At 40.2% G+C, this 57,671-nt stretch carries 48 protein-coding genes (1 of these 48 cut by a window edge); 22 read left to right on the top strand and 26 right to left on the bottom strand.

Annotated elements, in window-relative coordinates:
* Positions 1-79 precede the first annotated feature (79 nt).
* Positions 80-1,471, top strand: coding sequence for a malic enzyme-like NAD(P)-binding protein (locus tag FCR06_RS06530; RefSeq protein WP_138498030.1), 1,392 nt, complete (start codon positions 80-82; stop codon positions 1,469-1,471).
* Positions 1,472-1,663: 192 nt separating this feature from the next.
* On the opposite strand, the gene FCR06_RS06525 is transcribed toward FCR06_RS06530, so the two are convergent.
* Entirely contained in the window at positions 1,664-2,269 is a 606-nt protein-coding gene (locus tag FCR06_RS06525; RefSeq protein ID WP_138498029.1) for a DUF4360 domain-containing protein, read from the bottom strand.
* Positions 2,270-2,877: 608 nt separating this feature from the next.
* Between FCR06_RS06525 and FCR06_RS06520 the strand changes: the two genes are divergently transcribed.
* Both FCR06_RS06520 and FCR06_RS06515 read left to right on the top strand, forming a co-directional pair.
* A complete protein-coding gene (locus FCR06_RS06520; protein WP_138498028.1) occupies positions 2,878-5,220 on the top strand; it encodes a PhoD-like phosphatase in 2,343 nt (780 codons plus the stop codon).
* A gap of 143 nt (positions 5,221-5,363) precedes the next feature.
* A complete protein-coding gene (locus FCR06_RS06515; RefSeq protein ID WP_138498027.1) occupies positions 5,364-5,837 on the top strand; it encodes a hypothetical protein in 474 nt (157 codons plus the stop codon).
* On the opposite strand, the gene FCR06_RS06510 is transcribed toward FCR06_RS06515, so the two are convergent.
* Together FCR06_RS06510 and FCR06_RS06505 are read right to left on the bottom strand one after the other, a co-directional pair.
* Positions 5,819-6,136 carry a hypothetical protein gene (locus FCR06_RS06510; protein ID WP_138498026.1) on the bottom strand — a complete coding sequence of 106 codons (318 nt, stop codon included), beginning with the start codon at positions 6,134-6,136 and terminating at the stop codon, positions 5,819-5,821. The genes FCR06_RS06515 and FCR06_RS06510 overlap by 19 nt on opposite strands.
* A 128-nt stretch (positions 6,137-6,264) precedes the next feature.
* Positions 6,265-6,966, bottom strand: coding sequence for a phosphorylase (locus FCR06_RS06505; RefSeq protein WP_138498025.1), 702 nt, complete (start codon positions 6,964-6,966; stop codon positions 6,265-6,267).
* A 461-nt stretch (positions 6,967-7,427) separates the two neighbouring features.
* On the opposite strand from FCR06_RS06505, the gene FCR06_RS06500 reads away from it, so the two are divergent.
* The 4 genes from FCR06_RS06500 (at position 7,428) to FCR06_RS06485 (ending at position 14,517) form a co-directional block, all read left to right on the top strand.
* A complete protein-coding gene (locus FCR06_RS06500; protein WP_138498024.1) occupies positions 7,428-10,127 on the top strand; it encodes an efflux RND transporter permease subunit in 2,700 nt (899 codons plus the stop codon).
* A gap of 91 nt (positions 10,128-10,218) precedes the next feature.
* Complete coding sequence (hpnA, locus tag FCR06_RS06495; RefSeq protein ID WP_223280049.1) at positions 10,219-11,229, top strand: hopanoid-associated sugar epimerase; 1,011 nt, start codon at positions 10,219-10,221, stop codon at positions 11,227-11,229.
* Between the two features lie 63 nt (positions 11,230-11,292).
* The gene (hpnH, locus tag FCR06_RS06490; RefSeq protein WP_138498023.1) at positions 11,293-12,312 is read left to right on the top strand and encodes an adenosyl-hopene transferase HpnH; all 1,020 of its coding nucleotides are present in this window, start codon (positions 11,293-11,295) and stop codon (positions 12,310-12,312) included.
* A gap of 993 nt (positions 12,313-13,305) precedes the next feature.
* Complete coding sequence (locus FCR06_RS06485) at positions 13,306-14,517, top strand: glycosyltransferase (RefSeq protein ID WP_138498022.1); 1,212 nt, start codon at positions 13,306-13,308, stop codon at positions 14,515-14,517.
* An 88-nt stretch (positions 14,518-14,605) separates the two neighbouring features.
* Here the strand turns inward: FCR06_RS06485 and FCR06_RS06480 are convergent, their stop codons facing one another.
* The 5 genes from FCR06_RS06480 to FCR06_RS06460 all read right to left on the bottom strand — a co-directional run bounded on the left by FCR06_RS06480 (position 14,606) and on the right by FCR06_RS06460 (position 19,461).
* Entirely contained in the window at positions 14,606-15,193 is a 588-nt protein-coding gene (locus FCR06_RS06480) for an SAM-dependent methyltransferase (RefSeq protein ID WP_138498021.1), read from the bottom strand.
* Entirely contained in the window at positions 15,190-15,936 is a 747-nt protein-coding gene (locus tag FCR06_RS06475; RefSeq protein WP_138498020.1) for a PIG-L deacetylase family protein, read from the bottom strand. The genes FCR06_RS06480 and FCR06_RS06475 overlap by 4 nt, the downstream gene beginning before the upstream one ends.
* The gene (locus FCR06_RS06470; RefSeq protein ID WP_411267986.1) at positions 15,926-17,104 is read right to left on the bottom strand and encodes an acyl-CoA dehydrogenase family protein; all 1,179 of its coding nucleotides are present in this window, start codon (positions 17,102-17,104) and stop codon (positions 15,926-15,928) included. Before FCR06_RS06470 ends, FCR06_RS06475 begins: the two co-directional genes overlap by 11 nt.
* A 531-nt stretch (positions 17,105-17,635) precedes the next feature.
* Positions 17,636-18,421: a type I methionyl aminopeptidase gene (gene map / locus FCR06_RS06465; protein WP_138498018.1), complete on the bottom strand. Its 786-nt coding sequence runs from the start codon at positions 18,419-18,421 to the stop codon at positions 17,636-17,638.
* Between the two features lie 11 nt (positions 18,422-18,432).
* Positions 18,433-19,461, bottom strand: coding sequence for a Gfo/Idh/MocA family protein (locus tag FCR06_RS06460; protein ID WP_189523337.1), 1,029 nt, complete (start codon positions 19,459-19,461; stop codon positions 18,433-18,435).
* A 418-nt stretch (positions 19,462-19,879) separates the two neighbouring features.
* Here FCR06_RS06460 and FCR06_RS06455 point away from each other — a divergent pair, with 418 nt between their 5' ends.
* Positions 19,880-20,179, top strand: a complete 300-nt coding sequence (locus FCR06_RS06455; protein ID WP_138498016.1) for a ferredoxin — start codon at positions 19,880-19,882, stop codon at positions 20,177-20,179.
* A 933-nt stretch (positions 20,180-21,112) separates the two neighbouring features.
* Here FCR06_RS06455 and FCR06_RS06450 read toward each other — a convergent pair.
* Positions 21,113-22,780 carry a SpoIID/LytB domain-containing protein gene (locus tag FCR06_RS06450; RefSeq protein ID WP_138498105.1) on the bottom strand — a complete coding sequence of 556 codons (1,668 nt, stop codon included), beginning with the start codon at positions 22,778-22,780 and terminating at the stop codon, positions 21,113-21,115.
* A gap of 123 nt (positions 22,781-22,903) precedes the next feature.
* Between FCR06_RS06450 and FCR06_RS06445 the strand changes: the two genes are divergently transcribed.
* From FCR06_RS06445 to FCR06_RS06425, 5 genes are all read left to right on the top strand, one after another.
* Positions 22,904-23,167, top strand: a complete 264-nt coding sequence (locus FCR06_RS06445) for a ParB N-terminal domain-containing protein (protein WP_138498015.1) — start codon at positions 22,904-22,906, stop codon at positions 23,165-23,167.
* Positions 23,168-23,344: 177 nt separating this feature from the next.
* Positions 23,345-23,836, top strand: a complete 492-nt coding sequence (locus FCR06_RS06440) for a Dps family protein (protein WP_138498014.1) — start codon at positions 23,345-23,347, stop codon at positions 23,834-23,836.
* 89 nt (positions 23,837-23,925) lie between these two features.
* Entirely contained in the window at positions 23,926-24,579 is a 654-nt protein-coding gene (gene grpE, locus FCR06_RS06435; protein ID WP_138498013.1) for a nucleotide exchange factor GrpE, read from the top strand.
* A 183-nt stretch (positions 24,580-24,762) separates the two neighbouring features.
* The gene (locus FCR06_RS06430) at positions 24,763-26,259 is read left to right on the top strand and encodes a sensor histidine kinase (protein WP_138498012.1); all 1,497 of its coding nucleotides are present in this window, start codon (positions 24,763-24,765) and stop codon (positions 26,257-26,259) included.
* Positions 26,260-26,870: 611 nt separating this feature from the next.
* Positions 26,871-27,203, top strand: a complete 333-nt coding sequence (locus tag FCR06_RS06425; RefSeq protein ID WP_262984652.1) for an STAS domain-containing protein — start codon at positions 26,871-26,873, stop codon at positions 27,201-27,203.
* On the opposite strand, the gene FCR06_RS06420 is transcribed toward FCR06_RS06425, so the two are convergent.
* The 6 genes from FCR06_RS06420 to FCR06_RS06395 form a co-directional block, all read right to left on the bottom strand.
* A complete protein-coding gene (locus tag FCR06_RS06420) occupies positions 27,204-28,340 on the bottom strand; it encodes a PP2C family protein-serine/threonine phosphatase (RefSeq protein ID WP_138498010.1) in 1,137 nt (378 codons plus the stop codon).
* A gap of 300 nt (positions 28,341-28,640) precedes the next feature.
* Positions 28,641-29,408 (bottom strand): DUF1350 family protein, encoded by a 768-nt coding sequence (locus tag FCR06_RS06415; RefSeq protein ID WP_138498104.1) that lies wholly within the window; start codon positions 29,406-29,408, stop codon positions 28,641-28,643.
* Between the two features lie 152 nt (positions 29,409-29,560).
* On the bottom strand, positions 29,561-30,280 hold the full coding sequence (locus FCR06_RS06410; RefSeq protein ID WP_138498009.1) for a hypothetical protein: 720 nt from the start codon (positions 30,278-30,280) through the stop codon (positions 29,561-29,563).
* A gap of 865 nt (positions 30,281-31,145) precedes the next feature.
* Positions 31,146-31,406 carry a hypothetical protein gene (locus FCR06_RS06405; protein WP_138498008.1) on the bottom strand — a complete coding sequence of 87 codons (261 nt, stop codon included), beginning with the start codon at positions 31,404-31,406 and terminating at the stop codon, positions 31,146-31,148.
* Positions 31,407-31,411: 5 nt separating this feature from the next.
* Positions 31,412-31,639 carry a DNA-binding protein gene (locus FCR06_RS06400; protein WP_138498007.1) on the bottom strand — a complete coding sequence of 76 codons (228 nt, stop codon included), beginning with the start codon at positions 31,637-31,639 and terminating at the stop codon, positions 31,412-31,414.
* Positions 31,640-31,779: 140 nt separating this feature from the next.
* Positions 31,780-33,279, bottom strand: coding sequence for a glycosyl hydrolase family 57 (locus FCR06_RS06395; RefSeq protein WP_138498006.1), 1,500 nt, complete (start codon positions 33,277-33,279; stop codon positions 31,780-31,782).
* A 640-nt stretch (positions 33,280-33,919) separates the two neighbouring features.
* Between FCR06_RS06395 and FCR06_RS06390 the strand changes: the two genes are divergently transcribed.
* Positions 33,920-35,158, top strand: coding sequence for a ScyD/ScyE family protein (locus FCR06_RS06390; RefSeq protein WP_138498005.1), 1,239 nt, complete (start codon positions 33,920-33,922; stop codon positions 35,156-35,158).
* Between the two features lie 338 nt (positions 35,159-35,496).
* Here the strand turns inward: FCR06_RS06390 and FCR06_RS06385 are convergent, their stop codons facing one another.
* Positions 35,497-36,369: an SDR family NAD(P)-dependent oxidoreductase gene (locus FCR06_RS06385; RefSeq protein WP_138498004.1), complete on the bottom strand. Its 873-nt coding sequence runs from the start codon at positions 36,367-36,369 to the stop codon at positions 35,497-35,499.
* Positions 36,370-37,471: 1,102 nt separating this feature from the next.
* Positions 37,472-39,160 (bottom strand): alpha/beta hydrolase, encoded by a 1,689-nt coding sequence (locus FCR06_RS06380; protein ID WP_138498003.1) that lies wholly within the window; start codon positions 39,158-39,160, stop codon positions 37,472-37,474.
* Between the two features lie 173 nt (positions 39,161-39,333).
* Here FCR06_RS06380 and FCR06_RS06375 point away from each other — a divergent pair, with 173 nt between their 5' ends.
* Positions 39,334-39,528: a hypothetical protein gene (locus tag FCR06_RS06375; protein ID WP_138498002.1), complete on the top strand. Its 195-nt coding sequence runs from the start codon at positions 39,334-39,336 to the stop codon at positions 39,526-39,528.
* Positions 39,529-39,708: 180 nt separating this feature from the next.
* Here FCR06_RS06375 and FCR06_RS06370 read toward each other — a convergent pair whose 3' ends face one another.
* Positions 39,709-40,632, bottom strand: coding sequence for an ion channel (locus FCR06_RS06370; protein ID WP_138498001.1), 924 nt, complete (start codon positions 40,630-40,632; stop codon positions 39,709-39,711).
* Positions 40,633-41,105: 473 nt separating this feature from the next.
* Between FCR06_RS06370 and FCR06_RS34185 the strand changes: the two genes are divergently transcribed.
* Positions 41,106-41,240 (top strand): hypothetical protein, encoded by a 135-nt coding sequence (locus FCR06_RS34185; RefSeq protein ID WP_262984648.1) that lies wholly within the window; start codon positions 41,106-41,108, stop codon positions 41,238-41,240.
* A gap of 161 nt (positions 41,241-41,401) precedes the next feature.
* Here the strand turns inward: FCR06_RS34185 and FCR06_RS06360 are convergent, their stop codons facing one another.
* The 5 genes from FCR06_RS06360 to FCR06_RS06340 all read right to left on the bottom strand — a co-directional run bounded on the left by FCR06_RS06360 (position 41,402) and on the right by FCR06_RS06340 (position 47,733).
* On the bottom strand, positions 41,402-42,322 hold the full coding sequence (locus FCR06_RS06360; protein WP_138498000.1) for a YsnF/AvaK domain-containing protein: 921 nt from the start codon (positions 42,320-42,322) through the stop codon (positions 41,402-41,404).
* A gap of 142 nt (positions 42,323-42,464) precedes the next feature.
* Positions 42,465-43,346 (bottom strand): DUF2382 domain-containing protein, encoded by an 882-nt coding sequence (locus FCR06_RS06355; protein ID WP_138497999.1) that lies wholly within the window; start codon positions 43,344-43,346, stop codon positions 42,465-42,467.
* 495 nt (positions 43,347-43,841) lie between these two features.
* Positions 43,842-44,681, bottom strand: coding sequence for a YsnF/AvaK domain-containing protein (locus FCR06_RS06350; protein WP_138497998.1), 840 nt, complete (start codon positions 44,679-44,681; stop codon positions 43,842-43,844).
* Positions 44,682-45,272: 591 nt separating this feature from the next.
* Complete coding sequence (locus FCR06_RS06345; protein WP_138497997.1) at positions 45,273-46,865, bottom strand: NAD(P)H-hydrate dehydratase; 1,593 nt, start codon at positions 46,863-46,865, stop codon at positions 45,273-45,275.
* A gap of 82 nt (positions 46,866-46,947) precedes the next feature.
* Complete coding sequence (locus tag FCR06_RS06340; protein ID WP_223280048.1) at positions 46,948-47,733, bottom strand: hypothetical protein; 786 nt, start codon at positions 47,731-47,733, stop codon at positions 46,948-46,950.
* Positions 47,734-48,060: 327 nt separating this feature from the next.
* Here FCR06_RS06340 and mnmA point away from each other — a divergent pair, with 327 nt between their 5' ends.
* Positions 48,061-49,116 carry a tRNA 2-thiouridine(34) synthase MnmA gene (gene mnmA / locus FCR06_RS06335; RefSeq protein ID WP_138497995.1) on the top strand — a complete coding sequence of 352 codons (1,056 nt, stop codon included), beginning with the start codon at positions 48,061-48,063 and terminating at the stop codon, positions 49,114-49,116.
* Positions 49,117-49,214: 98 nt separating this feature from the next.
* On the opposite strand, the gene FCR06_RS06330 is transcribed toward mnmA, so the two are convergent.
* Complete coding sequence (locus tag FCR06_RS06330) at positions 49,215-50,564, bottom strand: polysaccharide lyase (protein WP_138497994.1); 1,350 nt, start codon at positions 50,562-50,564, stop codon at positions 49,215-49,217.
* Between the two features lie 88 nt (positions 50,565-50,652).
* Between FCR06_RS06330 and FCR06_RS34180 the strand changes: the two genes are divergently transcribed.
* From FCR06_RS34180 to FCR06_RS06320, 3 genes are all read left to right on the top strand, one after another.
* The gene (locus FCR06_RS34180; protein WP_262984647.1) at positions 50,653-50,781 is read left to right on the top strand and encodes a hypothetical protein; all 129 of its coding nucleotides are present in this window, start codon (positions 50,653-50,655) and stop codon (positions 50,779-50,781) included.
* Positions 50,782-51,171: 390 nt separating this feature from the next.
* A complete protein-coding gene (locus FCR06_RS06325; RefSeq protein ID WP_138498103.1) occupies positions 51,172-52,695 on the top strand; it encodes a DUF1565 domain-containing protein in 1,524 nt (507 codons plus the stop codon).
* 291 nt (positions 52,696-52,986) lie between these two features.
* Positions 52,987-53,739: a hypothetical protein gene (locus FCR06_RS06320; protein WP_138497993.1), complete on the top strand. Its 753-nt coding sequence runs from the start codon at positions 52,987-52,989 to the stop codon at positions 53,737-53,739.
* Positions 53,740-53,849: 110 nt separating this feature from the next.
* On the opposite strand, the gene FCR06_RS06315 is transcribed toward FCR06_RS06320, so the two are convergent.
* Positions 53,850-55,916: a tetratricopeptide repeat protein gene (locus tag FCR06_RS06315; protein WP_138497992.1), complete on the bottom strand. Its 2,067-nt coding sequence runs from the start codon at positions 55,914-55,916 to the stop codon at positions 53,850-53,852.
* 332 nt (positions 55,917-56,248) lie between these two features.
* On the opposite strand from FCR06_RS06315, the gene FCR06_RS06310 reads away from it, so the two are divergent.
* Positions 56,249-56,509, top strand: a complete 261-nt coding sequence (locus FCR06_RS06310) for a hypothetical protein (RefSeq protein ID WP_138497991.1) — start codon at positions 56,249-56,251, stop codon at positions 56,507-56,509.
* 274 nt (positions 56,510-56,783) lie between these two features.
* Positions 56,784-57,440, top strand: coding sequence for a class I SAM-dependent methyltransferase (locus FCR06_RS06305; protein ID WP_138497990.1), 657 nt, complete (start codon positions 56,784-56,786; stop codon positions 57,438-57,440).
* A gap of 138 nt (positions 57,441-57,578) precedes the next feature.
* Here the strand turns inward: FCR06_RS06305 and FCR06_RS06300 are convergent, their stop codons facing one another.
* Positions 57,579-57,671 carry the 3' portion of a Fic family protein gene (locus FCR06_RS06300; RefSeq protein ID WP_138497989.1) on the bottom strand. It continues 1,059 nt past the right edge of the window, so the window shows 93 of its 1,152 coding nt (coding positions 1,060-1,152); the start codon falls outside the window, past its right edge; its stop codon occupies positions 57,579-57,581.

Raw genomic sequence — 57,671 nt, 5'->3', positions numbered from 1 at the left:
AACACTATATTTTAGCTTTTGTCTAGATTTTTATCAAGCAATTCAGTATAAAATTTAAAACTTAAAATCCCAAATTAAAATGGCAGACCTCACTCCTAATTCTAGTTTTAGTTTGACGATCCGCTTGCAGATTCCCAATCGCGTAGGAATGTTGGCGTCGCTAACCCAAGCGATCGCCACTACTGGTGGTAATATCGGTCAAATTGATTTAATCGACCAAAGCCGCAACGAGTCTACCCGCGATATTACCGTTGATGCTGCTAGTACCGAACATGCGGAGACGATTGTGCAAGCAGTCAAAGCACTGCCAGATATTAAGTTACTCAGTGTCTATGATCGGACCTTCAATTTGCATCGCGGTGGCAAAATCAGCATTGCTAGCCGAATTCCCTTAAAAAGTGTGTCTGATTTAGCAATGGCGTATACACCCGGAGTCGGTCGAATTTGTACTGCGATCGCTCAAGATCCAGAGGAAGTTTACAAGTTAACCATCAAACAAAATACTGTTGCCATTGTTACAGATGGTAGTGCGGTTTTAGGTTTGGGAAATCTCGGGCCTGCTGCTGCGCTGCCAGTTATGGAAGGCAAAGCGATGCTATTTAAGGAATTTGCAGGGCTGGATGCTTTTCCCATCTGCCTGGCTACCCAAAATACAGATGAGATTATTCAGACAGTCAAAAATCTCGCTCCGGTATTTGGTGGTGTGAATTTAGAAGATATTGCTGCACCACGTTGTTTTGAAATTGAGCAGAGATTGCGACAGGAATTAGATATTCCGGTTTTTCATGACGACCAACACGGGACTGCAATTGTTACTTTAGCAGCCTTGTTTAATGCCTTGAAGTTGGTACATAAAGCAATCGGAGAAATCCGCATCGTGATTAACGGTGCGGGCGCTGCTGGAGTAGCGATCGCTCGCTTACTGAAGAAAGCTGGAGCAGAAAAAATCTGGATGTGCGACTCTAAAGGAATTATTTCTAGCAGCCGCAGCGACCTGACACAAGAAAAACTCGAATTTGCGGTGAAAGCTCAAGGTACCTTAGCAGGTGCAATGCAAGGCGCAGATGTTTTTATTGGAGTCAGCGTACCAGGAGTTTTGACACCGGAGATGGTGCAATCGATGGCCAAAGACCCAATTGTGTTTGCAATGGCAAATCCGATTCCCGAAATTCAGCCAGAATTAATTCACAAAAATGTTGCTGTCATCGCCACCGGTCGCAGTGATTATCCAAACCAAATCAACAACGTTTTAGCTTTTCCGGGAGTATTCCGTGGTGCTTTGGATTGTCGGGCACAGACAATTACCACTACGATGTACTTAGAAGCTGCAACTGCGATCGCTTCTTTGGTCAAGCCTTCAGACTTGAATCGGGAACATATTATTCCTTCAGTCTTTGATGAGCGTGTCGTCACTGCGGTTGCTGCTGCTGTACAACACGCTGCACGTCAAGAAGGTATTGCTCACAATTGAGCGACTGCAAATATTAACTCAAGCTGTCAGTTATAGCTCAATTGAGTTGAGTTTAGATAATTGACACTTAAGTTATTAGTTGTCAGTTTTGTTCGTTGGGTCAAAGTCTGACGAAAAAGGTGAAGCGTTGGTGGCGGGTTTAAATCCTCCACCATACGCCTGTTTTACTCTTCGCTGATTTGATGATATTAACTACCGACACTGGCGATATTTGATGTGATAAACCAAACCACGGTGTGCAAGGTCAAAGGAATCGACAGTTGCCATCCCTTGACCACTGGCGGTCATCGCAGCATTCACCCGCATATTTACACTGTCGCCACAGGCTGACCAGACATCAGCCACAGTCACTAATTTGTCTCGAACATTGTAGTCACTTTCGCCTCTAAATGTCCGAGAAAAAACAGGGCCGCGCTGACCGGCAAAAAAGTACTCTGCTCTTAGTCTGCCAATTGTCGAGGGAGCAACATAGCCCCGATAATCGGCATCGTAAAGGGAAATTTGAAAGCCTTGAGGTACTTTAATCGGAATGCTCAAATTACAGCTTTTGCGTCTTTCTGCTGTGTTATTTCCGATAGCCATAAACTTATCAAATAAAATACTTAGCTCTTGACCGTCAGGGCTGACACTCACACTAGCAGAGCCGCCAGGGCAACCATTACCACCGTAATCTGCACCTAAAATTTCTACTTTGTCGGCAGCAAAGGCGGGGCCAACAGAAGCGGTCATTAATGTAGCAGCAGCCAAAGAAACTTTTGCAAACCTCATCGAAGTTTGCAGTAAATTTTGATTATTCATAACTTACCTGTTTTGAGTATTTTTAACTAGTTGTAAGTGAAAATTTCCAACCATCGTTGGTACGTCAATTTTCGTAGGTCTTACGACTTACACAAGTATGAGTTTGTTTCCTAAGTAAACAAACTTAGCTTTTTTCAAGGAAAGTTAACTGAAATATGAGAAATTTAACAGCTTCAACTGGCAGTTGTTGACTTAGCTAGAACTTATTCGTAGTTATTGCCAAATCGAGGTTTTGGGCTAGGCATAGACGATAAAGGGACTTAGAAATAAAAAATAATCAATCGCTGTGTAGGCAAAAAGGCAGGGAGCAGGAAGAGAAGGTGGAGCCGAGGCTTCCTCCGATCCAAACATCGGGGGAAAAAGAAAAGTATCATCTAAATAAATTGGTTAATTTATTCTCTAGAAGTCCTAAAGCCAGATTGCACAGTAGTAAGTAAAACTACTATCCTCAAAAAAGAAATCTGTGGATTACTGTAAGTGGGGTTCACAAATCGAGTTAGGAAAGTTATATCACATCAGGCAAATCAACCTTAATAGATTATCTGTCAATTGCTAGAAGTGAAAGCAATACATTAAAAACATCAGCACTTTCATGTCAATTGTTTGTAATGAAATACCAAGCTGGAGAAGAGTTTTTCCAAAGACTACCGTTAGTTTTGGCGGGGCCAATTCTCAAACATACTCAACCTGAATCAGTAACGGTATGGCTGGCGCTCAAACAAGCTTGTCAGGTAGAACTCAAGGTTTATCACACCATAAATGATGGTGAAGTCCTGGGAAATTGCTTATTGCAAGGGGAACGCTCTACTGTTGCTTTGGGTAAGTATCTTCACGTTGTTGCTGTCACCGCTCGCTCTCCAGTTGGACATTGCCTAATTAGCGATACCATCTATGGATATGACCTCCAGTTGACTGTTGCTAACCAGACTCCGCAAACCCTGCAACAAGCATTATGCTCAAACTCCTACCCTACAGTTAACATCAGCTACTTTGAGCATCAAAAACCAACCTTTACCCTACCACCTAGCCGTCTCGAAGATTTGCAAATTGTCCATTCTTCCTGTCGGAAACCTCATGGTTCTGGGCTTGATGCCTTACCGATTCTCGACTACCTAATTGAAGCATCTGCAAATCAAACTCAACGCCGTCCTCACCAGCTATTCCTGACTGGGGATCAAATTTACGGTGATGATGTAGCAGATCCGTCGCTGTGGGTTGCGACTACTCTGGGGGATGCTCTGCTGGGTTGGGAAGAACAACTTCCTGTAGGTGGAACGTACTGCACTCCCAAGGAACTGCCCCCCGGAGAGCGGGCGAAAGTTGTGACAAATGAAGCCGGCTTGACCGCAGGATTACATCATAAATCGAAGAAAGTTGCCAGTCATCTGTTGAGCTTGGGCGAGTATTACGCTACTTATTTATTAACGTGGTCGCCAGTGTGCTGGCCGATCGCATTTCCCAAAGGACACCAAGTAAAACGCGATCGCCGAGCGATCCAAAACTGGAACCGGGCAGTCCGGAATTTGCGACAATTCATTTATACGCTGGGAAAAGTGCGTCGTGCCCTTGCCAATATTCCCACCTACACCATTTTTGATGACCATGATGTCAGTGATGACTGGAATTTGAACCAAGCTTGGTGTTTGCGAGTGCTGGGGCGTCCCTTAGGGCGGCGAGTAGTGCAAAATGCTTTATTAGCCTACACGCTGTTTCAAGCTTGGGGCAATACACCTGGGCAATTTACAGAAGGTCAATCTGGAGAAAAACTGCTAGCTGCTGTACAAGCTTGGTCAGCCGAGCAAGGGAAAGATCCAAAGGCTGATCGAGCGATCGCTCGTTATCTTGGTATGCCACCCAGCGATCCGCACACAGGTTTACCGATGTTAGTGCGAGACGGATCTGTGTTTGTTCTAGCTCGACATCCAGAAGCACTTAGTTGGAACTACATAGTCCAGAGCAATTGTCATGAGGTGATTGTCTTGGATACACGCACCAGAAGGGGTTACCCTGCCGAGCAAAAAGCGATTGCCCCACCGATGCTGTTATGTCCACAAGCCTTTAAGCAACAACTAGTTTTGCCTTTACGCCAAATTGCTCAAGAAACTCAGATTCAAGCCACATTTGTGATCGCACCCACGAATGTATTCGGTTCGCAAGTGATTGATTGGGTTCACCATTGGCATTTACAACAAGAGAAAGTTTTTTCCACAGATGTTGGTGATGCTTGGAATATTAATGTTGAAGCACTGGCAAAATTCCTCAATACTTTGTTTGAGCAACGTCAACAAGTGATTATTTTATCTGGAGATATTCATTACAGTTTTGCGGCTCGCTTGTCTTATGCACGCACCGATTCGCAATTGCGATCGGTTTTAGTCCAGTTAACTTCTAGTGCCCTGAAGAATGAAGAACCGCTAACACGGCTAATTCATACACGCATCAAAGATTGGTTATTAGCAGAAAAGCTGCGATATTGGATCGGATGGGTGAATCCTGCCAATATGGTAGAAATTTCCGACAAAAAATTACACCACGATACCTTTACTGCCAAACGCTACCCCAGCAGTCAGCTACGCCAACGTCAGCGATTAACTGACCCTGATTGGTATTGTGTGCTGGAATGGATAATTCGACAAACCGCTCAAGCTTCTGGCTGCACACCAGATATCTCATCATTTATAGCTCCTTGGAAACGAGCAGAAAATACTAAAAGACGATATTTACAACCTCTAATGTTTTGGAAATCTCGCTGGTTTCAAGAAGGGCGAGAAGTAGTTGGGTTAAATAACTTAAGTTTGGTTCAGTTTGAGTTGCCTTCTTCGAGTAGTTCTTACCAAGTTATTCAAGATTCCTATTGGTTTTCTTGTTGGCATCCAACCCAAATTGTTTACAGTCGTTTTGCAACTGAGTTAACACCCAATCAGTCATTGTTGGGAAATTTTAAATTTTAGATTTGGGATTTGAGATTGCTCTGGTGTCGCTCAATCTAAAATCTGAAATTGTTTGACGATGACTAGCTTAGCTTTGCAAATATAAATTTAAATTGTATATCTGGGCACTCTAGATTTAAGAAACATACCGGAGAGTGATTTCTATGTCTACGACCCCAATTAGCGCAACATTGTCTCAAACAGAGAGAGATGCTGTGTTGCAAGCAATCAGCACCATTAAACAAAAGTTACCATTTCTGGTTGATTTAAGTTCCGAGGAGCGTAAGACTTTACCCAAAATGGGAGATAAGAGTCGCGCCTTTGTTAGTAAAGCATTAGAGGTGGCGGCGCAGAATCCAGAGTTTTTACCGCGTTCATTCGACTTGGAAGAGATGCGGAAGGACGTTCAATTATTTGAAGCGTTGTATCCGGTGTTGTTGTCGTTGACGCAGTTACAAGAGTTGGTGAATGATACAGCTGTTGCAGTTGGTAGCGAAGCTTATGCAGCCGCGTTGCAGGTATATAACTATGCCAAAGTTAGTGGACAAGGGGCGGGTTTAGATACAGTGGTTGTGGAAATGGGACAACGATTTGCTCGTAAACCTGGAAAGCCCAAGTCTCAAAAAGCAGCGTTGTAGAAAATAGCTCGGTAGTTGCACTTTTGAGGTGCAGCATTTAAGCTCAGAACTTGGATGTTGGAGTTAAAAGCACAACATTCCGAGTTCAGAAGCTCAACGTTCGAGTAAAAAGGTGCAACTTTCGAGTTCAGAAGCTTAACGTTCGAGCAAAAAGGTGCAACTTCCGAGTTGAGAAGCTCAACGTTCGAGTAAAAAGGTGCAACTTTCGAGTTCAGAAGCTTAACGTTCGAGTAAAAAGGTGCAACTTTCGAGTTCAAAAGCTCAACGTTCGAGTAAAAAGGTGCAACTTCCGAGTTCAAAAGCTCAACGTTCGAGTAAAAAGCAGGACTTACGCACTGAAGCCTGAAACCTAGATCCCCTATAAAGTAAATCTTAAGTACGGTGTATTATGGCTTGTGCCTAACGCACCGTATTATCTGGCGGTGCGTTAGGCACTAATATTAAGGAGATGATTTGTAACTTGCTCTAACACTTTGAGTCCTATTAATGAACCTCGAATCAGCCGAGTAGCACCAAGGGGTTGTCGAAGCATTCCCATAGCTAAAGGCAAAGGACGCAGGGAACCATTAGAATTGATTGCTGGAGTGAGGTCGGGGATATCGTGCCGAGAATCATCGCTAACTACTCGCAGCATTGCCACTGCAATCCCAACTGCATTGAAAAATTCAAGGGCAGCAAATCCTTCCATATCAACAACATCAACCGCCAAAGTCTCTGCCAAACGGCGTTTTTGGGACGCAGACCAAATGATGCGATCGCTTGTCAAAGCTTTGACTAAATTCAATCGAGAATGGGAAGTGGTGAGTGCTGAGTGTAATTGTGTGGTAAAAGTGCGATCGCATTCTTGCCGTTTACTTTGATAAACGCAATCTTGATATAGCACAATATCACCAACAGTGTAGTGATCGCTCAAGCTGCCACATAAACCTACAAGCAACACTCTCGACCCAGTCATAAATTGTCCATTTTCTATCGATTGTTGCAGGTATTGAAGTAAAGGCTTCATCCCAATAGGGATGGGTAATACTGTTGGGATGCAGTTAGTAATATTGCGTAATCCGCGACAAACAGCTTGATATTCTGCTCCTTGAGGTACGAGAATTATGTCGTGGGGTAAAAGATTAGGCACTAGCGCTCTCGATATTTTGGAGTTTGGTAAATATTAACTAGATGATGGTCAAGGCAATATTGACAAGTCTGGCTTAATCAATTGACAAAAAACACAATATGGAGTGTCTTTGGGTTTAGAATCGGATCAAAGATTGTGAAGATTGACTTTTGAAAGATATCATCGCAAGTGATCGCAAGTAGCTCATAGCAATGTTTGAAGTAGGGAATTTTGCAAAAAGTCACTAGAACAGGTTTACTGAGTTCTAAATTGCACTGCCTTGCCCGTTGCTAATAGTACTTCTAAATTTTTAATTTTAGTTGCTCCTCCTAACATTTGAATTTTTTCTAGTTAAAAATTTTGTCATAATTTGAGTAACAATCAGTAGTATTGCCATTTGGTGGTGACCAAAACTCACAAACCGAAGGCGATTGCTGTAGCATGACTAAATAATTGTGTCACCCGCACGATAATTTTCCAAGATGGTAAAGCTTTCTAGCTCAAAATCCGCACGAGAACTCTTCAATATCTCCAAATTTGCGATTAGATTTTCGTGGTTGACCGTGAGTTTTTGGATTGCGGTCACGGTAGCTGGTATTCTTGCTTTCAGTTCGCTTAAGTATGCATTGTTTCCAGATATTGCCTTTCCAGTGGTGGTTGTAAGTGCTACAGCCCCTCTAACAACTGCCGTAGATACAGAGGCCAAGCTTACCAAACCCGTAGAGGAACGCCTACATTCCCTACAAGGATTGGAGAATATTCGCTCATCAACCTATCCTGGTCAAACAGCCGTTAGTCTAGCTTTTGCTGTTGGTACGAATCTAGAAACATCGACCAAAGATGTTGAAACTGCGGTCAAACAGGTGACTCTACCTCAGGGAGCAACTTATAAAATTATTCCCTTGAACTTGAACGAGTCAGCCGCCATTAGCTATGCCATTGAAAGTCCAACACGAAATCTCACAGATTTGACTAAGTTGGCCAAAGAGCAAATTGTCAGTGCGATCGCTAAATTACCAGGAGTTCTTAAAGTTTCACTGCTGGGCGATGCAACTGCAACTCCCTTAGATCCATCAAACCTCAGTGCAACGTCTCTGAGCAAACAAGGGTCTACATTAGTCCGCTTTAACGGCCAAGATGCCCTCGCATTTCAAGTAATTAAACGCGGTAATGCAAACACCCTAGAAGTGGTGAATTCAGTTGAAAAAGAAGTTCAAAGGCTGCGCTCTACTTTCAAAGATGTCAACCTCACCTTAGCTGCGACTCAAGCAAAATATATCCGCCAAGCTACCCAATCAACAATTGATGCTCTACTAGAAGCAATCTTACTGTCCATCATCGTCATCTTTCCCTTTTTGTGGAACTGGCGAGCCACCTTAATTTCTGCATTGGCAATTCCTACATCTATTTTGGCGACATTTATCGTTATGGCGATTTATGGCTTCAATTTAGAGACAATTACGTTGCTAGCTTTAGCTTTGGTGATTGGCAGTATTGTTGATGATGCGATCGTGGATGTAGAAAACATCATGCGACACGTCGATGATGGAGAAAATCCCCGCCAAGCAGCACTTTTAGCGACAAATGAAATTGGATTGACAGTTACAGCAGCCACCTTGACAGCAGTAGCGGTTTTTCTGCCCATAGGTTTAATGGGTGGAGTAATCGGTCAGTTCTTCAAGCCATTTGGCATCACTGTTTCAGCCGCAATGCTCGCTTCTATGCTAGTAGCTCGGACTTTATCTCCAGTTCTGGCTATCTACTGGCTAAAACCAAAATCCTCTACCTCACCTCGTCGCGAAGCAAAAACCTGGGTGAGGTTTGCCCAATCTTATAGAAACTTGCTCAGTTGGTCTTTAAATCACCGCAAAATAGTTATGGGCTTAGCTGTACTCAGCTTCATTGCAGGTATAGCATTAATTCCATTGATTCCTAAAGGATTTATCCCCAAATTAGACCGTGGGGAATTCAATATTGCTTATACGGCTCCCTTGCCAAAAATCCCTGGCTTAGCCCAAGCAGGAGGAGCAGGAGGAGTAAATTCTCCTTTATCCCAATCCCCATCACCCCTTATCCCCAAAGGGGGCCCCACCTTCCCCAATCCCTTAAATGATTCCCTTGAGGTTGCTAAGAAAATCGAAGCTGTGGTGAGAAAAGACCCAGCAGTGGAAACGGTATTTACCACCGTTGGTTCTCGTGAAGGTGAGCCGAACAAAGGCACGCTGTATGTAAGGCTCAAAGAAGACCGAAAAATTACAACTGCTCAATTACAAGACCAACTGCGCTCCTCCTTACCAATTCTTCCTGGCGTTAGTACCAGTATTGAAGATATTAAATTTGTTGATAGCGGCGGTCAAAAACCTTTAGAAGTCGCATTACGCGGTAACAATCTTCAATCTCTGAGCAAAGCTGTTAGAGCAATTAAACAGAGGATTGAAAAAATATCGGGATTTGTGGATGTGACAGTTACAGGAGAAACAAATTCACAAGGTACAGTATTTGAAATTGAGCGTTTAAATAATCAGCGGGTAGCTTATGTCAGTGCTAATCTTGGCAAGGATCTGACCTTGGGTGATGCTACTGACAAAGTAGTAGCTGAAGCTAAAGCGGTGTTGCCGTCTGATGTTTCGTTAGACTTGGGAGGAGATTCTGCCAAATTGAACGAAGTTTTTGGCAGTTTTGGCAGTACTCTTGCTCTCTCTGCCTTGTGTATTGTTGTGGTACTAATTTTGCTATTTAAAACTTGGGTAGATCCTCTGGTTATTGGTGTATCTTTACCTTTGGCACTAATAGGAGCGATGTTAGCGCTACTGATTACCAAGAGCGACTTTGGGATGATCTCACTGATTGGCTTCGTGTTTTTGTTAGGACTAGCAAACAAAAATGCCATTTTATTGGTAGATTACATTAATCAGCTACGCAGTGCTGGCTTAAACCGTACCGAAGCAATCCTTAATACTGGACTAGTGCGCCTCAGACCAATCATGATGACCACCGCTTCTACGCTTTTAGGGATGTTACCGATCGCCTTAGGTCTGGGTGCTGGTTCCGAATTGCGATCGCCAATGGCCGTAGCGATCGCTGGGGGACTGGTAACATCAACTATCCTTAGTTTGATTGTAGTGCCAGTGGTTTACACCATTTTGGATGATTGGTTTCCTCGCAAGAAATTTGAGATTTGAGATTTTTAAATGGGGATAACTGCTCAAATTCAGAAATTTACATTACTTGGTGCCAAATTTCTGTGTCCAATGAAAATGGGGGAATTCCAAGTTGATAAATCCAAAATCTAAAAGGGTTTTTCTTACCGGAGGTACGGGTTTTATTGGTGCCCACTTGGTGCGGTTGCTGCTGCAACAAGGATACACAGTCAAAGCACTGGTACGCCCTAGCAGTAATCTGCAAAATCTCTGCGGTCTGGAGGTGGAAATTGTCAAAGGCGATTTAAACGATGCAAATCTGTGGGAACAGATGAGCGATTGTCAATACCTGTTTCATGTGGCAGCCCATTATTCTCTCTGGCAAGCTGACCAGGAGTTGCTTTACCGTCACAACGTCGTGGGTACGCGCAATGTGTTAGCAGCAGCCGAAAAAGCAGGGATTGAGCGTACCGTTTATACCAGTTCAGTGGCGGCCATTGGCGTGGGGTCATCAGGTGAAGTAGTTGATGAAACACATCAGAGTCCCTTAGACAAGTTGGTGGGTAACTATAAAAAGTCTAAATTTCTGGCCGAACAAGAAGCTATACAAGCCGCTGCTCAAGGTCAAGAGGTAGTTATAGTCAATCCCAGCAGCCCCATTGGAGCCTTGGATATCAAACCCACCCCCACAGGTGATATAATACTGCGGTTTTTGCGGAAAGAAATGCCCTTTTACTTGGATACTGGTTTGAATTTTATCGATGTGCGGGATGTAGCATGGGGACATTTACTGGCTTTGGAACGAGGTAAATCTGGCGATCGCTATATCTTAGGTCACCAGAACCTTAGCCTCAAGCAAATACTCGAACAACTCGCTGATATCACAGGTTTACCAGCACCGCAACGAAGTATACCTGCTTGGTTACCCCTAAGTGTTGCTTGGGTTGATGAAAAGATTCTTGCACCATTGGGGAAATCGCCTTCAGTGCCTATAGATGGCGTTCGGATGGCAAAACAACCTATGTATTACAATGCCACTAAGGCCGTGCGAGAGTTGGGATTACCGCAATCTCCTCTCAAAGGCGCACTCCAGGACGCTGTAGATTGGTTTGTTGCCCAAGGTTACGTCAATGAGCGCAAATAAAAGCGCAAAGCTTTGTGTCTCTACAGTGGTGTTTCTATATCTTAAAGAGGAGCGATCGGAATAATGGGAGTTAATCTACAACAAGCTATAGATATCGGCAAGTATCTTGTGACTCAACGTCTGTTGGGGCGCAAACGCTTTCCTTTAGTATTGATGTTGGAACCTCTTTTTCGGTGTAATCTAGCGTGTACTGGTTGTGGTAAAATCCAACATCCCAAGGAAATATTAAAGCAAAATCTCACCCCACAACAGTGCTTTGCCGCAGTGGAAGAGTGTGGCGCACCGGTTGTCTCAATTCCTGGTGGAGAACCTCTGCTACATCCCCAAATTGATGAGATTGTGTGGGGATTAATTGAGCGCAAAAAGTATATTTATTTGTGTACCAATGGTTTGTTGTTAGAAAAAAGCCTGGATAAGTTCCAACCTTCCCCTTATCTGACTTTCAGCGTACATCTAGACGGGATGCGAGAGTTGCACGATCACTGTGTCGATCGCAAAGGTGTTTTTGATATAGCTGTTAAAGCGATTCGCGCTGCCAAAGCTAAAGGCTTTCGGGTCACCACTAATACTACTATCTTTGAGGGCACTGACCCCAAAGATATGCAACAGTTCTTTGATTTTCTCCAAACACTTAATACCGACGGGATGATGATTTCTCCTGGCTATAGTTACGAGTGGGCACCAGACCAAGATCATTTTCTCCAACGGGAACAAACACGCGCCCTCTTCCGAGAAATTCTGAGTCCATACAAAAGTGGTGTAAAAAACTGGAACTTTAATCACAATCCGCTGTTCCTAGATTTTCTTATTGGTGAGAAGGACTACGAATGTACCCCTTGGGGTAGCCCAAGTTATAGCGTTCTCGGTTGGCAAAAACCTTGCTATCTGCTCAACGAGGGTTATTACTCTAGCTTCCAAGAATTACTCGCTAAAACTGACTGGAGTCAATACGGCCGTGCGAGTGGTAATCCCAAGTGTGCCGACTGCATGGTTCACTGTGGTTATGAACCCACCGCTGCAATGGATGCAATGCAACCGCAAAATATGGCGCGTGCCCTTACTAGTGTGTTTGGTAAAAATTAAAAGTAGCAACACCAAACATTCTTTATAGTTATTGACTGTTAACTGTTGACGGTCATCAGTCATCGGTTATCAGTCATCAGATAAATAGACTTATCCACGAAATATGAATCCTTACTAGGATAGAGTTATAAGGATTTGTCTGGTAGAGGCGATCGGCATCTCATTCTAGGAGCAAATAAGGGTTTAGGGATTTCCAGAGAATAAATTATCCCTCTTGTGGGGTGGGCAGGAAAGCCCGCCCTGAATATAGGACGGGTGAGGACACCCATCCCACAAGAAAATTTGGGATATTTTTTTATTTGTCAGTCCCTTAAAGACATTGAGAGAGAAAAAATAAAATTAGAAGAGAAATATCAAATCATAATAAATGAATTTATGAAGAGAAAATCAAGTCATCAAAGTGATAGAAGGTAACCGATTAATTCCTAATCTGACCAGTCCACAAACAGCCATAAAGCCAAGCAACCAACTCTCAACAGTTTATAGCTTAGGTAGGAAGTATTTCACAAATGATTTAAGACTGCTATATCGGCTAACAAATTAGGAGCAAAGCCTGCCAAAGTCTCAGAATTCTCCAAGTCACAATAGTTAAATAATCACCAGAAAAATAGTTTTTTAGCACATTGACCGAATTTTATATACTGTTTTATTTGCTTCCAAGCAGTTAGGTAATAATATCAAGTCAGCTTAATCACTTATTATTAAAATATTTGATGTCTTGGCGTCAAACGTCAAAGCATCAGCGTTAACGACAAGTTATCAACAGGACATAAAATGATTCCCGTTTGGCTAATTGATGATATGCCCTAATAAAAAAACTAAAAATAGTTTTCTATTACATCTGTTGATAGAGTTTTAATCAGCATTAATCATGCTCTAGAGAGATTGAAATAAAATGAGAAAATTTTCAAAATAGATTACAATTTTTAATTATTATTAAGTATTGAATGAATATACTCTGTCTGTTTTCCTGTAGAGGGAAAAACGGTTGTTATGGAAAGTAAGCGCTTGCAAGTAGTTGCTGACTTTCCGCCTACACTACTGTATAAGGACTTTTCCCAAGCTTTAGTCCAAACACCGCCGTCACAGTATTGTGAATTCTGCGTAATTATTCCAGTCCGCAATGAAGCGCAGACGTTGGCAGCAACCCTTACTGCTTTCATACATCAAGTCGATCTCAAAGGACAGGCTTTAAACCCCAAACGCTATGAAATAATTTTGTTAGCAAATAATTGCAGTGATAATTCAGCGGCGATCGCCAGAGAATTTGCTCAACAACATCCACAGTTAGCACTGCACGTAGTTGAAAAAACTTTGCCTCCAGAAGAAGCTTACATTGGTCGAGTGCGCCAGATTTTGATGGATGAGGCATACCACCGCTTGTACAGTTTGGGACGCAGGCGGGGAATAATTGCTTCAACCGATGGTGACTCGCAAGTTAGCCCAACTTGGATCGCTGCAACCCTGTACGAAATTGCTTGCGGTGCTGATGCTGTAGGAGGACGAATTCTCACCGATCACGACGAGCGCTCTCGTCTAGATCCCTACCTCAGAGCTTGCTATCTGCGCGATGTAGGCTACCGTTACTTAATAGCAGAATTAGAAACTTACCTCGACCCCGACCCTTATGATATTTTTCCTCGGCACCATTACCATAATGGGGCAAGTCTAGCCGTGACAGCAGAAATGTATGCACTAGCAGGAGGCTTACCACCTGTGCGGACTCCCGAAGATGTAGCGTTTTATCGTGCTTTAGTGCGAGTAAACGCTCGTTTTCGCCATAGTCCGTTAGTGAAAGTAGTAACTTCGGCAAGACAAACTGGACGCACTAGCATTGGTATGGCGAACCAGTTGAGTGAATGGATAGAAATGGGACGACGACAGCAATCATTTTTAGTGGAGTCAGCGGCGGCTATAGAAACTCGTTTTACTGCACGTCGCCAACTACGAGTAATGTGGTGGTGCGTTCTTAATGGCTATCAACTAACTCATAGCAAAGTCACTCCTTTGGCAGATATGCTAGGAGTTTCATCCCAATGGCTCGTCCAAAAATTAACGCAACCTTGTACCTTTGGTCAGTTGTTTGAACAAGTTGAACAGCGCCAGCACAAAGAAGAAATTTGGCTTAAGCGCTGGCCAAGTGTAGAAATTAGGCAAGCAATTCAAGACTTACGCCTACGCCTTGAAAACTTGCGTCGAGGTTAAAGGACTGGGGACTATGTAAAAAGGTTAAAGGGAAAAGGAATGATTTTTTCGTTTCCCTTATCCTAAATCCCCAATACCCAATCCCTTTTCAGACTCGCTCGAATAAATCGAGTCGATATTCTTCTTCCCGTTGACCTTTTAAATGCCGCAGTTTTGAGGTCAACTCAAAAAATGAATCGTGAACTTCATCCCCGCTCAGAGGATAATCACGGGCATAGAGTGTCCAATGAACTAATAGTAAATGTCCTCCTGGTTCTAGGTGTTCTAGAATGCAGTGTTGGGATTTTTTTAAGTCTTCCCAGCTCCAGTAGTAGCCAACTTCCGAGACTAGGGTCAAATCAAACATTTCATCGGGATATTGCTCTGGGACACGCATAATGTCGAACTTAACGTTAGAGAGATGCCGACAGCGCTCTATTGCTTTATCCTGCGCTAGTTTTGATACATCAACCGATAGCAGTGAGTCACAATGCTTTTGCAGTTTCTCAGTTAAAACGCCAATGGAACCACCGATTTCAAAGGCAGACTGATAGCGCTCTTTGGGCAAAGCTGCAATTGTGGCAGCATATTTGTTAGCTTCGTATTCGCTTGTCTCAAACTTCCACGGATCGGGATCTTGGCCATAGATTTTATCAAAGTAGCTGGGTGGTAGGGAATTGGATTGTAATGGGTTCATCGGTTTTCCTCTATATAAACTTCCCAAGGATGAGTGAAGTTCGCTAACATTTCCGCAGTCAGGTGAAAGCCTTGTGGATCGTCGTCAATTAAGTCTGTAATTTGGGAGCGATAAGCAGCGATCGCTTGCTGTTTCAACTCCACTACCGGGCCAATATTCAATCGCCAGGTTGTCACCTCCAGAGATTGTGGTAAACTCCCCCTTTGCTCTAAGTCCCAGTCCCAAATCGGATACTCAATCAATCGGGGCGATAGACTTAAGTTTTCTAACGCCGTGTGAATTAATTTCCAGGTTGCTCGGTGGTCTGGATGAGGGTCGTACCGCCACGGTAAAAAGATAATTTGTGGGGCAACTTTTGTCAGATAAGCACGACAAGTGGCTACTGCACTTTTATACTGTGCTGTAATTGACCCGTCTTGCATTCTATAAAAGCTGATAGCATTAACTTCCACACCAAGCAATTTCAACGCCGATAGTGTTTCGCTTTCCCGCAAAGCTAGGAGTGCAGGTGCAGGATATTTCAGAGAATTAGGGTGTGAAAGCGTACCGTCACTAATGACTAAAACTTGCACGTCACAATTTAAGGAACGCAATAGAGCGATCGCACCTCCACAACCCAAGGTCTCATCATCAGGATGAGGTGCTATGACTAGTATCGGACTACAAGCGATTGACTCAATTGAACGCCAAGGTAAAATGCTGGGATTGGTTAGCGGGGAGGAAACACCGATTTTATTCATCATTCCACAGCAAACATGCAGGCTCACTTCGCTCCAAGACATATTGGCCAACATTTGCCAAGGCTGCATCAAAAGCAGGTTGTCGTAGATATAAAGTTAAATCTCGGATGATGCGTTCCATTGGATTTGGTGGTAGCAAGCCTCTAGTCCCAACTGAACGTTCGCACAGTTGCATRACATCAATGCAAATTTGTTCAATTGTCGTCCTCACCATGTTTGCATAGGCGACGAGTTGGTCTGCTTGTAGGTTGGGATCTGTAGGAAGGCCACCAAACACAGGCGCATACGCTGCTATCCTATCGGCGGCTCCCCGCAGCCAGAGATTTCCACTTTCAATGGCGATCGCCATTTTCCCAAGCCGTTCTTTTTGGTATGGGTCATTTGTATATTTCAACTGCTGGAGATATTGACGAGTCAGGTTAAATAGTGCTTCTGCCCCACCCAATTGCACCGCAGCAAACCGAATCACTCCAGCAGACAACCACGGCTGTCGATGGTAGTCATTTGGCTGACCGATTAATGCACTCTGCTCTAACTCCACACCGCTAAAATCTACTTTAAAGCTTGCAGTTGCTCGCATCCCAGAAGGTTGCCACCAACTTGGATCGCTAACTGTCTTCACTCGATCCATCGGTACAATGCACATCTGCCAACTACCATCCGGCAATGCTCCGTTCACAAAAGGACGTTCCAGATAGCCCGCACCAGTACAAAAAGTTTTAGAACCTTGTAACTGATAACAATCGTTCTCTAGGGGGATAACTTTTACACCATCAGCTGCTTCTGCATTCCAAACTCCAAAGATTCTGTGGCGATCGCGGGCATCACGGGCATACGCGGCAATTTGTTCTCTACTACCAAAGGTCTGAATCAGTTGTAGAGCATTGACGTGCCCCTCATAAATTCGACCAACCGCTAGGTTACCCCGTCCCATCTGCTTGAGGAGCTTCAGTACCTCGTAGGTAACATTAGCATCAATTCCTGCACCCCACCCGCCTAACTCTTGAGCCAATGGTGCAGCCAATAACCCAGCCTCGGCAATTAGCTCAAACTCCCGTTCGGGAAAAGCACCATTAATATCTATGTTAGTCGCATTAGCTGCACAATAATCAGCAATTTCCGTAGCACGTACTAGAGCAACAGCAATGCTTGAATCGTTAGATTTCTGGATGACAACATCCTTTGATAGTTGAGTAATAATAGCGATATCCCTTATTTAAAATCTCTTCAACTTACTAATAAAGATAATAAAATTAAGTTGCCCAATACCTCTATCTTCTGCGTGATTTTGCGCCCATGAATAGAATCAGTGAACTAACTACACACACGTTGGGTAACGCGTAAGCTTGCCAATTCATAGGAATTGCCTGTGTCTTGTTGAATTTTTTACGTCTTAATCGCTTTTCTCCTGCAAAGACAGAAGCACTACATCGATATAGTTAATAAAACTGCACTTTTGTCAAGGGTGAGATCGAGAAAAAAGAGATAAATGCAGATTTTATATAGATTTTCGGAGATATTTAACTACATTTAAATCTTGATTTTCAGGTGGGGCAAAATATTTAATATCAAGTTCGGCTAATTACTTACAATATGTTGGTCTTTTTGGTAATTGGGAAAAAGGTAATTGCTAAGAGGTGAACAGTTGTGTTTTCTTACCCATTTCCTATTACCCATTACCAATACCAATACCACTCAGTTGTCATACACCCCAGTAATTCTCGCCTTCAGGTAGGGTGAGAATTTCAACGCCATCTTCAGTCACAGCTAAGGTATGCTCAAATTGGGCAGAAAGCTTGCGATCGCGTGTTACAGCAGTCCACTTATCGCCCAGAACCTCGACTTGGTAACTCCCTTCGTTAATCATTGGCTCAATGGTAAAAACCATCCCTGGTCTGAGGCGCTTGCCCTTACCCCGTGTGCCATAGTGGGGAATATCCGGCGCAGTGTGAAAAATATTACTGATCCCGTGTCCCACAAAATCTCGCACTACAGAAAAGCCTTGTGCTTCAGCATACTCTTGAATAGCTGCACCAATGTCACCAATGCGTGCCCCAGATTTCACTTCAGCAATGCCCAAATGTAAACACTTCTGTGTCACTTCCACCAACTTTTTTGCTTTTGGCGATGGGGTACCGACAAAGAATGTCTTGGATGTATCACCGTGGTAACCTTCAATAATCGGGGTGACATCAATATTAATAATGTCACCTTCCTTGAGGATTTGCTTGGCATTAGGAATGCCATGACAGATTACCTCATTTACACTAGTGCAAATCGATTTCGGATAACCCTTATAACCAAGAGGTGCACTTTTTGCTCCATGCGCTTGTGTCCAACGTTCAGCTTCATCATTGATTTCCAGAGTGCTAACCCCTGGTTTTACCATCGGTTCGAGATGCTGTAAAAGTTTGGCTGCTAAGCGTCCAGCTTGACGCATTTTGTCTAATTCTCGTTGGGATAAAATAACAATTAGTTCAGTTTTCATTAACTTTTATCTTAAGTATCTTTCATAAATATAGTTAACCCTGTCTGTGCAGCTTTCTGGGCAGCATCAGCGACCTTTAGAGTATACAAGCTCTCCTCTGGGGTAACGTACAAAGGAGTGCCATTAAAAAGATGGTCTAAGACCATAATTGTGTCTTTGACAAACAAACCCCGACGAGGGGCAACTTCTATAGGTGTTGTTTCCCCTGGCTGGATCAAAAATCCTGTATCGCCATCAAAAATTAAACCACCCTTTTCACCGTGAACTTCAAACTTGCGTTCTGACTGCCAAATAGTTTCACCTTTGCCATATATTACTTGGGCTAAAAGTCCATTAGTAAAGCAGAGTTGACTAGTGCATAAACAGCTTTGATAGTATTCTGATTCTGTTTCCCAGTATCGCTGGTGACAGTTAACAGTAGATACTTTACCAAACAAATCGGTAAGACGATGTATGCGCGATAGGGCACCAATTAACGGAAAGCCGAAAAGCTGATGATTAAAAGTCCATTTTCGGGGTGCAGGATTCTGGGAATTGATGGTACTGTAACGGACATAAAACACTTCACCTATTTTGGCTAGGTTTTGTTTCAAAGCTTGATGCAAACCACCTAAAAGTTCTAAATGTTCGACGTGCAGGAGTTTTTGTTGTGCTTTGGCCAAGCCTATGAGTTCCTCAGCTTCTACCACATTCAATGAAAGTGGATACTCGACAATCACATGTTTGCCATTCGTAAGTGCTGCACGGGCGATCGCACCATGATCCCGATTTACAGTGGAAATCACCACCAGGTCTATATCTGAGCGTTCTACTAGCTGTTGCCAAGAACTCAACGCTTCAATTTCATACTCTTGGGCAAAGGCTTGGGTTTTTTCTTTTGTATGACCAACAACTGCTACTACCTGCGACGCCAGAGCATTTGCTTCCCGCATTCGCTCATCATTCAGCAACGCCTCAGCGCGAAACTTTGCTGCATACCCAGTACCTACCAAACCTACACGCACTTTTGCTTTTTCCAAAGCTGCTCTTAAATTATACACGATCTTCACTAGTTCTGTTTTTGATTCTCTCACGCTTGTAGTAGTGGGATTCGTTATTCATGAGTGAATGGCACTAAGAGGCTGCTTGAAAACTTGTGAGCGGTAAAAATTTATGGCAAATGCCTTACCATAATGCCAATTAGAGCAAATTATAGATAAGAGTCTTTGAGGTTTGGGGTAACAGTTCATAGTCTTTGTTCAAACATCGGCAGCCAATGAGCCACATAACTAAAACTTATTTGTATGAAGTAACTAAATTTCATTACTAATCGGGGTGAATTTACAGTTACATCGTTTAATTTTTCTCGTAGTATCAGAATTAAAGCAAATATGAAAGTTCGGCTAACACCATAATAACAGCCGGAACTTTTGCTTTAGCATAACTTATACTGCCGTTTGCAAAAGAGAGGATTTCCCAATGGCAAGTTTTAAAGTCACACTTATCAACGAAGCCGAAGGGCTGAACAAAACGATTGACGTTCCTGATGATGAATACATTTTAGACGCTGCTGAAGAAGCTGGTCTTGATTTACCCTACTCTTGTCGCGCTGGTGCTTGCTCGACCTGTGCAGGTAAACTCACATCAGGTACCGTCGATCAAGGTGACCAGTCATTCTTAGATGACGATCAGATACAAGCTGGATATGTATTAACTTGTGTTGCTTACCCAACCTCTGATTTGACAATCGAAACTCACAAAGAGGAAGAACTTTACTAAAAATTAGGCCTCTCAACAAAAAATCTCTTGCAAGAGTTAATGATGTTGAAATAATAGAAGCAACTGATTTAGGAGAAACATTCTCCTCATGATATATATCCTTTATCATGATAGTTTGACAAAAAGCCTAACTTTAGAACAAAGCAGGAACATAAAATTTACTGTGTTCCTGCTTTGTAAAAATGCTTATCAAGTTTTCTTCTGTTAGATATTTGTAAATTTGCCCTACTCCCGAACTACTGTAAGTTCTCCAGATTTAATTCGATTTGCAATTATTTGCATACTTGATTTTGTGGTTTCTAAATTTTTTCTCTGAGATTTTACTCCTTAGAGTTATAAAAATCAAAGGCATAAATTGCTAAAAGGGATTAGTTTCTCAACTTAACTTTTCTAGCCTATCAACTCTAACTCGTCTGGGATAGATACCTGCACAAAAATAATTTTATTGTTAACAAACGCTTGGATACTTAAATTTTGAGAAAAGTTGCTCTTAGTAGATTCAAGCATTAAGAAAGAATATTTAAAAGTTTCATATTAGTGAGTAGATGCTCTCTCCAAACCTGTTTTTTTCTCTAACTATAAAAAAGGTAGAATCTCCTTTTATAAATAGTTGAGAAATAGGAAGTATCTCAATACTGCTTGCTTTGTGCATTTCTAACTTAGAATTGGGTTTTGGGAAAGGGTTACTGGGTTTGGCTTAAAGTTTTTCTTTACCCTTTTATCCTCCCCCTTTCTCCCTTARCCGAAAGGTATTGGGAAGTATCTACCTTGATAAAAAATATATATGCAAATCTAAATTTAATTCTTTCATTATCGGCAGCATCTTAATTTGGCAAGAACAGGAAAGAAACGGGAAAAGATTTGCGAGGATTTATAGCAAGCTGACAACTCGGTTATTTTTCTTCGTAACTAAAATTGCCATGCTAATTGGCTTTAACGTTTAATCTCTTTACTGAGAATTTTAATTTCAGTCCCAGGATAGTAAAATTGGAGAATTTTATGATTAGACCAACCAAGTTTAGCTAAATTTTGAGCGCCAGTTTGACTCAAACCGACTCCATGTCCTAATCCACCACCAATAAAAGCGTATCCCCATAATTCTGATTTGCCTTTGTTCAAGGGTTCTATATAAAAAAGTGTACTTACGGGAGCAGCAAAAGCGCTGCGAACTTCGTCTTTATGGAGAATAAAGGTGCTATTATCAGTTTTGACTGCGAGTTCGAGGATACGTCCACTCTGGCTTCGTTTAACTATTGCCATCGCCTGGATTGTCTTAAATTTGGCATAAGGACTGTTTTTAACCTGTAAAAATTTCTGTAAATCCTTAATAATATCTTCTAAACGAGTTTCCTTGCGCCAACGGAACATATTCCACTTACTTTCATTAAAACCTTGTTGCATATTAATAAACTTTTGGAAGTTCTTTTCATCAGCTAAACTTTGCTTTGACAAGTTCCAAAGATTTGTAGGAGCATCAATTACAGGGCGCAGGTAAGGACGATCCTCACCATTCCAGACATCACTAAAGGAGGCGGTAACTCCACCAGTGGTGGAAGAATATAAGGCGTCTACTAATTCGTTTTTATAAGTTAATACTCTACCCCTGGTTGCAGCGATCGCTTGGTCTGTTTTCGTAGCTGCTCCATTCAACCCATAATAAACTTGGCAATGTGTATCAGCACACAACTGGTAGTTATCTGCGGCAAACCTACGTAAATTTCTCAAGGCATAAGTGCGAGCAAGAATTGCTTGGGCTTCTAGGGCTGCTGTTGGTGCATCAGTACCTATTTCATAAGGCACAACCCCACGCAAATAAGTTTCTAAGGGCACTTTGTTAACTAAAGTATATGTCCCGTAAGCATTTGGTTGTAAATTGAGCCGTCCTGCATATAGACGAGCATTTTCTGGTTTGTCAGTTTTATTCACCCGAATCAAGTTTTTATCAGTGCTGACTTCCAATTCATTCGGGTTGTAGCGCTTACCATCCACGACCCAACTCACTCGCGGTACTTGTTTCAACGTTTTAGTATCAAGATATACTTTTTGTTGATTAGCTGTTTGGATGTTTTGCAACAACAAGCGTCGTAGTAAAGGAGTGCTGTAAACATCCCGTTTCGCCCAAACTTGCCAGCGTTCTGGCTGAGCTATTTCCACCTCCATTCCCTGAGAACGCCATTTTTTCGCACTATCTTCAGCAGTTTCAAAGCTGCGATATGTACCCAAGACTACCACTTCCTCAACCACTGACTGCGGCAGAGCTTGCATAACTGTTTCCAGCTTCACAGGCTTATTGGTAACCACTACTTGCTGCTTATTACCGATTTGAAATTTTAGCTTTAAGCGATCGCCTTTTGTCGGTTCCAGTTGCAGTTTGGCTGTGGGTTGGACACCAAATCGCTGTACAATGCCAATTTTTAGTTCCACATCTTGGACGTTGCTCTCAGGCCCCGATGCCGCAGTTAGTCCCAATAGGCTAAATGTCGCCACCACAGTATAGGAAAAACGCCAAAAGGAAAATTTGATGGCTTCTCGATTGTGACCCTGAATGTAGCGTTGGATCTGATTTTCCAATTGTTTTGTAGCGCGGTCTTTTTGTCGCATGAGTGCTCCAATGATCATTATCAGTTTTGCCCCAAATCCAAATTCTGATTAGTTGCAAAATAAAGTCATAACGATTATGATTTTTTTTATAGACATAAAACAGAACTAGTCGATAAACTCCTTATGGTTAAAGTCCAAGAAATTCCATTAAATCAGATTAGACGCCCGTTGCCCCGTGTAAACGATCCAAATAAAGTACAGGACTTAATGGAATCGATTGCGGAAATTGGGCAGCAAGAACCGATAGATGTTCTAGAAGTAGATGGACAATATTATGGCTTTTCTGGTTGTCATCGGTATGAAGCTTGCCAGCGTTTAGGCAAAGAAACCGTTTTAGCCAGAGTCCGTAAAGCACCCCGTAGCGTTTTAAAGATGCACTTAGCATAGACACTGAGGAGTGTCGCAAGTGTGGAGAGATTATAAAAAAGCTTCTCACCCCTCTTACACTCCCTGTTTGCCCCATGCCGTGTTTGGCCAATCCCCATTACCCCTTATCCCCAGAGGGGGCCCCACCTTTTCCAATTCCCATTCCCCAATTACATATAACCTAATTAGGAGAAAATTATGTCATCACAAGTAACAGTTAAAAACTTAAATATCGGCATTGACGATGCGAGTAGGGCAAAAATCGCCGAGGGATTATCTCGGTTATTGGCTGACACCTACACACTGTATCTGAAAACTCATAATTTCCATTGGAATGTGACCGGGCCGATGTTCCAAACGCTGCACCTGATGTTTGAGACCCAGTATACAGAATTAGCGTTAGCAGTTGATTTAATTGCCGAGAGAATTAGAGCGCTTGGTTATCCTGCACCAGGAACCTACAGCGAATACGCCAAATTAAGTTCAATCCCAGAAACTCCCGGAGTTCCTAAAGCTGTGGAAATGATCGGGTTACTAGTGGAGGGACAAGAAGCCGTAGTCAGAACTGCACGGTCTGTTTTCCCCGTAGTGGACGAAGTTAACGACGAACCTACAGCTGATTTATTGACTCAGCGGATGCAAGTACACGAAAAGACAGCTTGGATGTTGAGAAGTTTGCTGGAAGAATAGAACTGGGGACTGGGGACTGGGGACTAGAAAATAATCTTTAACTTTTTATACTCAGTACTTAATCCCCAGTACCCAATCTCAAATACTCCATGCCCAATATTGATTTCACCCAAAAGCTACGAAATTTAATGCAGCGAGTGGGTATTTCTAGTTTTAAAGCTCTGAGTCGTACTGCTGGTGTCTCTGAGCATCAACTTTTGCGGTTACGCCAAGGAAAGCTAGAGCAGATGCGGTTAGATGTGCTGCTGAAGCTGTCGCCAGTGCTACAGATGTCATTGAGTGAATTAATTGCAACTTTTTCAAGTATAGAATTGTTACAACATACGCCAGCAAATACTCAAGAATTATTACAAGAAGTTACAAATTTAAAAATAGAGCATGATCGCTTGCAACTTCAACTAGAACAGCAGCGAGAAACATTACTACAAGAACTCCAGCAGTCAACTTTACAACTGCTGGAGTCTTTGTTATTGCAATGGCCGACAGCAGCACAAAAGGCTCAGGAAAATCCCCAGCTAGCAGCAGTCAAAATAGTGCCGTTGGTAGCCAAACCTTTAGAAAAACTTTTACAAGGGTGGGGAGTGGAAGCGATCGCATCTGTGGGAGCAGAAGTACCTTACGATCCCCAACAGCACCAATTGATGGAAGGAAGTGCACAATCTGGAGAAATAGTCAAGGTGCGCTACACTGGTTACTTTCAAGGTGACAAGCTGCTTTATAGGGCCAAAGTCAGTCCTGTGTAAAAAGGATTGGGAGTATGGCACGGATGGGAAGAGTAGGAAGTTATAAATCACAACTTCTCAGTTTTAGTATTGTCTGTTGAGAAATAACAGACATAGGGAATACTAAAACAGCACCCTCGCTATCAAAGAAGTTCTTTAAGAGCTAAGGTGCGTCTAAACTCCAGTTACGAACAGGACTTAAGTATGCAAAACGATAACGAAATAAATGAGTCCTGCAATCAGCTATCGGAACTTGCTAGCTACTGTTTTAGACATCAACAGACACTCCAGCAAGCTGATGCAGAACTGGAAAGACGGGTAGAAGAGCGGACTAGAGAACTGTTAACAAAGAACGAGGCACTACAGGCTGAGATTGTCGAATACCAACGACAACAAGCGCAACTGCAACACAAAGAGCAATTTCTTCGGACTGTCTATAATGGCTGTGAACATCTAATATTTGTGGTGGATGTTGAAGAAGATGGTGACTTTCGCTTCACAGGTTGGAGCCTAGCTACAGAACGCGCTACTCGTCTAAGCAGTACAGAGGTAATTGGTAAAACACCAGAAGATGTACTTGGTGCAGTAGGCGGGGCAGCAGTTCGTCAAAGATATGTAAGTTGTCTGGAATCAGGTAAACCTATTACCTACGAAGAATGCCTGACTTTTCAAGGTGAAGAAACTTGGTCGCTAACTACGATTAATCCACTCAAAGACAGCGAAGGTAGAATTTATCGGTTGGTAGGAACAACAGTTCATATTACTGAGCGTATCCAGGCAGAAACTCAATTAAAGCAGCAGACACAAGACTTAGAAAAAGCCCTCAATGAACTCCAGCAAACTCAAATGCAGCTTGTCCAAAGTGAAAAGATGTCTAGTTTGGGACAATTGGTGGCAGGTGTTGCCCACGAAATCAATAATCCTGTTAACTTCATTTACGGAAATCTCACTCACGCTAACGATTACATCCAAGACTTAATACGATTTGTAAAACTCTACCAACAACTGTATCCTCATCCAATACCTCAACTTGAAGAATTAGCAGCAGAGATAGACCTAGAGTTTGTGATCCAAGACTTGCCTAAACTGCTCAACTCGATGAAAATTGGGGCACAGCGAATTCGAGAGATTGTTTTATCTTTACGTAACTTCTCCCGCATGGATGAAGCTGATATGAAAGAGGTAGATATTCATCAGGGAATCGATAGTACTCTGATGATTCTAGAACATCGTATTAAGGGTAGACCTGACTACCCTGCTATTCAAGTTATCAAAGAATACGGTAACTTACCTTTGGTAGAGTGTTATGCTGGGCAATTAAATCAGGTATTTATGAATATTTTAGTAAATGCGATTGATGCAATTGAAGAATCATTTGTCATTTTGGCATCAAAGAAATCACAAATCACAAGTAACCAAGGACAAATGACTTCTCCCCAGATTCGCATTCGTACCCAACTCTTAGAACCAAATCAAGTAATGATTAGCATTGCTGATAATGGGTTAGGAATACCGAAAGAAGTGAAACAGCGACTTTTTGATCCCTTCTTTAGTACTAAGCCTATTGGTAAAGGTACTGGTATGGGGTTGTCTATTAGCTATCAAATTATTTCACAAAAACATGGTGGTAAATTGGAATGTATTTCCCAGTTAGGAAGTGGAGCTGAATTTGCGATTACTATTCCTCTAAGTCAAAACTAAATAATTAACTAGATACTTAAAAATGTTTAATTTATATGTTCCACTTTAGTAGAGTTTCAACTAAAACTATGAGATTTAATTAATAAAATCTAAACTTCAAGTATATAAACTTACATAAGTAGATATTATTTTATGTATAAATTTATCTATATAGGTAGCATAAAGATAATAAATAATATTAAACAATTGTTATTTTTTAAAAAGATAAACACAATTTGTATAAAATAAATCAATATTTAATGAAATTTACTTATTGTATAATCATTTTAACTATACCGATCTTAAATCATTTATGAAAAATATTTTCTGACAGGCCTATTCTCTCTTGCCTGCCTCTACTACTAATTTCGTAACTCAAATAGTATTGCTATATAAATGAGGTTAATTTAAATAATTTTGCTAATATTGTTTGATAAATTATCAAAGCACTCCCTACTTTGAATTAATCAATAATCAATAGTAAATATTTATCCAAGTCTGAACTATGATTATCAAATAATGAACAATCGAACGAGATGGAATTTTTTTGTAATATTTTTAGCATTTTAAATTTTTATTTTATCGGTATATAATAACAAAATCAGAAGAACATTTACACAATTCAGCATGAAATAATTATGAAAGAGCAAGTCAAAGTTATTAAACTTAGTGGAAATCTCAACGCCACAACTTCACAAGAATTTAGACAAAGTATTACTAAAATTATTGAGGTTGGCGTCAAAATTGTCTTACTTGATTTTCAAGATGTAACTTTTATGGATAGTTCAGGTTTAGGAGCTTTAGTATTAGCTTTCAAAACATTGAGGGCGGCAGATATTCAACTTGTTATTTGTTCGATTAATGAGCAAGTCAGGATATTATTTGAACTGACTAATATGGATAAAATATTTGAGGTATTTCCTAGCAAAGAAGCATTTGATCGGGTTTTACTCTCCAAAAGTTGATTAATCAAATTTCATTTGTAAGATAGATAAATCATCATCAAAAACATCTTTGGAGTTGATAGCTATTAAATAACTTAGTACCTGTTCGAGTTGGCTTTCAATAGGATTTTGTAAGCTAACTAATAGCTGAATAAAAGCATCTAAACTCCAAAGTGTACCATCTGATTTAGCGATTTCATAAGCACCATCACTAAAAATATAAAGACTACTGAATTTTTCCACATTGCAAAACCCATCAATATATTTTGCTTCTGGAAACATTCCAACTGGCATACCGGGAGTTTTCAAAAGCTTAACTTCAGCTTTTCTAGGAGATGTGCCCGTGATTAAAACTGCTGGTGGATGACCTGCACTAGCATAAATTAACTGGCGATTGAGTCGGTTATAAACTCCGTACCAGATCGTAAAGTATTTGTCGTTTTGATAATTCATCTGAAAAGTATCATTCAAAGCTTTTAAGACATCACTGGGTTGATAGTAATTCAGACTTTTGAGGGCACGTGAACGAAGCAAATTCATCACTGAAACAGAAGGAAGAGTAGCTTTCAGTCCGTGTCCAGCAGTATCTAACAAATAAATAGCCAAATAATTAGCATCAAGCCAGTAATAATCGAAACAGTCACCACCAAGTTGTCTTGAGGGAATGAATCGAAAATTAATATTGAAGGGTTCAATCATCGGAAAAGGCAGGAGCGATCGCACATATTCAGCGGCTTCTGACATTTCTGATTCTAAAAGCAATTTTTGAGTCTGCAAATCTCTACTCAATTGATGGAGGCGTAATCCTGCTCTTACCCGTGCTTGTAATTCATTATGCTCAATAGGTTTAGAGATAAAATCATCAGCACCAGCATCTAATCCTTTAACGCAATCGGCAACGGAATCTAAAGATGTTAATAAAATAAAGAATGTAGTGGAGAATTTTGGGTCTGTTTTAATGCGGTGACAGACTTCCAAACCATTCAACCCTGGCATAATCCAATCGCAAATAATTAATGCTGGATGGTGAGCCAGCGCTTTTTCTATTCCTTCCTCACCGCTGCTGGCAGCAATTACCTTATACCCCTGTTTTTCTAACATCCTTTTTAGGAGTACTTTTATTGAATAGTCGTCATCAATTATTAGTATTTGATACATATAATTTACAGAAACTACTAATTAATAATTTGTTTACTATAAATCTAGAAAAATAAAGTATAATATAGAGTACTTTCCTTTCAACTCAAAAAATATCTAAATTTGTTAATTAACTTCAAAAAACAGACGTTACGGTCTTTTTATTCTCTAAAATTCACAACTGCTGTCGGCAAAAACGTAAATAAAAAGATAGATATTATTCTGATAAAATTAAATAATATGTTAGTAGTATTACAATAATACTACTAACATATTTTGATTTATCCGTCGAACTCATAACTTTTGGATGGTCACAAAAGATTATGGAGGTGCAAGCGGATTCAGCCACAAGAGAATAGTATTTTTTAGCTGATTTAAGTCACGGTATGCTTCTTGCTTAAACCATTGCCCTAAAGCATCAAAGGGAGTGAAAGATACTCCAGTTTGCCATTTGATATCTTGCCCTAGAGGCGTTGTGTGAGTTCCTATTAAAGTTTGTGCTGTCACCATTTCAGGAAAGCGTTCTTGCAAGATTTTGGTTAAAGCTGTGGATTGGTCAATGGTATCATTGCTAAATTTTATTAATAAATTGCGCCGGATATTATATTGCTCTTGGACAAGTCTATTAGTTTCTAGTGGTGGGGGGGTAAACTCGATCGCAAAACTATAATTGAATTGTTCTACTAAAGGAATAGCTTCTTTAGCAGCGTAATTGTTGAAGGATATTAAAATATTACCTGCACGTTCAACTTTAAAGAGGCTACCAATTAATAAATGGAGTTTACAGCCCATGCTGTGTCCAATGCCGTAAATTGGGAAGTAAAGCTTGCGTAATGCCCCAGAATCATGTAAGCGTTCGAGAGTGCGGTCAAAATTGAGCAGCACGGATTTGGCGATCGCAATATGATCCAAGGTATTGACGAAAGGTGTAGCAATTACAACGTAACCTTTGCTTGCTAGTTGTTCTAATAGCCAGCGATAAGTCAGGTGGGGTGCAGTCGCGACGAAAGCACCTCCTAAAAAATGGATGATACCTATGGGATTTTGGGGAATGATTACCCAGTTACCTCTAACTTCTTTCCAGTCCATGTGGATAAGCGATCGCTTCATGAATATTATTTATGTTAGACCGGGGATCGCAGTCCTGGGAAGGATTATGGAAAAGCCATTAAGCATATTTGCGCTTTAACCCGCAACAGCGTATCCTTCCCTTAGCAGTAACACACCCTACTAGTTTATTTTTAACGCTGACTCTGTAATCTTTTCATTTCGTGTTGTACATCGAGTGCTATTTGTAAAGCTTCGTTGAGTAATCTTCCATGCTCCGTAGCCTGTTCGTGTACTTGCATCGCTGCTAAAGTTGCTAAGTTGTTAGCAAATAGTTCTGTATTACTGAGGATAAAGTTCTTATTCTCCCTCAAAATCCTTTCTGTCTTCAAAGCGCGAACTAGGTCAGCCTTTGTGAGTTTAAGCGCTGCAACCACATTTTCTCTTTCCTTTATAACCACTTCTGAATTACCGGCTTCTTCTATTTGGTCATTAATATCTATTGCTCTAATAACAGCATTATATCTATTAACATCATTTAACAAAATTTTTAGAGAATTAGTCATGTTTAACTTGACAAATTTGTTTCGGCTTTTCCATAACATGTATAAGATAGTTTGCGTCACTCCACCAACCCAAAGACCTAAGATAATCAAGAATATCCAGGATGGAATTGTTAACCACGAAACAAATATCTTCAAAATTAAATCAAATAAAATATAGCTAAAAATAAATGTAGAAAATCCAATAAATATGACTGTCGCCCCTTCAGAACCTTTGATTTTTTGTATATATATTTTTCCCAATTTTAGGAAAATATTAGTAATAATTAAAAGTTTTTCATTAACAGGTAAATTAGTCAAATTTTGCAGTTCATTCTGACTAATTTCCAAGTCCTGTAAATCATCCCGCACAGTTTTCAAATCCTTGCTGAATAGTTATTTACAGCAGTTTTCAGGTATTTTAACCACAAATAATAGAGGTAATGGGGAGTGGTGTAGTTCAATTACTTGAAAAGCGCTGAGATCTACTATAGCAATCAAATTTATAAAATGCTAAAGAAATGGGTATTTTGTCTAAACTTTTTAAGTAAATTAATACTTCTAGGCAACTCAGGATTGGATTGTACAATCTGATACTCTTTTAGCAGATAACTAAAGAAATGAATTATACTTTAACTAAGCTTTGGAGAAGATTGTTTCTGTTTTTAAACGCCAGGTAGAGGCTTTAAAAAGAGCGGGATGGGACAGTCTAATGTGATAGCGATCGCTCTTAATAAATCTGCTTATGTTGGAGTAATTTTGTTATCTAAGAGTACTGTGTGGGCACAGGCATAAATAATAGCTTGCTTGAGTTTGGGACTGGCAAGCTGAAGGCGTTCGATACTTTTCTTAATATCAGAAAAATTACAAGCAACTGGTGTATCTGGTTTTTCTTATTCTCCAGCTTTGAGAAGTCGAAAAACTCCAAAACGAAAAGCATAGGCGATGGCATCGGGTTGGGAGTATCCGAGGCGTGCGAGTGCCAATCATTTGTATCAAATATTTCGTAAAATGGTATAACTGGCTAATTTCGCTACTCAATTCCAGAGTTTTTTTACTAAATCACCAGGCTGTACTTCCCGTAACCAAGCAATTTGACGTTTTTGGATTTTGATATTTTCTGTATCTAACGCTGGCGCTTTTGCGCTAGCCATTGCACTTTCCTGCTGTCGCACACCCAAGCGTAGGAATTCTGGTAACTGCGACAACAGTGCTTGAGTGTGGGCAAAAGGTTCGTTTATCTATAACTAGCTGTAATCTGGGCAAAAAGCGAATAACCGCTCATAGCAAAAATAAAAAGAATGGTAGTAGAAAAAAATACTACATCCCTGACAATAAATAAAATCCAATCTTTCCTAAGTTCTTGTTTAAACTTGAGTTCTCGTAGCTGGCGCTCAAGTTCTGCATCTTCTTGTGTCTGTGAGTTTACTATTGATAGAATCAGCGGCTTGTCACCTTTAGTAGCAATAATTTTTGATAAATTTTTTATATTTGTCATGCTGTTTAGATACCAATAATTTCAGTTTCCAAGTTTTGGTTTTCGTCTGTAATCCAGATATACTTGCCTTTTCGCTTGGCTTCTACTACTACTTCTAAAAGTGCGATTGCTTTTAGCAACACTTCAGCATTCTCTTGATTCATCTGTTGCGCCAAATCACTTATTGTCTGATAAAGCTCTGGCGATAAATCTAAATTTATTTGAATACGTTTAGTTTTATCTTCTACACTCATTTATCAAGTTTTTACCTGAAAAAATTACTGCTGAATATCAGTATTTAGTACCCAGTAACGAGTGCTGATTAAAGAAGTAAACTTTATTTCTATCCCCCATTTAATCTTGGTTTATCAATACTCAGCACTCATTAAATTAGTTAAAATGTCTTTGACAACWAGCTTTTACCTCGTTGATAAATTTCTTCTGCATAATTAGTCCAAGCACCTTGTCCCCAATAACGAAAACAACTAGTTTCTAGCAAAAGGTTATGTAAAAGAACATTACGATATTCGGTTTGTCTAGTAACAGGTTCTACTGAGTTATTTTGTTGTAATTTATCAAACTCATTATGGAATAAGCTACTTAATTCATACATGGGAGACAAGACATTTTCATACCCTTTCACCCAACTAATATGATTTGTCCATGAGCCTCCATCCATGTGAAAATTATGGTTGATTTGTTTTAATTCTTGAATGGCATTCTCTACAGCCTCAGGTTGGCAATTTTCTGATGGAACTCGCTCCCAAATCTGATGCTGTCCAATCGGTTGGCAAGTTGGATAGTCTTCAGGTTTACATCCAGCAGCTTCGATTAATTCTAAATACTCTGTACCACACATCCCCACAACACCTGATTTTCCTCCCCCATGATTTACCATATCCCACCAAGCTTGTTTGAAAGCACTAGGAAATTCATTCATCATCACACCGCCGTTTTCACCATCTCCAATTTGACTAACTATCGGTGGCACGAATACACTTCCTAGTTGTTGTTTAGATAAGGTTTTTGCTTCATAATAAGGCTGCATTTGAGCAACTAATTTAGTATCAGAACCTTGAGTTTTAATTAAAGCCGTAATACTAATTGTTTCGCCTTGAGAATTACGAGCAATCAGACGATATGGTAAATGTTTATGGCTGAGAGATTGACCACTAATTGTTTCTACAGAATGTTCTTGAACGAGTAGCCAGCGATATCCACATTCTTTGAGCGCTTTCACAAATTCAAACAGGACATCAGGGTGATTTGGTAGGTGCATTTCTGGAGGTGAAAATCCTTTAACTCGCGCTAATGCTTCCCAACCAAAAATTGCTGCAAAGTGATGCTGCCATGCAATTATATGTAATTTAATGTCTGCTATGGGAGTGGAAGGAACAACAGCATGGCTCCACATTGTACCCAGCCATTCTACATAAGGTTGATAACTTGAATCGCAAGTGATGCGTTTCAAGTTATCAAGAACATCACTGCGTTCCATTTGCCTGAGTCCCCACAAAAGATTACCTGAGTAATCCAACATCACACGGGGATTACAACCTTGATTTACAAGTTCAGGAATAAATTCTCCCATGCGGCTGTAACAATAAGCAAAAGGCCCTGCATTATGGTTATCGCCTTCATTGGGATGTTGAAACATGTATTGCAGATTGCTGATGAATGTACCACCATATCCAGCAGGGATTGTAGGCTGGTGCATGTGTAAAGCGATCGCAAATACAGCATTTACGTCATCTAACTTAATATTTGTTGTTGGTAAAAAAACAGGAGCATCATGGTTAACTACAGAGAGAACCTCTGCTTCCCAACCAGAAATATTCGGCAAGCCATCAATGATTTCGGGCAAAAAGGAGAGATTGGTAGGTAATGTCAGCATTTCTGGTTGCTCCGAAACAAGGTATGTTTAATTATGCGATCGCACAACACTTTTTGAACTGCAACTTTATGTAACGTTTTCGGTTAAGCTTTTTCCTCCCTCCTGTCTCAAGAATAGTTTGCCTTAATAGATAAATTTCCGCAAAACCAAGCGTCTTGTGAACTACAGGACTACTATTTGATTTGGTTAATTAGGGCGTACATCTGTACATCCCTATACCTGATTTATGTGTTGCAAAGATTTTTGTAAATGGTATAATACAATCCAAATTTACAAAATTCAGATTTCATCTGGGTTTTTGGGTTTGAATCTGTTGCCCTCTTTTAGAGAAATGGTATAAGTCCTAATCAATTAAAAAAATTTTTAAACTTCTCTAATTGGCCAATGTTGCAACAAATAGACTTATTATAAGATTCACAATTCACTCTGTACAAGGGTTAAAAGATTGATTATATGTCTTAATTCATTAAACGTAGCAATAAAGGTTTATAGGACTATGATTTGATTGTGTAAAAAAAACTTACCCTCAACTCAAAAAGCCTCTAGCCCTATTCCTTACTCACTATCTACATAGAAAATATTAGAATTTCTCGATTGTAAAATTCCATTTCTACAAAAATTTAATTTTAGGATGGTATTAATGAAACTAAACCAATTTGGGATTACATTTTTGAGTGCTTGTATTGCTACTTTTTCAGGAATCAAAGCAGCAGAGGCGGCATCGTTTTCAGTAATTGCTGATGATCTTAATAGTCCACGAGGTCTAACTTTTGCTCCTGACGGTAGTCTTTATGTCACAGAGGCAGGAACAGGCGGAAATGGAGCTTGTGTTCCTTCACCGAGTGCCGCAGGTCAATCTTTATGTTATGGCACAACTGGTGCAGTGACAAAAATTGCAAATGGTACGCAAGAACGTGTACTTACAGGACTTCCCTCTTTAGCATTACCAGATGGTACTGATACTGCTGGGCCTCATGATATCAAATTTGATGCCAGTGGCAAGCCTTATATTGCAGTTGGGTATGCTTCTAATCCCACATTTCGCGCTACATTAGGTAACACTGACTTAGGAAAAATCATCACTGCTAATTTTAATACAAATTCTTGGACTAGTGTGGCTGATTTAGCTAATTATGAACTTGCAAATAATCCTGATGGAGGCGATCTAATTAGCAATCCCTTCTCTCTTCTTTTAGATGGAAATAAGATTGTTGCAGTTGATACGGGTGCTAATGAATTACTAAGCGTAGGTACTGATGGAAGTAATTTAAAAGCGATCGCCACAATTCCCCGACAAACAATAACTAATCCAATTTTTCCCACTGGCCCATCGTCATCGCCATTTGAAATTCAAGCAGTACCCACAAATGTTGTCAAAGGTCCAGATGGTGCTTATTATATTAGCCAATTAACTGGTTTTCCTTTTCCAGAAGGTGAGGCCAAAATCTACCGAATTGGTGCTGATGGTCAACCAACAGTCTATGCTGATGGCTTTACTCAACTTACTGACTTAACTTTCGATCCTCAGGGTAATTTGTATGCTTTGCAATACGCTAATCAGTCACTGTGGAAAGGTAATCTAGATGGTTCTGTAATTAAAATAGCTAAGGATGGGACTCGCACAACTATTCTTAGTGGCAATGGATTAGAGTCTCCTACTGCTTTGACTATTGGTGCTGACGGTGATATTTACGTAACAAATCGAGGCGATAGCCCAGGAGAAGGACAAGTTATCAGAATTGAGAATCCCAAGTCTGTTCCTGAATCAACTTCTACTTTCGGCTTATTAGCGCTTCTTGGCACTGCGAGTGTTACTTTGTTGCCGAAGGCTAAAGCCAAGCGACTTAAGAGACTTCCAGAAAATAAGTCATTTTCTTAATAAAAGTAGCCAAGGAAATGCTGAATTTGATGTTTATCCCTATTTTGTCATTTTGAGATAATCCAATCGTCCAAACGGTTATGGGGCTTTAGTTTCAACTTTTTGTCTATAAATTCTAGTTGATGTTAGAAATTAAAGCCTCAAACCTGATTGAATCAAAGTCTCAAAATTTAGCTGAGATTATTGTTTTAGTGAGAGTGACAAAACAGGGCTAAGGTATTAACAGTAGGATAAGCTAAACCACATCTAGTTTGCATATCTAAAATTTCTATAACTCTTGTGGAGTGGGCATCTTGCCCGCTCTAATTATGCAAGTTAAATGTGGAACAGCTTAATAGTTACAGCGATTTGGCCTGACATTGATTTTTTCTGAACAAAAACAAATCGCCAAAACGCTGGATTTTTGTGAAAAAACTCGGTTTTTCAGAAGGTTGTCTTCTTAGTGCTGGTGGAGTTGCTATTTGTAAAATTAGTTCTAACAACCAAGGAGCAATACGTTGACACCACACAGCAAGATAACTTTGCCACCCTACTAAAATTTCTGCTGAATTATTTTGCATTCCCGCGACGAGTGCTTGAGCTACTTGTTGGGGAGTCATCGGGATCACCCAGCGAAATAATTTTAAGTCGCGCACCATGTCTGTGTCTGTCAAGGAAGGTAATAATGCAATCACTCGGATATTGTATTGGGCGAGTTCCTGACGTAAAGCTTGGGTAAATCCCAAGATGGCAAATTTGGTAGCTGAGTAAGTCGCCATTGTTGGAGCTGCAACTTTCCCCATCAGACTCGATACATTGATAATTGTTCCTTGCTTTTGGCTGGCCATACGTCGAGCGATCAGACTCGTCAGGTTGTACATTCCTAATAAGTTCACAGAAAGTTCTTCTTGAACTTGGGATAGTTTAGATTGCAAAAACGAGCTTTGATATGCGACTCCGGCACAATTAACCAGCAAATGAATCGGGCCATAGTTGCGCCAAACTTGGGCAATGGCAATATTTACAACTGTTGGCTGAGTCAAATCTAAGGCAACGATCGCAGTCTCGACACCCATCGCCTCAATTTTGTTCGCTATCTCAACTAACTTCTGGCGATCGCGTGCTACCAATATCAGCCGCTTGATGCCTTGTTTAGCTAGTTCAAGGGCGATTGCCCTACCAATACCACGGGAAGCCCCTGTAATTAGAGCTACTTTACCTTGAATCTCCATAGGTTTTATTCTCCAAAATCTAAGTCTTACCAAATTCTTCGTTATTGCCGACAAACACAATCAACAGCTACTCCCTTGTCGGCACAAGATAAGACAAATAAATCAAACTGAAACTAAGCCTTTAGCAACGAGATATTTCTTGGTTAATCTGCAATCCCTCATACATTGTCTATATGAGACAGAAGTTTCTCGTTTTTAACTCGTCAAACCCCAACGTACTTGGCTGAATGCATATAGCTCATAGATTTTACTTCTCCTAGATCCGAGCGCTCATCAGCATCGTTTTCATACACACGTTAGCAATTAAATCAAGTCTTTGCAACATTCTTTAATAAGGATTTTTTAATACCTCTTAACACCAAGCATATATATAGAAAAATTTTTTTAAATAAGTTTTTATAAATAAGTGCGTAGAAATATATCAATTTGCTGACAATTAACACTGGTTTGGGAAAATTATACTCCTTAAGTTATAGAGAAGAAACAAAAAAGACATATAGGCTTTCGACTATGGTTGTAACACTTAAGTTTCTTAGCTATTTCACAAACCTGTATCAGTATATTTACAGAATTAATTTAAATCAAGGTTTTCAATTTATATTTTTAAAATAATAGAAGATAGTTAAATTATTGTCTTTAATGCAAATTACAACAGCATATATATCTGCTAAAACTTATAAAAAAAATGGTAATTTGTTTTGTCTGAGCGTTGAGTTCATCAAAGAAATGTTTGAGACTTGCCTGGTGATACCAAGTTGCTCTCAAAGATAATAGTATTGTGTGATTGCGATTGGAGCGGAGCGCAAGGAAGCAATCTCAGCAGAGCCAAGCTACTAGAACAAAATGCAACTTAGTATAATTACGCTTTTAAATTGCACAGTTACTTCCTAAGTTCGTTGGCTGCTGACGGTTAACTCTCAACCGTCAACAGGAGCCAGTGCGTTGGACAGGTTCCCAAGGCAGTCCGCACAAAGGTGGTTTCCCCAAAGAGGAACTGCCGTCGGCTTGTACCGCTAACACGGGACCCGTAGGGTAGCAACTGGCTCTCAACACGAAAAGATATGCTTTCTTAAATGCTCTTGGCAGCTTACTATCAGTATAACTAAGGTGGTGTAGGGGTAGGTTGAGGATTTGAAGGTCTGACTGACTCAGGAATTACCCCATTCCAGACTTGACTGAATTGATTTTGTGTCAAAGACTGTAAAAGACTGAGCTTTAAAGACTCTTGACTAATAAATTGGGCGTAAGATGGCTGCAAATAAGAGCCGTATTCGGGGTGGTTGAGGAGATTGGTTTCTAAAAAAGCTACGCTTAAGGCGTTGAGATAGGAATAAACAGGAGCAGGATTGGGGCCTATTAAAGCAGGCGGCACAGGTAATACACTATTCCCAGGAGTAGGTTCGGCGATCGCTGAAAAGTGAGTGGCGTTTTCGATCAAAGCGAGATATTTATTGGAGTCAGTTAGCCAGGTGAAAGGGCGAATCTGCTCAAATACAGGTGGGGCAAAAATATCTTGGCTACCAGCTACCAACATTACGGGAATTTTGATTTGACTGATGCTCCCTTGACCCAAAATCGAGCTATCAATAGGATTAATCGCCATAATCGCCTTGATGCGATCGTCTTTGAGTTGGTAATTTTTTGGAGATAACTTAATTGCTTGACACTGCAACAACAGCGACAAATTAAAGTATGAATTGTTAGGATTACAGTCTCGGTAGAGTTGATTAAAGTTAATCGTTGCTCCTGCGAGAGTTAAAACAGTATAACCACCAAAGGACTGACCGATCGCCCCAATTTGCTGAAAATTAAGTTTTCCCTGGAGCGAGGGATCGGATTTGTCCAAACGCTCAAGTTCATTGAGTAAAAATTTGATATCCAAAGGTCGGTTGATAAATTCTGCTGGGTCTGGTGGCCCTGCTAAACCAGCAAAGTATAGCTGAAAGCGTTCGGCATTACTACCAGGGTGTTCCAGTACTGCAACGGCAAAACCATAGGATGTCAGATGTTGAGCTAGGTAAGCAAAGCTAGAGCGATCAGAAGCCAGACCATGAGAAATTACAATCAACGGATACGGGGGTTTTGCTGGGGTTTGTGAATTACCTTCAGGTAAATAGATATCTACTGGGAGACGGCGATTGCGAGAATAGTCATTTAGTTCCAGGGTTTTTTTCTGCCAAGGAAATTTTCCTGCTGATCGCAAATCAGGTAGTTGTGAAAAATTAACGGTTGAATTGGCTGCGGCTGCGGTCGCTTCTTTTTGCAGATAAGCTACAACTTCATCCTTTTTTTTCAACAGTTGTGACAAGTTATCGACTATGCTTAGCCCCTCTGTATAATTCAGCCTGATAGTATTGCTGGGAAATCTCCGCAGCAAATTCACAACTGTTAAGCCTTGTGGATCGGCAGCAGCTATAATCAAAGCTCCACGTATAGCATAGAAACCATTTTGTCGAGATTCAGTTTGGAGTAATTCTCCTATACGTTGTATCACCTCTTCACCTATAGGTGAATAGGTAACCTGAGATACTAAAGTGGGACTGATATTGAAGCGCTGCTGGAGTAGATCCCGCAGTTGGGCGAGTTGTTCGGGAGTGGCGCGGCTGGCATAAAAGGAAAAATCTTGATCGATTTTGCCTTCTTTAGCAAAAGTTTCCAGCGAGTCCACAGACAAAGAGAATTCACCGAAGGGAGGGTAATAAAAGCTAATGCGATCGGCTGCTAATCCCGGAGTAGCAGTCAAAAATGTAGATACGAAACTTAAACCCAGGTATCGCCAAAATTTTTTCATTAGAAAAACCCACTGTCTAACCCCTGTCAAACAAGCATTGTAAGCACGCACAACTGTGACTCCCTACAATCATCTGTATTCTACCCAGTTAAAATCGCTATTAGCAGTAAATTCTTTAGCCAAACGGTATTTAATAAGGCGATAATAGATTATAGAGATCAAAATACTTTTTTATGTCTTTCCCTTGCTGTTCCTCTTGTGTTGTCGTCCTCGCTCAACAACAAGAGCAAAATATCTCCCACCAAAAGCAGTGCCGGGACATGCCAGCTAACTACAGCCAGAATACTGGTAAAAATTCTACTGTGGTTGAAAATGGTCGGGTTGTGGTTAAGCCCTCACAACCACCAACTAATGAGACTTCCAGCTAAAAAGTAAAAAGAGTGCTACATCTGGATAAATTTACACAGAGGTAGGACGCACCTGGAATTGTTGATGATGTCCTACCCTCAGCAGTAACCCACCCGAGATTTAAGTTTCTTAATATAGCTTGAAATATTAGCGCCGACTTACTTAAGCTTGGGTATGAAAATCTTTTTAATTCTGAATTCTTACCTGATTTCATCTAAAGGCAAGACATCGTGAAAGCCATTATAGTCGATGTAACGATGTCCATCCGGTGTTTCGTGGAAGATATCGACAAAGCGATTGTTCCACAAAATTTCCTTAGCACTATAACTATGACGGGCATTGACTATTTGTGCAACTGTTTCATCAATGCCACTCAAAGAAATCATCAGCATAGAATTTGTCTGGATTAGCGATTCTGCTGTCATCCCATATAAAGGACTAAATTCATCAATCACGTGTACCACTGACCAGCTTAAGGAAAAGCTAGGTGTTTGGTTCCGCAGCAGTTGCAAATCATAGATTCGACGCATAAACAGACCTTCTGCTGTGATTTCATCGCGCATTAAATATACTCGCATCTGCGCTTCCAAAATCATGTTGCGGCGCTGATTAGCGGTGCGAAACATCAAAGTCGGTTTGGCATCATGAGCTGTAATTACTGCTACACGGCTAAATATCACACGGGCAGTCGGTCGAGAGAATCGGGCAAATGCAAGTCCGGTCATCAAAGCAATTCCAACTAAACCCATCATCGCTTCAATGGTAACAATGATGTTGGCGTAAGTTGTTTTAGGATACATCGCACCGTAGCCGATGGATGCTAAGGTTTGGACGCTAAAGAAAAAAACATCTAAAAAAGAGCCGGGGCGGGCGTTGGCAATACAATCTCCTCCTACCAAGTAAAATAGGGCGAACAAAGCATTAATAGTTACATAGAACAAAAAAATCAGTATTAAAAAGCCAGTCCAGGGAATTGTTAGCAGCAGATGGTAGGGTTCGCGCCAGTAGGAATACCACACACCCATACCCATAATCTCAAACTTTCCATCTCGAACTTGAATGTGAATACGTGGAAGCAAACGTCGTTGCTGCTTGCGTAAAAGTCGCTTCACTCGAAATTTCATCTGGGGTAGCCGAAAGAACGACAAGTAAATAGTATGACTAGGGTTGAAAAGTAAAGTTTAGTTGCAAAGTCACAACTTGCGAGTGATGAATCGAAATTTCTGGATTACCGCTCTAATTGCCTTTATTAATTCCCCCAGTTTTACAGTTTTAATTCCCATTATCTATCTTTATGGCAAATAATTTGACCTGAGCGATTTTCAGACAAGTTTGTTATTTTCGATTTACTCTATAGCTGGGTTTTTGACGACCTCGGTGATTGCTAAATTATCGGATCGCTTTGGACACAAACTTTTACTAATCACCAGTTTAGACAAAACTGCAATCGCTAACTTGATAGCTGGAAGTACTACAACAGCAGTAATTCTTTTTATTGCTCGACTTTGAGATGGGATCGTCGGCAAAAATACTTCGGTAGCTCAAGCGATTATTTCAGATATTACCATTCCTGAAAAGTTCTAAGGCTTTGGAATTTATGGAGTACCATATAAAATTAGGCTTTGTACTCGGCCCAGTCACTAGCTTGTTAGCACAGCAGATTTCTTTGGGATTTGGATTTATAGTTTCCGGTGCGATCGCATTTGTAGCTTTGTTAATTACAATCTTCTGATTCCCACAAACTCTGCCAATAAAAGCTAATAAAGCTTCATAATTCTATTTAATAAGTAGAGTGATTTATATCTTTAATCTCACATACCCCACTTAAATTATTTACAAAAAAATAGGGCGTGCAATGCTCACCCTAATGATTTATCTGCTAGAAACTTATTTTTAAGATTTTATTTGCTGACCTTTAGAACAGCGGTCAAACCACTCCTGGTATTTTTTCTGATGTGATTCATCTTCAACAGTTATTGTGATTCGCACCTGCTTAGATCCATGATTCTGCTCTAGAGCGATCGCATTCAATAATAAACTAGCAATCTTAGGTGAAGCAAATTCGCCACTAACTGTTAAACCATTATTGAAATGTGTAGCTTCAAGTCTTTCTAGTTCTACTTCACTCAACTCAAGTCCAGAAATTTCTCCTTGACTTAAGTCAATTTCTGCGAGTTGCTTGTATTCGGGGCTGACTTGTTCGACAATCAATTTCTCACGGCGGACAGGAACTTGTACCATCCTGGTTTCGATTTCTTTGCGAACAATTACTTCACCAATTTTCCGCTTCCTGCTTTCAACAACTAGTCGTTCTTCTAGTAAACGAATAATCTTTTCTTCACTAACGTCTTCTAAATTTACTGGCTCAATAGAGTTATTTGTAGTTTGATTAAAAGCTAGTTGTTTAGTTGAGTTTTCTGATATTTCTAAAGGTTTGCGTAAGCGCATCTCATCGTAGACATCGCCTGGTGTTTCTTCTATATATTCAGGCATATATTCTATTTGTGATTGTTCTAAGTCTATAAAAACAGATTTAGTTGGGTTGTCAATTTTTTTGATTCTCTGGCTCTGCACTTGGAATAAAGAAGCATGTTTCTGGGCTAAATGGTGACCCGATTCTCTAATTTGTTGATTCACCTGGTTAGAGATAACTAAGTTTAGCCGATGATCAGCATCTACAATTAAATCCTGAACCTTTCCTACTAGCTCACCTTGACTATCAAATACAACAAAATTATTTACCTTATTTTTTAAACTTGCCAGTAAGTTGTGAGTGCGACTATTCGAGTTTTTCTGCCCAGTATTGTTTGCCATCGGATAGCTATTCAATATGCAAAATTTATCAACTGCTTTGTTGTAAAAGAGACTAGAGATTGTCAAAGAGTATTTTTAATTTTTATCCCTAGTCCCTGTTCCCGGAGTGTGCCGAGCTCCGAAGGCAAATATTAGGAATTAGTTAGAGTTCTTCAACCGGAAGATTAGGAGCATTCACTTCTAACTCTTCACGACGTACAGTTTCTTGAGCTTCAACTGTGTCATGGTCTACCACTTTTCTAACTCTGACTTCTTCGCGCAAAACTGCTTCTTTGCGAATATCAGGAGTTTCTTCATAGAGTTCCACGCGAGCAACATTACCTTCACGGAAGTTTGCTTCACGTGCAGAAACAGGTGTACCTGCATCAGCAGGAGTTACACGCTCAATCACAACTCGCTCTTTTTCTATTGGAACTGCGACTCGTGCAGTGTCAGTTTCAACACGTTTACCGATTGTTACTTCTCCAGTTTTGCGGCGTTGTTTGCTAGCAATTAGTCTTTCTTCATACAATCTTAAAGTTTGATGGTCTTGCTCATTTATATTGTATAAAGATGGCTCATTTTCGTATGTGTAACTATCACGGTTGTAATTAGGAGTTGTATAGCTTGTATCTACTGGTGTTGTATCTAGTGGTGCTGACGCTTCTAGAGAGCGGGTATAGTTTTCCGGGCGACGATATATTCCACGCACCCGTTCTTCATAGTCGTAGTCAAGCGCTTGGCGTTCATCGAATTCAGGTAAATCTTCTGCTTGTTCTCTAGTTAAGCCAATGGTATAGACGCGATCAGCATTATAATCAACATTGGCACGACCAATTGGTAGTAGTACTTTTTTACCAAAAATCCAAAAGCCCAAGTCAACAACTAGATAGCGGAAATGCCCTTCTTCATCAACTAAAACATCGTTGACAGTGCCAACTTTTTCATCAGTTCCTTGTGTATAGACCCCAAGTCCCTTAATATCACGACCTTCAAAGCTATCACGATAGCTAGGTTCAAAATCTTCTAATTTATAAAGAACCATTTGATACCTCAAAAATTTAATTTACATTTCCTTATTAATAGGTTAAACATTTTTATACTTAATTTACCTCCTTCTGTCGAAAGAACTTTAATTAAAAGTCAATTATCAAAAGTTATAGCTATTTTTTATAGAGGGCTACTATTTGATTGCGTGAAAACATAGGTAGGGAGCCAGCCTTGTAACAGCAGGTTTGCCGACTTTACTAGATTGGCGTTGTGTTCACGCCTTTTAGTAGGGCATCAAATTCTTGATAATCGTGCTTTGCGGATTTTGTCCTAACACACCCTACAGTACCTAATTCTATTTAAAAATAAAATAAGAATCTTATATTATTTTTAATTTTTCTTATAAACATTAAAATACAGGCAGAGATAAAAATTAACTGTGCCTGCATGAATTATGGATATAAATCTATCTGACTCTATTAACCCACTACTTACATCACAATACAGTTAACAGTTGGCAAATCTCTTTTTAACTGATAACTGTTCAATTTTAAACAGTTTCATCTCTAGTAGTATTAGTTTGTTGCACATGCAGTTCTCCAGCAGTATCGACATTTAACTCTTCTCGCCGAACAGTATCTTGTGCTTCTACAATGTCCTGTTCTACTACTTTCTTAACTCTCACTTCTTCACGCACAAAGGCTTCTTTACGTATTTCAGGTGTTTCTTCGTAGACTTCTATACGTGCTACCTCTCCCTCTTGAAACTTAAGTTCATTAGTATTTACAACAGTTCCTATTTGTGTTGGTAGAACTCGCTCAATTAAAATTCGTTCTTTTTGAATAGGTACTGTAACACGTGCGGTTTCTGTTTCAATATGCTTACCAAGAGCAACTTCTCCAGTTTTGATCCGATGCTTATTAGCAATTAATCGTTCTTCATAAAGTCTAAAAGTTTGATGATATTGATCATTTAACTCGTATAAAGCTGGTTCTTTCTGGTAATTGTATGTTTTGTTATCTGTAACGCCATCGGTTGAAGAACGAAATACGCTACGTACTTTTTCTTCGTAATCGTTATCAACGTTTCCTATTTCTTGATACTCAGGTAATCTTTCAATTTGGTCTCTACTTAGCTCATTGAGATAAACGCGTCTTGATGAATAATTAATCTGGGAAAGACCAACTGGTAGTAATATTTTTTTATTAACAGAATCTACATTGGTGTCAATAATTAAATACCGAAAACGACCATCATCATCAACTAAAACATCAACAACTAAACCGACTCTCTCTCCTCCCTCAGTATAAACATCAAGTGCTTTAACTTCATCTCCACCAAAAGTTTCTCGATAATTTGGGTCAAATTGTTCAAGTTTGTGAAGAGGCATATGCTATTTCCAAGTTATTTAGAGTGTTTATTGACTACTTTAAAAAATATTGTATTGAATCTCCTCTTGCTGGCGGCTGAATTAAATAGAGATATTTCTTAGTGTATAGTTCATACTCTATAACGCCAAAATTAAAATTTAATACTAAAGATAATCAGTAGAAATATAACTAAAGTTATAAAAAACCTTTGAATCTCCGATTTATTTAAGAAATCGGGGATTTTGTCTTTAGTCAATGACTAAGAAAATATCTTTTGTACTGAAAAGTAAGTATATTATTTACACTAAAATTTAGTGATATTGTTGATCTGGTAAATTATTTTGCCAAGTATCCAATAGCTTTTGCCATCAAACGAATGATAATTGTTATAAGTAAGTGAATTATTATAATCAGCTTAAAAAAATATACATTTTAGCTTATTAAATCTACTGAAATTAAAAACTAATTAAGCATTTTGAGAATACAATATGCTTGAGTACTTATTCAAATCAACCTTATCCATCTTCACGATATAGTTAACAGTTATAGCCATCAAGAGAATTTAATCTCTAATTCTCTGTCTCAAATTTTAACTAAAGCGATCGCCTTATTTAAAAGCGGTAATAATTACTGAGACATCTTATTAAATATTGTGTCAATGTAAACGCATCTACACCTAATTCGGTACGCTCTTCGGCTGCTAAAATACCTGCTTGGGAATGCCACCAAGCAGCAGTTGCAGCAATATCTTCTACTGGAATCTGTTTAGTCACCGCTTGTGCGAGCAATCCACTTAGTAGTCCAGTTAACACGTCACCACTACCGCCACGTGCTAGAGCTGGTGTACTTTCTCCAACAATCCAAACTTCGTTTTGGGCATTGGCTATGGCAGTTCTTGCACCTTTTAACAATATTACTGCCCCACTTTGGGCTGCTCCTTCTCGTACTGCTTTGAGGCGATCGCGTTTCGCATCGGCAAGCTGTGGAAATAATCGCTGGAATTCACCTGCGTGGGGTGTAAGTATGGTTACTGCTTGGCGTTTTTCTAAAGTGGGGATAGTTCCGATTTGGGCGAGTATATTTAAACCATCGGCATCGAGAACCAAAGGAACATCGCTTTCTATCACCTCTTGTACAATTGGAGTGGCATCTGTTGTTAAACCCGGGCCACAAGCGATCGCACTAAAGGAACTCAGATTCGTTTTTGCAGGTAGTTGCAATTGGGCAATTGCTCCGGTTTCTGTTTCTGGACAACCGACAATCAGCGCTTCTGGCAAATGGGACACCAAAAGAGATTTCAGCGATTCTGGTACAGCAACCGAAAGCATCCCTACACCACTACCCCGCGCACCCAAACCACTTAAAATTGCTCCACCTGCATAGCGCCGCGAACCACAAATCAGTAGTAAATGTCCTTCCTTATATTTGTGGGTAACTAATGGACGGGGTAAAGGTAGAGTTGAAAGTGCGGTTTTTGGTGTAATGCGTTTAATTCTGGGTACATCTCCCACAACAGCTTGTACATCAGCCAAAGGAATATCAAAATCGATTAATTCAGCTTTGCCGAGATATTCTAGCGCCTGGTCTTGCAAGAAAGCCAACTTCCATACACCCAAGCAAAACGTCTGAGTCGCCCGAATCGCAGTTCCCAATACTTCGCCTGTGTCGGTGTGCAACCCCGAAGGTAAATCGATACTCAAAATTGGCACAGACAATTCATTTAGCCGATTGATTGCAGAGGCGATGGGATCGGTGAGGTTTTTTTCTAAACCAAATCCAAACAATCCATCAATCAATAAATCCGAATCTGGCAATTGCTCAATCTCTTGATAAACTCGAATGCCCAAACTCTGAGCATACTGCAAGTGTTGGGAAGTTAATTCCTTAAGCTTAGAGAAAGGAGAATAAATCCAAATTTGATAACCGTGAAAATGTAATTCACGCGCTACTACCAAAGCATCTCCCCCATTATGACCGGGGCCGACGAGAATGCCGACACGGAGATTTGAGGAGGGTGAGGGAGTAAATTCTTGCTTTTTTGGGGGGTTTGGGTAAATATTTTGAATGCGACGGGCAATTAATCCCGCCACCTTTTCCATTAAAGCTACTACAGGCATTCCTGCTGCAAAGATTCGCGCTTCAATATCGCGCATTTGCTCAGCAGTTACTACCACTTGTGAAATTTGTTCTTGCCTATCTGACATCAGTGCTGAGTGCTGAGTGCTGAGTGCTGAGTGAGGAGTTGATGAATTTTATTTTACTGCAAATGACAAATGACAAACTTGTTCACTTTCCATAATAGACTCTGGCATTACGGTATCCTGTATTTCGCAGATATTTGTTCCATTCTTGTGCTTGTACTCGGTCAGCGAAAGGCCCTACTGCTACGTGTGGTCCTCGTGGTTGCGTTCTTTCGAGGACTCCGCCAGAGCGTCCTAAATCTTGGCTGAATCGGGCTAAATTCTGTCTAATTTGAGCGGCGATCCCAGGTAAATCTTGTAAAGTAGTGGGAATGATAACGTAATATCTAGAGACTTTGGTAACATTTCTATTATTGCGATCGCTAATAAAATCTCTATTATTTCTATCAAAAGAGGCTATTTCTTGTCCGTTAGCAAAGCTGATAATTCGTGCACTAGAAATGCCTCGTGACTGTAGCTGATAAACCCTTTGTTGGGCGTTAGATGCTGTGCTAAAAACTCCGGATTGAATTACATTACGTCCTTGGTATTCTCGAATGTAAGCACTGGGTTCAAGCTGACGTATTTCTTGTAAGGTTTGGTAATCATTAGCATCAACGTAAACTAAGTAGCGTTCAAAGTTTTGGTTATATTGACTCAACTGTGGTCGTTGAGAAGGCTGAAAGTTCTGCTGGGGTTGATAAGTTTGTGGTGGTTCAGAGGGCTGAAAGTTCTGCTCAGGTTGATAAGTTTGTGCTGGTTCTGCTGGCGGTAACTGTGGTGATTCTTGACCAAAGATAACTGGTGGTGGTAAAGTTTCAACTTGTTGAGCCAGTAGCAGGTTGCTGTTGGAAATTTGTGCTTCTGCTGGGATAGAGTCGGCAAGCAGCATTAAATATCCTCCTATTAATAAAGAGAATATCTGAAATTGAATAAATTGACTTGGTATTTTACTAGACATATTAGTTAGAAAGTAATCTAAATATTTTTAGGCAATTGCTGTCAGGAACTAACTAGTTTGCTGTTGTAGCAACTATATAGCGTTAGTGATAACTTACCTCATTTAGGTTCTAAACAATACATCTGTTACTAATCTTAGATGAGCAAGCGAGCAACAACTCTCTAATTGATTGTTACTCAACTGAAATGCTTTACCAGCAAGGCTTTGAAGAGTCTATGCTACAATTGGACAACCACGCAACTACCGTGTTGGGTTTGTATGAAAAAAGTCGTCGTTGGTCTTTCTGGTGGTGTTGACAGTTCCACCGCCGCTGCTATCCTGAACCATCAGGGCTATGAAGTAATTGGTTTGACTCTTTGGCTAATGAAAGGCAAAGGTCAATGTTGCTCTGAAGGCATGATCGACGCGGCTGGTATTTGTGAACAACTGGGCATTCCCCATGAGGTTGTGGATATTCGGGATGTCTTCCAAACAAATATTGTTGATTTCTTGGTGACTGGTTACAGTGCTGGGATCACGCCTTTACCTTGCTCTCAGTGCAATAAAACGGTAAAGTTTGGCCCAATGGTGCAATATGCCCGCGAACATTTGGGGTGCGATCGCATTGCCACTGGTCATTATGCGCGAATTAACTATGATGAAGCTACTGGGCGTTATCAGTTATTACGAGCTGTTGACAGCAACAAAGATCAGTCTTATTTTCTCTATGATTTGTCTCAAGATTTACTAAAGGCAAGTATCTTTCCTTTAGGGGAATTGGAAAAAACTGATACCCGTCGGATTGCTGCTGAATATGGTTTAAAAACTGCTGATAAACCAGAAAGTCAAGACTTGTGCTTAGTAGAAAGTAACGGTTCTATGCGGGCATTTCTGGATAAATATTTAGCTCCCAAAACAGGCGATATTGTGGATACCACTGGCAAAGTTTTGGGACAGCATGATGGTGTGCATCACTACACAATTGGACAGCGCAAAGGCTTGGGAATTGCTGCTGCCCAGCCGCTATATGTGATTGAATTAGATGCAGTGAATAATCGAGTTGTTGTTGGCGATCGCACTTTGGTAACTCAGCCAGAATGTAGTGTGGCGCAAGTAAATTGGGTTTCTATCGCCGAACCATCTAGTCCAATTCATGCCCAAGTGCAAATTCGCTATCGTTCCACACCTACACCAGTGACGGTGATTCCTCTGGAAAACTCCCGCGTGCGTTTGGTGTTTGATGAACCTCAATTCAGCATCACACCCGGACAAGCTGCGGTGTGGTATGACAAAGAAAAAGTGTTAGGTGGCGGAATTATCGAACAGTTTAATTAATAGTTCATCCAGAGACGTTGCAGTGCAACGTCTCTATTATTATGCCAAGGAATCATTTTCAGAATTGCGATTCTGTAAAATATCAAGAATAGCGAATTTTATTGCGGAAGATCATAGACTAATAAATTATCAAACGATACATTACTTCCAGAACTACTAAACCCTACACGTCCCGATATCGGCACATTAGTTGTTGCTTGTCCGATTAACTGACTATTCTTCCACACATCAATCGTAGACCCGACTTGTTTTAGTTCAAGATGATCCCATTTGCCAGCCTGTATTGGTGAAGTAAATACTCCAAGCGTTGTCAAAGCTCCATTTTTCACAGTAAATATTCCATTAGATCCTCTACGATTAACTAAACTAAAATTTATATAAGAAAAATTATTTAAATCTTTATAATTAAAAACTATCGAATAATCTCCTGTAGTACTAGGAGAATTAACTTGAGCATCTACCTTTAAATTGAAATTAGTAGAAATAGTTTTTTGATGAAGAGTGAGGTTAGTAGCCACCGAGCCATTTGATTGTACAGGTGATGCCAGATCGTAACGTTCTAAACGGCGAAGCCACGCCCCTCCTGTTATTACCTCAAATGGATCTATTGTTGAAGTGAATGGATCTCTTATGTTGAGAGTACCGACGCTACTAATCTTCGCGTAATTTGAGTCTTTAAAACCAACTCGAACATCATCAATATAAAGTACTCGAGTGTTTAATGTCGAAGCTTGAGGTTTGGTTTTCCAATCGAATTTATAAATCCCAAATTTTAGATAAGGATAAAGATCGTCATTATATCGATTAGGACCTACTTGATTAACCTTCTTAACACCATCTCGCCATACTTCAATTAATCCGGTATTATCAAGTGCCCATCGAATATGAACAACAATATTTGTCCAACGATTACGCTTGATATCTCCTAAATCATAGCCTAATTGACCATCAAATTTGTTTTGATCACCAATTTTTTTCAGCTGCCATCGATTTGTAATATTAATTTTGTTATTTGAAACCCATAAATTAAGCGATGGCATTTGCCAAGACTCCCCTTTATCAGGAAGATCATGCCACTGGGCGATAATTTCACGAGACTCTTCTGGTGTGTAGTCTTGTGGAAACAGATAATTAAGGTTAAACCACATCTCTTGCTGCGAAAGAAAAGTTGTTTTTGCTTCCACTCTTCTACTTGTTGCTACATCAGAATCGGTTCTTCTTAGCTCAAATCGTGCTCCGTAACTCCCATGCCGAGTAATTATAGGTACTGTAGAAAATGAATGAGAACAACAAGATTCAAGCTTTAAGCCGCTACCTAAACCGTTTTCAAAATCACCATCAAACGCTGGTGGTTGTTGGGCAACTGCTAAATCTTGAGCAGTTAAAAGAGAAAGTGCGATCGCAAATGTACGCAAGTAGTGAAGAGAAGGTAAGCGTAAATTAATCATTTAGTAGGTTCTATTGTATGGTTTGATTCCTAGTGATGTTACCACAATACTTATGCCTATTTAAGCTGACTTTTTACGGAATATCGCATTGCAGGTCGATGCATTGGCATTGCAGGTCGATGCATTGGCATTGCAGGTCGATGCATTGGCATTGCAGGTCGATGCATTGGCATTGCAGGTCGATGCATTGGCATTGCAGGTCGATGTATTGGCATAACTGCTCAACACACTTAGTCCTGGATTTCTCACACTTTCCACACTCCCGACACTCTTGTGAGAAATCCGGGTTAGTTTATACCAGCGTAGTCTTTGCACAGAAGGTGAGGTTTGTCCAACTCACGTTCTGTAACAGTTATGACTTGAAGCGTATTTCATCCAAACAAGGACTGCCATAACTTGGAATTTTGAGCTTGTAAACTCAGAATGCCGAGATGAGAACTTGGAATGTTGCATGAGAGTCTATAACTTTTGTGTAGACATTATCTGCTTGAAAGAAAGGGTAAAGCGGATACATTTTCTACACACAGAGATACTACTTTCATAAAGTTTGCTAGAAGTCGTGTTATTTATGATTGTCATAATTAAAACAACTGACTCTCAATCATCAATGGTGAACTCTACCCTTGTTCTCACACTCTATGTCAACCCAATGACAGGGAATGATACTAATATTGGTTCCCGGTTAAGTCCGTTTAAAAGCTTCACCCGTGCTTTAAAAGTAACCAAAATCCCGACAATCGTTCATTTAGGAGCTGGGACTTACAGCGTCGCTAGTGGCGAGGTATTTCCTCTAATTATCCGTGGAGGAGTGAAGGTGGTAGGTAATGAAGCTAACAAAGGAGCAGGGATTGTAATTTCTGGGGGTGGCGAGTATAAAAGTGACAGCTTCGGGATGCAAAATATCGCGCTGCTGTTATTAGAAAATGCCAGTGTTGTAGGTATAACTGTCAGCAATCCCTCGACAAAAGGTACTGGTATTTGGATTGAATCGGCTGCACCTACTTTAGCCAACAATACTTTGAGTAACTGTGGACGGGAAGGTGTGTTTGCCACTGGCACTGCTCAACCAACTATTTTGGATAATGTATTTGTGCAAAACACTGCCAGCGGGTTAGTGATGGCAGGTCATAGCCAGGGAGAAGTTTTAGGGAATGTATTTCAAAGAAACCCTTTGGGGATAGTAGTAAGTGATTTTGCGGCGGCGGCGATCGCCAATAATAAACTATCAGAAAATCGCACGGCGATCGCACTTTCTCGCAATGCCCGTCCTGTGCTGCGTCAAAATGTGATTATTAAAAATACCCAAGGAGGTCTGTTAGTCAATGGCAATGCAGTCCCCGATTTAGGTAGTAGCGACGATCCCGGTGACAATATTTTTCGTGATAATGGTGAATTTGATTTACACAATTTGACTACACAAAAGCTTGTTTGTGCAGGTAATCAGTTGAATTCTGCTCTAGTCAAGGGATTGGTAGAATTGCTCGCAAGCAAAGAGGAGGCGGGGAATTTATCACAAACAGTCACCGCATCAGAGCCTCAGAGCGTTATTGCATCTCTTCAACTAGATGACCATTGGGCAGACCCGTTTATTCAGGCATTGCTGAGTATGGATTTAATTCACGGTTTTGTCGGTGGTAACTATGAGCCAGATAAACTGATGACTCGCGCTCAGTATGCGGCTTTAGTGGCGGTTGCTTTTCAGCCGACTGCTAAATGCTCAGCACCGGATTTTACGGATGTAACTCAGGATTTTTGGGCGTATGATGCTATTCAAATTGCGGCTAAGGGTGGTTTTGTTGGCGGATTTAGCGATCGCACTTTCCGCCCGGATCAAAATGTGCAACGGCTACAGGTGATTGTCTCTTTAGTTAACGGACTCGGATTACTACAGACTGCTAACAATTTACAAGTGTATAGCGATCGTCATACCATTCCTGAATATGCTCAAAAAGCTGTTGCTACTGCAACACATCAAAGAATAATTGTCAACTACCCAGACCCGAAACTGCTTGCGCCATTACGTCCGGCAACATGCGCTGAAGTTGTAGCGATGGTTTATCAGGCTTTAGTCGCCATTGGACGGGCATCTGCGATTAAATCAGCGAACAATAAACAGTTATCAGCGATTTAATGGGGATTTGTAGGGCTTGGATGGATACTATGTACGGTAGGGGCACACAGGTATTAGGGGCGCTAAGCCTTGCGCCCCTAAGATGGGATATTTTTTAACTGGAAGTCTGTTAGTAATAACAATAACTATAAAATCACTCTATAGACACTTGCATCTGAAAATTTGGCAAGTAGAATAGGAAACACTGCCTATTGACTTGAAAACTCTGGGAAAAACCATGTAGTTAAAAGCACGATAGGCTATATGCGATGGGTGAAAATTTTAAACCTATTGCCAAAAGCTAACTGCCGCATGTTAACACCACTTCCGGACACTTCTGCCAATTTGGCGATCGCCTTATTAATTCACTACAGTTTTGATCTCAGTGGGTATAGTGCCAATGAGCTAGTTGAACGTTGGCAAGCAGAATACCCGCTCAATTGGCTACACTTGGCAGTGATTGAAGCACTATATCAAGGTCGTTATAAAGCGGTTTCTGTGCAGCAAATCTTAGTATTTTGGCAGCGCCGGGAACAGGCTACATATCATTTCAATATGGAATTTGAACGGATGATTTGTAGCAAGTTTCCCCAAAGCCTAACCTCATCGGCTGCGCCAGCCCTACCGCCAGCCAAGATAAACCCGACTTTAGAGAAAGTAACGAAGCCTCAATTACCGCCTGGGAAAGTTAGCAATGGTCATAAAACAAGTAGTACTACAACTCTACAATTAAAGGGTTACGAACAAAAGACATCTTCGGCTGAAGATAAGCAGGAAGCTAGGGAGAATAAAAGCCCTCTCAGACTTACCCCTGCTGGTGACTCAGCTTCTTTAGCAACGCTTCAGTTAGCGCCTGCTGTCAGCCAAAGGCAAAATTCACCAGAAAGTGCATCGCCAGTCTCTCCTCAACGGCCAAAACTGCTACCCCCTGCGGCTATTCGTCCGCCAATAGGGCAATTTACCCCAGAAAAAAGCGATCGCTCTGAGTCTTTCACGTCTAAACTCAAAGCGATGTCTGAAGAGCAGGAAGTAGAGAGTAAAGAATGGGGAATAGGGAATGGGTAATGGGAAAGAGAAAATACCTCTTCCCCAATTAGCAATTACTAATCACCAAAAAGACCAACCATATTGTAAGTAATTAGCCGAACTTGATATTAGTTGTGAATTCTCAATTATCACTCAGGAATTGTATTGGATTCTGCAATTAATTGCCGAAAGCGCTCATCGTTAGCAATATCATCAAAATCTAGGTCGGTTGCTGCTTCTTGTTTGTATCTAGGATTAAGTTCAATTGCTTGTTGCAGGGTTCCTAGAGATAGTTCAACTTGTCTTTGGAGTGCGTAACAGGCTGCTTTGTTGTAATAGGCACTGGCATAATCTGGCTTAATTTCTAATGCTTTGTCAAAACTAGCGATCGCTTCCTCATCGCGTCCGAGTCTTACTAAAGTATAACCGTGTTTATCCCAAATTTTGGGAGAATTTGGTTGGAATTCTAGAGCTTTTTCCAAAGATGGGATTGCTTCTTCATATTGTTCTAATGCTATTAGGGAAAGACCGCGATTCAACCAAGCAACAGTATCATCAGGCTTGATTTGTGTAGCTTTTTCAAATGATGCAAAAGCTTGCTGATGCTGTTGTAAATTCCCAAAAGCAACACCACGATCGCACCAAGCTTGATGATATTCTGGTTGAATCTGAATTGCTCGGTCGTAGGAAGCGATCGCATCTTTGTAGCGTTTCAATCTGGCGAGAGTTAAGCCACGTTTTAACCAAATTACAGGGTCATCAGCTTGGATTTTAACTGCTTGGTTGTAAATGGCGATCGCATCTTCATAACGTTTTTCAGAAAACAGCACATCTCCCTGTTTTACATACTCTTCAGCAGTAAATTCTGGTTGTTGTGGCTGTTCTTGTTTTATTTCTTCAACTTCAGAATTCATATTCTCTGGAATCGATGCTGATGTCATCTCAATCAATTCCCGAAGAAGAATATCTTTTCTTTGTTGGGCATCCAATTGTAACTCAGATAGTTGAGAGACAAACTCTGTTTCTAATTTCTCTAGCTTTTCAAGAATCAGAATCTTTTGTTGTTGGGCATTTAATTGTAATTCTGAAAATTGCGAAGTAAACTCATAACCAGATTTTTCTAAATTCTCAACAATTAACTCTTGAGATTTTTGAGCATCTACTTTTAATTGAAATAATTCAGTAGCAATCTCTGATTGTAAAACTGTTAAGTTGCTAATAATTTTATTTTTTTGCTCTTGAGCTTCTGCTTGTAGTTCAGATAATTGAGATTGAAATTGATTATCTAATTTTTCAAACGTCAAATTTCTTTGCTGTCGAGCATCTATTTCTAACTGAGATAATTGAGAAGCAAATTCTGACTGCAATTTTGTTAAACTTTCAACAATGATATCTTTTTGCTGTTGAGTATCAGATTGCCATCCAGAAAGTTGAGATGTGAATTCAGACCTTGATAGTTCTAAATCAGTAACGGCTGATTCTTGTTGTTGTTTGACGTTCAACTTTAAATTAGACAGTTCTTCGGATAAACTAGATGCTACTTTTGTGATATTTTGCAGTGCTAAATCTCTTTGTTGTTGAGCTGCCAACTCTAAGTTATCTAACTTAGAAGAAAATTTAGACTTTAAAGATTCAATATTTTCTTGAGATTTTTTGATTTCTGCTTCTAATCTATTTAATATTTCTGTTTTAACTAAATTTATATCAGATGCGGCAAAAGATAAATTTTCTCCTTGACTTTTAATTTTTTGTCTCAGGGTAGCAGTTTCCTGTTGTAAGTCATAATTTATTTTGTTCGTTTCTTGAATAATATTTTGTGCATCTTGCTTCACACTTATTAGTTGATTTTGTAATTTTTCTACCCCATCTATTTGTTGCATTGCTCTATCAACAACTTCACGAATGATGGCTCGTCGTAATAGCCAAAGTAAAGCAATAATTGCTAATGGAAATAAACTTAATATAAATAGCCAGATATTGATTAAAATAGTTGTACGGCTAAAAGCTCTCTTTAAATCAGATTGAACTTCCTTTTCGGCTCGTAATCGCGTTAATTCTTCGCGTTCCTGATTTGATAACACCGCAGCAGGAGTTACTGCTGGTTTGGATGGTGGTGCAGATTGTCCACTGGCAATACTAGCAGGTAGTAGTAAAGGTAAAAAGATAATAGCGCTTTTTACAAATAAAGCGAAAATAGCTTGATTTTTGGTCTTCATAACAACCATCTCAATCTCTTGGTCAATTCTTGAAGCGGCGTGCCTCTCTCCAATCTATAACAAAATTAAGTAGTAATCTGGTGAAATATACTAAAGCTTAGGCGTTGAATTCATCCTGTGACAGCTTGTATTTCAGTAAGTACGTCTATTGGAAGAACTAATTTTTTACATTATCTACTTATGACTAAGACTGGAAAAAGATTTTTTCTACAGGTGTAGTGGAGATACTTCTTGAGAATGAGTAGCCATCTTGCCATCGTTAAATTAACATCAGATTAGATAAAACAAGCAGATTACTTTGCCTAAAATTTATTTAACAAAGGCGGTAGAAAATGGGTCGCATAAATCCCTATACACTGCAAATGCAGATTACCCGGATGTTTGAGCAAGGACAATCATTATTTGCTACAACAAAAGTACACGATTGGTTGAAAGAACGCCAACACAATCCATCAGATTATGACATTATTTTCCATCAAAAACCTGCGCCTCCTGGTTCAAAACAAGTGATGGTGGTAGAGATTGAATTACGTCGCAAAGATGGACAACCCGTAGATCCTTGGTTGCAAGAACAAGCGAACCTTCATGCATAATCCAATTTGGTTGCAGGAATTCCAAATAAAAAACTAGATGATTGAATAGTGCGAAGGTTTTGGTGCGTTACGCTGGAGGCTAACGCACCTTATTGAGATTTTTAGAAAAATCAAATCAGATTGGTATAGCAAGTCATATTCATCTAAATTGATGAAAATCACCCAATCAGGTGAGTCAGATGGGTGAAGTCTTATAAAAATAAATATTATATCTTGAGGCTGTAAATAGTTAATCTACACACAAATTTATAGCCTCAAAAATAGGAAGCGGATAATGAATGTAAACCAAATACCTAGAGAATTACCAAATCAAATTTATGCCAATTTAGGTAAAAAACTTTTTGCTGGGATGATAGCTCAACGGAGCAATACTTATGAGAGAGTTGTAAGTGAGCGCAAACGCTCTCTTTTTGCTAATCTTCAAGGTAAAGTATTAGAAATTAGTCCCCGACATGGTTCTAATTTACCCTACTATCCTCAAAATATTGAATTAATTGGAATCGAGCCAAATCTCCAGATGCATTCCTATCTCCAAAAACAAGCAAAAAAACTCGGTTTAAATATTGACCTCCGCATTGGTAATGCTGAATGGCTAGACGTTGAAGATAACAGCATAGATACAGTTGTGACTACTTTAGTTTTATGCTCAGTGCCAAATATCAACTATACATTACAGGCAATTTTAAGAGTACTAAAACCAGGTGGACGCTTATTATTTATTGAACACATCGCCGCACCTCAAAGAAGTTTCTTACGAAAAGTGCAAAATATAATTAGTCCGATTTGGAAAAGATTAGGAGATAATTGTCATCCAAATCGAGAAACTTGGATAGCCTTAGAAAAGGCAGGTTTTAGCAGCGTCAATTATGAGCATTTTGAAGTCGAATTACCGATTGTCAGTCCACATATCATCGGCATAGCAACAAAGTAAACCAACTTTTTGAGATTTTTTATAATACAGTGTATTATGCATTTAAATATTTCATTATTCACTCTGTGTCCGCACAGCGTTGCTTGTAAGAATAGAAGCTGAATTAATGGAAACGAGTAATATACTAATCCTTCTTTATTAAGAATCCCTAAAAATAGATAGGTATGGTTCATAAGCAAAAGTTCGATTACGTTTATTTCCAGTAATTTCTTGCACAAGTTTGATAGTAGA

The sequence above is a fragment of the Nostoc sp. PA-18-2419 genome (assembly GCF_005869855.1).
GTDB lineage: Bacteria > Cyanobacteriota > Cyanobacteriia > Cyanobacteriales > Nostocaceae > Nostoc.
The sequence above is the reverse complement of the archived record's forward strand: the minus strand, read 5'-3'. Positions and strand labels throughout refer to the sequence as shown.

Bases quoted from the DNA above. Each gene is read 5' to 3' on its own strand.
- FCR06_RS06530 (WP_138498030.1), top strand. From the start codon at position 80: ATGGCAGACCTCACTCCTAATTCTAGTTTTAGTTTGACGATCCGCTTG.
- FCR06_RS06525 (WP_138498029.1), bottom strand. From the start codon at position 2,269: ATGAATAATCAAAATTTACTGCAAACTTCGATGAGGTTTGCAAAAGTT.
- FCR06_RS06520 (WP_138498028.1), top strand. From the start codon at position 2,878: ATGAAATACCAAGCTGGAGAAGAGTTTTTCCAAAGACTACCGTTAGTT.
- FCR06_RS06515 (WP_138498027.1), top strand. From the start codon at position 5,364: ATGTCTACGACCCCAATTAGCGCAACATTGTCTCAAACAGAGAGAGAT.
- FCR06_RS06500 (WP_138498024.1), top strand. From the start codon at position 7,428: ATGGTAAAGCTTTCTAGCTCAAAATCCGCACGAGAACTCTTCAATATC.
- hpnH (WP_138498023.1), top strand. From the start codon at position 11,293: ATGGGAGTTAATCTACAACAAGCTATAGATATCGGCAAGTATCTTGTG.
- FCR06_RS06485 (WP_138498022.1), top strand. From the start codon at position 13,306: ATGGAAAGTAAGCGCTTGCAAGTAGTTGCTGACTTTCCGCCTACACTA.
- FCR06_RS06480 (WP_138498021.1), bottom strand. From the start codon at position 15,193: ATGAACCCATTACAATCCAATTCCCTACCACCCAGCTACTTTGATAAA.
- FCR06_RS06475 (WP_138498020.1), bottom strand. From the start codon at position 15,936: ATGATGAATAAAATCGGTGTTTCCTCCCCGCTAACCAATCCCAGCATT.
- map (WP_138498018.1), bottom strand. From the start codon at position 18,421: ATGAAAACTGAACTAATTGTTATTTTATCCCAACGAGAATTAGACAAA.
- FCR06_RS06455 (WP_138498016.1), top strand. From the start codon at position 19,880: ATGGCAAGTTTTAAAGTCACACTTATCAACGAAGCCGAAGGGCTGAAC.
- FCR06_RS06450 (WP_138498105.1), bottom strand. From the start codon at position 22,780: ATGCGACAAAAAGACCGCGCTACAAAACAATTGGAAAATCAGATCCAA.
- FCR06_RS06445 (WP_138498015.1), top strand. From the start codon at position 22,904: ATGGTTAAAGTCCAAGAAATTCCATTAAATCAGATTAGACGCCCGTTG.
- FCR06_RS06440 (WP_138498014.1), top strand. From the start codon at position 23,345: ATGTCATCACAAGTAACAGTTAAAAACTTAAATATCGGCATTGACGAT.
- grpE (WP_138498013.1), top strand. From the start codon at position 23,926: ATGCCCAATATTGATTTCACCCAAAAGCTACGAAATTTAATGCAGCGA.
- FCR06_RS06430 (WP_138498012.1), top strand. From the start codon at position 24,763: ATGCAAAACGATAACGAAATAAATGAGTCCTGCAATCAGCTATCGGAA.
- FCR06_RS06420 (WP_138498010.1), bottom strand. From the start codon at position 28,340: ATGTATCAAATACTAATAATTGATGACGACTATTCAATAAAAGTACTC.
- FCR06_RS06415 (WP_138498104.1), bottom strand. From the start codon at position 29,408: ATGGACTGGAAAGAAGTTAGAGGTAACTGGGTAATCATTCCCCAAAAT.
- FCR06_RS06405 (WP_138498008.1), bottom strand. From the start codon at position 31,406: ATGACAAATATAAAAAATTTATCAAAAATTATTGCTACTAAAGGTGAC.
- FCR06_RS06400 (WP_138498007.1), bottom strand. From the start codon at position 31,639: ATGAGTGTAGAAGATAAAACTAAACGTATTCAAATAAATTTAGATTTA.
- FCR06_RS06390 (WP_138498005.1), top strand. From the start codon at position 33,920: ATGAAACTAAACCAATTTGGGATTACATTTTTGAGTGCTTGTATTGCT.
- FCR06_RS06385 (WP_138498004.1), bottom strand. From the start codon at position 36,369: ATGGAGATTCAAGGTAAAGTAGCTCTAATTACAGGGGCTTCCCGTGGT.
- FCR06_RS06380 (WP_138498003.1), bottom strand. From the start codon at position 39,160: ATGAAAAAATTTTGGCGATACCTGGGTTTAAGTTTCGTATCTACATTT.
- FCR06_RS06375 (WP_138498002.1), top strand. From the start codon at position 39,334: ATGTCTTTCCCTTGCTGTTCCTCTTGTGTTGTCGTCCTCGCTCAACAA.
- FCR06_RS06370 (WP_138498001.1), bottom strand. From the start codon at position 40,632: ATGAAATTTCGAGTGAAGCGACTTTTACGCAAGCAGCAACGACGTTTG.
- FCR06_RS34185 (WP_262984648.1), top strand. From the start codon at position 41,106: ATGGAGTACCATATAAAATTAGGCTTTGTACTCGGCCCAGTCACTAGC.
- FCR06_RS06360 (WP_138498000.1), bottom strand. From the start codon at position 42,322: ATGGCAAACAATACTGGGCAGAAAAACTCGAATAGTCGCACTCACAAC.
- FCR06_RS06355 (WP_138497999.1), bottom strand. From the start codon at position 43,346: ATGGTTCTTTATAAATTAGAAGATTTTGAACCTAGCTATCGTGATAGC.
- FCR06_RS06350 (WP_138497998.1), bottom strand. From the start codon at position 44,681: ATGCCTCTTCACAAACTTGAACAATTTGACCCAAATTATCGAGAAACT.
- FCR06_RS06345 (WP_138497997.1), bottom strand. From the start codon at position 46,865: ATGTCAGATAGGCAAGAACAAATTTCACAAGTGGTAGTAACTGCTGAG.
- FCR06_RS06340 (WP_223280048.1), bottom strand. From the start codon at position 47,733: ATGCTGCTTGCCGACTCTATCCCAGCAGAAGCACAAATTTCCAACAGC.
- mnmA (WP_138497995.1), top strand. From the start codon at position 48,061: ATGAAAAAAGTCGTCGTTGGTCTTTCTGGTGGTGTTGACAGTTCCACC.
- FCR06_RS06330 (WP_138497994.1), bottom strand. From the start codon at position 50,564: ATGATTAATTTACGCTTACCTTCTCTTCACTACTTGCGTACATTTGCG.
- FCR06_RS06325 (WP_138498103.1), top strand. From the start codon at position 51,172: ATGGTGAACTCTACCCTTGTTCTCACACTCTATGTCAACCCAATGACA.
- FCR06_RS06320 (WP_138497993.1), top strand. From the start codon at position 52,987: ATGTTAACACCACTTCCGGACACTTCTGCCAATTTGGCGATCGCCTTA.
- FCR06_RS06315 (WP_138497992.1), bottom strand. From the start codon at position 55,916: ATGAAGACCAAAAATCAAGCTATTTTCGCTTTATTTGTAAAAAGCGCT.
- FCR06_RS06310 (WP_138497991.1), top strand. From the start codon at position 56,249: ATGGGTCGCATAAATCCCTATACACTGCAAATGCAGATTACCCGGATG.
- FCR06_RS06305 (WP_138497990.1), top strand. From the start codon at position 56,784: ATGAATGTAAACCAAATACCTAGAGAATTACCAAATCAAATTTATGCC.